The organism is Shewanella sp. Isolate8 (assembly GCF_022398495.1).
Taxonomy (GTDB): Bacteria; Pseudomonadota; Gammaproteobacteria; order Enterobacterales; family Shewanellaceae; genus Shewanella; species Shewanella aquimarina.
In genome coordinates this window covers 1-57,671 of record NZ_JAKEVI010000002.1, presented here as the reverse complement: position 1 = coordinate 57,671, position 57,671 = coordinate 1, and the positions used below count along the sequence as shown (strand labels likewise).

The following is a 57,671-nucleotide window of genomic DNA, read 5'->3' as shown; positions in this document are numbered from 1 at the left end:
CATGGGGGAGGAGGCGATCGCCTTTGCCATCATTATTTGCCCTTTGATGATACGTTTAGGATTCGATGGCATCACCACCGTGATGGTGACCTATGTGGCGACTCAGGTGGGCTTTGCCAGTTCCTGGATGAACCCCTTTAGTGTGGCGATCGCTCAGGGGATTGCCGGCATTCCTGTGCTCTCAGGCGCCGGTGTAAGGGGACTCATGTGGGCTGGGTTCACCCTGATGGGGGTGATCTTTACCATGCGCTACGGCGCGAAGATCCAAGCGGATCCGCAAAGCTCGCTCTGCTTTGAGTCGGACAGATATTTCCGTGAGCATCATAATTCGAGCGAGTTACAGAGTCGCTTTAACCTTGGTGACAGTCTGGTACTGCTCACCATCTTGCTGACGGTCGTTTGGGTTATCTGGGGCGTTGTCACTCAGGCCTGGTTCATTCCCGAGATCGCCAGTCAGTTCTTTGCCATGGGGATTGTCGTAGGGATGATTGCGGTGATCTTCAGGTTAAATGGCATGACGCTTAATCGCATGGCCAGTAGTTTTAAGCAGGGAGCGGGCACCATGTTGGAGCCGGCCTTGCTGGTCGGTTGTGCCTCGGGGATCTTGCTGCTTTTGGGTGGTGGTAAGCCAGATGAGCCAAGTGTATTAAATACCTTACTCAATGGCGCCGGCAGCCTGATTGGTCAGCTCCCCGCGGTCGCCTCGGCCTGGTTTATGTTGCTGTTTCAATCTGTGTTTAATTTCTTTGTCACCTCGGGCTCGGGTCAGGCGGCATTGACCATGCCCTTGATGGCGCCCCTTGCCGACATCGTTGGGGTATCGCGTCAGGTGGCCGTGTTGGCTTTTCAGCTGGGCGACGGCTTTACCAATGTGCTGGTGCCGACATCGGCATCTCTGATGGCGACATTAGGCGTATGTCGGGTCGACTGGGGCATCTGGGTCAAGTTTATTTGGCGGTTTATGTTGGCGCTGTTTTTGGTGTCGAGCATTGTGGTGGTCGCCGCTCACTACCTCGGTTTCGTTTAAGAATGCACTTTCATTTAGGCAATAAAAAACGGCATCCTAGGATGCCGTTTTTTCGTTAAAGTTCAGTAAGATTAGAACTTCACTTCACCTTCTAGGAACCACTCACGACCGCGTGCGTTATACACTGAACGTGGGTAGTGCGGCCAAGAAGTGTAGGTTGGGTCGAAGTTTGGACCTGCGTCGAACAGGTTAACTACGCCAGCTTTCACCTTGATAGCATCTGTGATGTTGTAACCTGCAGTCAGGTTCCACTTAGTCTGTGATGCAACTTCGTGTGCGCTTTCATCGAATGGTAGGTTCTTGTCTTCGGCAGACTCTTTGTATGACTTGTACTGAAGACCGTGCATACGCGCAGTGTGGTATGCGCCTAAGGTCGCTTCGAAGTCATCGATATAGTAACCCAGTACTAGGTTAGCGCGGTACTGTGGCAGACCACCGTTGTCGATATCATCTTCAACAGGATCTGTTGGCGTAAGTTGATACTCAGACAACAGGATGTAGGTACCGTTGAAGTTAAGCTTCAGCTCACCATAGTTGTCTAGATCCCAGCCGTAGCCGGCCGTGATATCTAAACCACGCACTTTCTGGAATGCCAGGTTCTGCGCAACGGCGTTAACATGAGTGATCTTTCCAGATGCATCTCGAGTCAGCATGTCTTCATACTGTTCGTACTCACGTGCAGCCTTGCTAGCGCTGATGTCGCTAACCATGTCATCCAGTTTCCACTCCCAAAGGTCGAACGACGCGTTGAGTGAATCACCGCCCCATACTGCACCAATGTTAGCCGTGTAACCGGTTTCGGCTTCTAGATCTTTGTTAGCACCTGTTGTGGTGTCTACGTGAAGTTCTTTACAAACCTCATTTAGCGCAGGATCGTTGTCGTAACCTTGACCTGGTACACCGCCTAAAGCTTGACACTGCTTGAAGTCGATAACAGTAGAGAAGCCTTTAGTTGAGTCACCATATACGCGGTGCATGTCTGGCGCACGGAATACTGAGCTGATAGAACCACGAACCAACAACTCATCCAATGGACGGTATTCAATGGTTAGCTGCGGAGACAGGTTGCCACCGAAATCATCGTAGCGGTCATAACGTACTGCCGCATCAACGGTCAATACATCAAGTACTGGTAGGCTGATTTCGGCATAAGTTGCCCAGTAAGAACGCTCACCGGCACCTGAAGAACCACCTGTGGTCAGGATGGCACCTTTCTTAGACTCCGAGTCAGTGTTGGTTTCATAGTCTTGCTCTGTGTACTCGGCACCGAATGCAAATTGAGCATCGCCAGCTGGCATCTCGAACGCCATACCAGAAATGTTAGCCTGTACGTTCTTCTGAGTAGATTGAGCTTTCTCAAATGGAGAGTAGGCTACAGATTCTACGTCTTCTGCGCTCATGTTTTTCAGCAGAGAGTTACCGTTTTCACCGGCAGTGATGTAGTTGAACATGCCGCCAACAGTGGCGTAGCCGCTACGGAATACATCAACATTAGTACGGCCATAGTTTACTGACGCATCCCAGCTGTACTCATCAGCCAGTGTGCCTTCAAGACCTGCAGTGAAGAAGTAGTTACGTGTCTTAGTCTCGCCAGCGCGGTTGCTGAACTCGTGTAGACGACGCACATAGTAGTATTCGCCATCTTCTGCGTTGGCAAAATCACCGCCTAGGGCAGTCGTTTTGTCGTCGAAAGTCTTGCTAAGAGCGCCATTACTTACGGTGACACTGTTGCCTGCGACTGCAATGTCGTAGTCATTGATCGCCATAGGCTCGATGTTAGTGGTAGATTTCGCCTCGGCAAAATCTAGACGACCGACGAAGCTAATGTTATCAGACAGCTCGTAGTTGAAGTTGGTTGAGCTGATGAAACGTGAACTCTCAGGTTGTAGATCACGCCACTCAGAGCGGTCGAAACCACAAGTAGAACCCGTCCATAGGAATCCACCGGCTGTACACTCTTCAGGGGTTAATACGCGTTGACCTGTAGGGAAAGTTTCATCTTTTCTTTGTACAGATGCGATACGTGCGCCGTACGAGCTGTACGCTGAATGAGGGCTGTAAGGCACTTTATCTGTATGTAGACCGAAGTTTTCACGGTCAGTCGCTTTTAGCTGCTCGTTGTCGGTGAACTCGATGAAAGTCGATACGTTACCGCGATCAGATGAAGCACCTAGAGATAACGCGATACGGTCGCTTCCGCCGCCGCCATTAGTGGTATCACCGTGACGGTACTTAAGTGCAACACCTTCGAAATCTTTCTTCAGGATGATGTTGATCACGCCGCCGACAGCGTCAGCACCGTAGATTGCAGAACCACCAGATTGCAGTACTTCGATACGCTGTACGGCTTCCATAGGCAGGTTAGCAGTATCAACGAAGTTGTCCGTACCACCAGATGGCTTTGGATATTGGTTCAGACGCTTACCATTGATCAGTGTCAGTGTACGGTTAGCACCCGCACCACGTAGGCTGATAGAAGAGGCGGCAGGTGTGAAACCGTGAACAGACTGGGTAGTCATCGCACTGGTGGTTGAAGTCAAGCTTTCTAACGCATCTTGAATGTTAGTGAAGCCCTGTTTGGCCATGTCTTCAGCGCTCATGACGGTAACAGGTGTAGCCGTTTCCATATCGGTACGCTTAATACGTGAACCTGTTACTTGAATACGTTCAACGCTATCTTCATCTGCTGCATAAACGGCTGGCGCACTCAGTGCTGCCGTTGCGGCACCACCAATTAATGCGAAACGAACAGCTTTAGCCAATATAGAATTAGGCTGCATTGTGTTTCTCCCTGAGACTTATTTTAATTTTTGATTTGAACACTCTTGGACTGACCGAATATTTATTCGCTCTAAGTGTCGATCTTTATTTAGTAAAAACTTTTCAAATATTTACTTATATTGATAAATCTTTACCTCGTGCTCGATATAATCATAGAGAGATAACAACTGCAACAAGGCGGCTACAGCCGATACGCTTGCCAATCCATTTAGATGATTATCCTTTTTGCAACATAAAATAAACAACTAATGTCGCCGAGTGGTTAAAATGTAAGCCCGTTATTTCAAAGCGCCCCTCGATGTTGTTTTTGGTGCAGAATTGTTTTTGTGGTGTTAATGGTGGTGGGGTGTTGTGTTTTATTGGTGTTTTTAAATTTACGTTAATTTGTTTTTTGTTTGTGTTGATTGTTATTCAAAAAAAATACAAAAAATATGAAAAATATTGTGGAAATGATTTGTTTGTGAGCAAAATCACCTCTTTTTTTATCTGGTCTATTGTTGCCTTAATGTTAATTCTTAAGTGTTGAGGAATGACTTTCGAATACAAAGGTGTGGCATTTCACTTAATTTATGACCTATTTGGCGTCTATGATGCGTCATTATGATTAAGCTTGAGAGCTGGGGTTGTTAAATCAGTGTTACTTTGGCTGGTCATAGGAATGGCAGCGTAATCTTAGCTTCTGATTGGCCCTAGGAGCGGCTTATAGATTTAGCATTTGAGCTAAGCTCCTGCGGTTAAATTTTTTCCGTTATGTTCTTTTGGTTAAGTACTTTCGTTTAAGAGCTATCCGTTAAGCTTTAACCGTTTGGACAGTATTGGAACTAAAGCAAAATTAAGAGAGTAGAGAGTAGAGAGTAGAGAGTAGAGAGTAGAGAGTAGAGAAGCTAAAGAGAGTAAGAAGAATAGGGAAAGTCAGAAGCGAATAAGGGAGTATAGGTAGACCTCCTGCCGTTGCAGGCTGGTCTACCGGTTGGTTCATCCTCGGGCTCACCCTCGTTGAGTTCACCCCTAACATTTGCAACGACTGCTCATGGCTTGTGTGTTAAGGCTTGTGTGTTAAGGCTTGTGTTTTAAGGCGTTGGCTTACGGCTTATGTTTTACGGCTTGCGACGACAGCGAAGTAAGGTATGGCCTAAACCTATGTTATCGATATCTTCGTCAACATAGAGGCCTGCCGAGGAGATCAATTTTAGCAGATCTTTTGAATGGTACATGCGGCTATTGCCGTTGGCCATGGCGGTGAAGTAGAGCGATGTGGCGTTAACGCAATAGGCGCCAGCCTCGCAAGGTTGTCTGTCCCAGAAGGTCTCTAAGATGCAGAGCTCACTATGGGGGGCCATATTGGCGGCAGCCAGCTTTAATATGGCCAGAATCTGAGTCTCGGAGAAGCAATCTAAGAACTGACTCATCCAGTAGAGATCCCCACCCTCATAGAAAGGCGTATCAACCTTTAATAGATCGCATTCAAAGCCATGGATACGTTCGCTTAAGCCCTTGTCCTTGGCATTTTCCATAGCTACCTTGAGCTGACCGGGCAGATCCATGATGGTGACCTCGACATCGGCATCGTATTGGGTACAGGCCAGTGCCCATTTCCCCGTGTTGCCGCCGATATCCACCAAGGTTTTTGGTTGGGCCTTAAAGATCAACGGGAGCACAGTGCCAAAGGCGTGATCCGAATAGAAGTGGTCAAACTCGAACCAACTCTGCTTAGCTGCTACTGGCAATTGGCTTAGGCCGGGGTAGATGGTTTGCCAGTCGCCAAATACTTTCAAGCCACTGGCTTCGCCTTTTTCTAGCGCCTTGTCGAGTTCGAACATCCCTTGATAACAAACATCATGATTGAAGTTGAGGTTGACTCTGGACATCTCATCGTGAAGTAGGAAGTGGCCTATCTTATCCAGATGATAACCTTGCCCTGCTTGCCAGATGAGGCCCATGCTGAGGCCCATATCTAGCAGGACGCCGACTGCATAGTCTGACAGCTCAACCAGGTTAGAGAGTCTGGCTCGGCTCAAGCCTGGTTCGGATTCTATTTTCGCTAAGAGATCAAATTTCAACAGACAACGGGCAACCTGGAAGGTTATGGGAGCGAATGCGATTTTCTGTGCTTCGAATTTGGCATCAAATGCCGAAATTGTTTTCGGCGATTGGTAAAAGTCCATCAGAGTCCTGACGCTTGAGTGAGTGAAATGCCATCCACTCTAGCCGGATCCCCCGTTGAGTACATCAAGTCTATGTCGATTTATCGACCTGGCTCGCGAAATCTGACAAGAGATAGCTGAAATTAACGGCGATACAAAGCGTTATTGATCACAGTGCTGCTGAGTGTGAGGGTTGCGGGCTAGGTCAAGTGTTACTCAGGTGTTAATATGGGTAGGCTCAGCCGCCGACGGCTTGGACTGATAAGGATAGGTAAATGCAGCAACCTCTTAGTTATGTTGGACGTATCACCCACAGGGCCGATGGTGAGGCGCGGCGCGTGGCTATCTTAGAGGCGACCCTGCGGTTGATCATCAGGGAGGGGGTGCGCGGCGTACGCCATCGCGCCGTGGCAACCGAGGCGCAGGTACCACTGGCCTCGACCACCTATTACTTTAAAGACATCAAAGATCTGATCAGCGACGCCTTAACCTATTTTGCCGAGAAGACTCTGTGGATGAATAACACCCTGGAGGAAAAGAGTTTCCAGTTGCTCGAGGTGCTCAAGGCGGATAGTGAGTTGATGCCCCTCGATAACATCGCAGTACATCTGACCGAGTTTCTCTGTGAGCATATTCAGACTCAGGTGAGTCACAAAGACGATCGCATTCTCGAGCTGGCGTTTCACGAAGAGGCACTACGTAATCCAGTGCTCGCCGAGGCCATTCAGCTGCTGGATAATGGCTTCATCAGGACTATCGAGCAGTTTTTTACCGCCTTAGGATCATCCTCGGCCAATGCCGATGCCCATCAGCTGCTCGGGCTCATTCGTTGGGTAGAGTATCAGAGTCTGATTAGCGGCAATCTAGATAGTGACTTTCTCAAGCAGACGGTGGGCGCCTGTATCGATAAGATATTGCGCGCCATAAAATAAGCCCCCAATAGCTAGCAAAAACTATCGGGGGCTTGAGTCAGTTAACGCGCCGGATGAGGGCGAGTCTTACTGTACGTTTTCCGCGTCGCCAAATTGGCCCTGGAAGAGTACAGATGAGAGGTAACGTTCGGCTGCAGAGGGCAGGATCACTACGATGTTCTTGCCTTCAAATTCTGGCAGCTCGGCGATACGGTTTGCTGCAACCACGGCGGCACCAGAAGAGATACCCACCAGGATACCTTCCTCTTTCATCAGGCGCTGAGCCATCTCGATCGCTTCTTCGTTGGTCACGGCTTCAACACGGTCGACCACTTCGAGATCTAGGTTAGCCGGGATGAAACCAGCGCCGATACCTTGGATCTTATGTGGGCCAGGCTGCACGGGTTGACCGGCCATGGTCTGGCCAATGACCGGTGAGTCTGCGGGCTCAACCGCTACCGAGGTGATCGCCTTACCTTGGGTTTGCTTGATGTAACGGCTAACACCTGTGATGGTACCACCTGTGCCCACGCCGGCAACGACAACATCTACTTCACCGTCTGTGTCATTCCAAATCTCTGGACCCGTGGTCTTCTCGTGGATCTCTGGGTTAGCTGGGTTGTCGAATTGACCCAAGATCAGGTATTTCTCAGGTGCAGATTGACGCAGCTCCTCTGCCTTGTCGATGGCACCTTTCATGCCTTTAGCGCCTTCGGTTAGGACAAGGTTTGCGCCCAGCGCCTTAAGCAGCTTGCGACGCTCTAGACTCATGGTGTTTGGCATGGTTAGGGTTAACTTATACCCACGGGCCGCGGCGACATAGGCCAGCGCAATACCTGTGTTACCTGAAGTCGGCTCAATCAATTCTTTATCTTTAGTGAGCAAGCCCTTCTTTTCGGCGTCCCAAATCATATTCGCGCCGATACGACACTTTACACTAAAGCTAGGGTTACGGGCCTCAACCTTGGCGAGCACATTTCCCTTGCTGACGCGATTTAGGCGAACAAGAGGTGTATTACCTATGGTATATGAATTGTCTTCGAAAATTTTACTCATGGATTACTTGCTCCTTTATGTATACAGCTAAATCATAGTGTGGTTTCAGCGCATTAGAAATGATAGTTTCATATTCGTTATTCCTTTCTGTTATAAAAGCAGTCACTTATATCATAAATACCTCGCTGAGGGGGCTGGCCTAATGAGGATCCTATTGATAAGTTAGCAAAATGTATCCAGTCCGCTAACCCAAATAATCGGAATAAACTGCAGGGAGCAGATGAGTGACTAGCACAAACGATAGGACAGGGGATTCGGCACATATGGCGAACGCAGCGCATCGATCATCGAGTCCTAAATCCAGCGCGCCTAAAACCAGAGCGCCCAAAACTAAAGATCCCAAAACAATCGTCACCCCTTTCGCCTTTCATGTTGCGCCTGAGCTGCTTTATACCCCGCTGGCATCGCCGCTCAAGCGTGGTCTGGCCATGTTAATCGATGCCTTGTTGATCAGCGTGCTGGCTGAGCAGGCCGGCGGGCTGTTTATTCTCTTGGTTGGTTTAACTTTGGTCATTGAACGTCGCAGCCACCAACTGGGTAAGGCGCTGAAGTGGGGGCTCTATCTTGCCATGTTGCTAATGACTATCTGGGTCACCAGCGACAATATCATCTCTTACGGCGAAGGTGATAAAGCGGATGCGGGGAGCAAACCGGCTCAGACCACAGGGCTGCAGGCCGACTCGTTAGAGACACTGAAAATCATGCCGCAGATCTTATCTTTCAGCCTGTGTGAGGAGGCAGGCTGCGCCGATGAAAAGTTAACGACACTATTTGGCGCCCTCGATACCTTAAAGGCAAGTGACAGTGAAAAGGTCGCGCTGGTGTCTCAATTAATCACGGAGTTGTCGCTGTCGGACCAAGAAAAAGCGGTGCTGATGCAGCGTCTGACTCAGGGTTATCCGAACATAACGCCGGTTAGCAAGCCTGGTATGTCTAACCCTAGTATGTCTACCGAGGCAAACCTTGCCACCAGTGCCGCAGCGCCTAACGAAGAGCCTGCAGCAGGTACAAAGCCAGACCATCAGGAGATTGCCGATAAGATTACGCCGCTGGTTATCGATGCCGATAGACTCGATGAGGAAGATAAGCCCTCGCCCTACAGCCTACTCGAGTGGGCGAAGGGGATATTGAATGATCTCGGTTTAGGCTTTGGTTGGGCCGCCTTCTACTTTACCGTTTTCACCGCCTGGTTCGATGGCCAGACCTTAGGTAAGAAGCTGCTCAACATTCGGGTGGTGCCGCTTGATGCCTCGCGCATCACCCTTTGGGATGCCTTTGGTCGTTATGGAGGCTATGGTGCCGGTTTTGCTACCGGCCTGCTGGGATTCTTACAGATTTTTTGGGATGCCAATCGTCAGGCGATTCAAGATAAGATCTCAGAAACGGTCGTTGTTGACCTCTCTAAGCCCAGAGAAGTCCCAGTCGAGGAGCGCTCCACCGAGGTATATGGCGGCGCCTGATGCGTAATAAAAAGGCCTGCAATCGCAGGCCTTTTCTTTTGAAGTGAGTTTTATTCTGGGGCAATGTGCGCGTTGCGATAGGCGTCGCGATATTTGTCGACCCACATGGAGGTGGCACCGCAAATAGCGACCGGCATCACGATAAAGTTGATGATGGGGATCATCGAAAACAGGGTCACGGCGGCGCCGAAGCTAAAGCTGCTGCCCTTGGTCTGATTGAGGGCAAACTTCATATCATTAAAGGGCACCTTGTGGTTATCGAAGGAATAGTCACAGTATTGGATCGCCATCATCCAGGCGCTAAACAGAAACCAGAGTACAGGCGCGGCGGTCTGGCCGATGAAAGGTACCCAGAACAAAATGAGAAACAGTATGGCTCTGGGGAGATAATATTTAAGTTTGATCCATTCGCGCCCCAGGATGCGCGGCAGATCCTTAATCAGGTCGATAGTGCCGCCGGTATTAAGGTCTTTGCCGGTGAGATATTGCTCCACCTTCTCCGCCAACAGCCCGTTGAAGGGCGCAGCTATCCAGTTCATCACTGAACTGAAGACAAAGGAGAGCACCACCAACAGGGTGAGCACCGCCAGTGGCCAGAGCAGGAAGTTGAGCCAGCTGAGATAATCGGGCAGCTGACCATTGATCCATTGGAACACCTGTTCCAGCTGACCGATGGCGAAGTAGATCACCGCCGTAAACAGCACCAGGTTGACGCTGAGGGGGATGAAGACGAAGCGTCTCAGGCCCGGCTGTTTGATCAGCCGAAAGCCGTCGAGGAAATAGTTCACGCCACTCTTTGCTGGCTTAGCTGCCTTGCTTGCTTGTTGATTCATAGTCTTATCTGAATATCCTTAGATCTTGCTTAAGGGCGATTGTGTGTCAGCCCTGTTGTAAAAACAAGGGTGAAATCACGTCGGCGGGCAGAAAAAACGTTACAAAATGCGGCATGCTTTGATAAAGTGACAAGCAATAATAACTGCGATGCAAAGCGCGCCCTCCTGAAGACGACCAAACTGGCACAATGAGACTCACACAGATAAAACTTGCTGGATTTAAGTCGTTTGTCGATGTCACTAAAATCCCTTTTAACCAACCGCTTACGGCCATTATTGGGCCAAATGGCTGTGGTAAGTCCAATGTCATCGATGCCGTGCGCTGGGTGCTGGGTGAAAGCTCGGCCAAACATCTGCGTGGCGACTCCATGGCTGACGTTATCTTTAACGGCTCCTCGGCCAGACGCCCTGTCTCAGTCGCCAGCGTCGAGCTGAGCTTCGACAACCAGCAGGGGCGTCTGGGCGGTCAGTATGCCGGCTATCAGGCGATTGCCGTCAAACGTCAGGTGAGCCGGGACGGTGAATCCAGCTACTTTCTCAACGGGCAGAAGTGTCGCCGCAAGGACATTACCGATCTCTTCATGGGCACGGGCCTTGGCCCGCGCAGCTACGCCATCATAGAACAGGGCACCATCTCCCGCCTTATCGAGTCCAAGCCTCAGGAACTGAGAGTCTTTATCGAAGAGGCGGCGGGGATCTCCCGCTATAAGGAGCGACGCCGTGAGACGGAAAATCGCATCCGGCATACTCGCGAGAATCTCGAACGTTTAGGGGATATCCGTCAGGAGCTTGGTCGCCAGATCGACAAACTGGCCGAGCAGGCCGAGGCCGCGCGTCAATACCGGGCATTGAAACAGACAGAGCGGGAACAGCAGGCGCAGCTCGAGGTGGCCAAATACCTTGAACTCACGGCCCAGCATGACAAGTTGTCTCAGGAGATAGAGGCAAAGACGCTCACTCAGAGTGAGGGTGACGCCGGACGTGAGGCCCTGTCGCGCACCCTGACCGAACTCAAACTGAAACTCGATGAATTAGAGCGTCAGGAGCAGCAACAGGTCGAGGCCTTCTACCTCAATGGCAATCAGATCGCCAAGCTCGAGCAGGAGGTGAAGCACCGCCAGCAACAAGACGCGCACCTCAAGCAGCGTATCGCCCAGGACAAGGACAAGCTGGCGCTGCTGCAAGCCCAACATCAGGCGCTCACCTTGACCTGTGAAGATCTTAACGAGCGTAACAGTAGCGCCCAGCAAGCGCATCAGGCGTTGCAATTGCAGATTGAAATACTCGACGAGCAGCTCGGCGAGGTTGAGCTCTCGCTTGAGCAGGCGCAGGAGGCCGATAGCCAGGCCAAGCAGGCGGTCAATCAATGTCAGCTGCGCCTCGAACTCACCAAGGGTGAGCTGAAACATAAGCAGAGCGCCCTTACTCAACTAAGTGCTCAACATCAGCGCGCCGCCCAGCAGCTAGAGCAGTTATCCCATCAGGATGAGACGGCCAATCTAGCGCTGCAAAATGCCCAGTGTGAACGATTAGCCCTGCGAGTCGATGAGCTTAAGGGAGAAATTGACCAGGGCGTCGGCGCTCAGTCTCAGCTGCAGGAGCAGGCACGTCAGACCCAGACACAGGTCGATGCCTTGTCCCAGTCGCTGGCCGAGGAGCGAGGCCGCCTGGCGGTGGTCGAGCGCATCTTGCCTAAGGAAGACGCACTACAGGGGCGTGCCCTCTGGCAGGCGATTCAGGTCTTGCCGGGCTGGGAAGCGGCGGTCGACCTGCTGCTCGATGGTCTGCTTACCCAAAGCGTCAGCGACAAGCTGGTTGAGGATGAAACCGCCAATGCTACAGGCTTAGCGAGTGGTTTTCAGTTATGCGAGCCGCAGCAGTGGACAGGGCTCAGCAGCGAGGTCAACCTGGCGCCCTGGCTGTCGAGACTCAACTGGGCCGATAGCCTGAGTCAGGCAAAGGCCATGCTGGGATCACTCGAAGATGACGAGCGCATAGTGACCGCCGATGGCTACATAGTCGGTAAAGGCTTCGTGCTGCAAAAGGCAGAGCAGGGCAGCCAGCTGGTGCAGCTTAAGGCCGAGCAGGAAGCGCTGGAGCTCAGCATAGCAGCCAGTGTCGAGGCGATCGATGAGCGCAGGGCGGTGCTTGCCGAGGTCAATCAGGCCTTGGATGAGCAGCGTGAGGCGCTCACCCAGCTTAATACCTGTTTGCAGGGGACGCAGCTTGAGCGTGAACGCCTGCTGGCGCAGGCTCAGGCGACCCAGGAGCGTATCGCCCAGCAAGGTGAGCAGCAAGCCAGGCTAAGGGGGCAGCTCGACGAACAGTGCGGCGAGATAGAGACTCTGGAGCAGAGCCTAGGTGAGCTCACCAGTCGCCGCGACCAGGATGAGGCGCAGCTGGCTGAGCTTAAGCGCGCCGCCGACGGCAAGGTGACCGACCTCGCCGATCGCCGTGCCCAGCATAAGACCCTGGGGCGAGAGCGTCATGCCTTGGTGCAGCAGGCGCAGCAGCTACAGCAGTCACTGCAGGCGATCAATACCGAGCAGGCACTTAGCCGCCAACAGGGAGAGCAGCTCGATAGGCAGATGAGCGATCTGCGTCAGGAATTAACTCAGTTGCAGGAGCAACTCGAGGGGCAGGATAAGTCCGATGGTAAACTTCAGGCCGACGCTATGACCGCCCAGCTCAATCAAGCCCTGGCACGTCAGGCCGAGGTGCAGGCGAGGCTCGATGCGCTTCGCCTTCAGCAGGCAGAGCTGCAAAATCAAGCAGACGAGATAGGTGCCAAGCAAAAACAACAACTTGGCAAGTTAGAGCACTTGACTCAAGCCATCAGCGCGTTAAAGTTACGTCGCGAAGGGATAAAAGGTCAAATTGACAGTCAGTTAGCACAGCTTAATAGCCAAGAGGTGGAGATTGCTCAGGTGCAGCAGTCGCTGGATTTGAGTGTCAGCCTAAGCCATCGTCAGAAGGCGCTCGAGCGCACCCGGGCGCAGATCGAACATCTTGGCGCGATAAATTTGGCGGCGATTGAAGAGTTCGAGCAGCAGAGTCAACGCAAGGCCTATCTCGACAGTCAGGATGCGGACTTGGCCAAGGCCCTCGGCAGCCTGGAGGAGGCGATCCGCAAGATCGACCGCGAGACCAAGACGCGCTTTAAGGAGACCTTCGATAAGGTCAACCAAGATCTTGGGGTGCTGTTTCCTAAGGTGTTCGGCGGCGGCAGTGCCTATCTGGCGCTGACCGATGATGATCTGCTGGAGACTGGGGTCACCATTATGGCCAGACCGCCGGGGAAAAAGAATAGTACGATTCACCTGCTTTCGGGTGGAGAAAAAGCATTAACCGCTTTATCATTGGTATTTGCGATTTTCAGGCTGAATCCGGCGCCATTTTGTATGTTGGATGAGGTCGATGCACCGCTCGATGATGCCAATGTCGACAGGTTCTGTCGACTGGTAAAAGAGATGTCTCAGAGCGTGCAATTTGTTTATATTAGTCACAATAAGATCACCATGGAATTGGCCGATCAACTAATAGGTGTCACTATGCACGAGCCAGGGGTTTCACGCATAGTTGCCGTCGATATCGATGAGGCGGTGGCATTAGCCGACGCAGTATAATTTTGGGAAAAACAGGGTAATCAATGGAAAATTTGCAACTGGTATTGTTCGTGTTAGGCGCGGTAGCCATTATCGCGGTACTTGTGCATGGTTTTTGGTCCATTAGGCGGCAGCAACCTAAATCATTAAAAGAATCGCCCATGACAGGGCTATACACAGATAAGACACGTGACAGTGACGGTTTCGACGCCGATGGCGTTGGCCCTGTAAGAGTCGTTAAAAACAACGCAGAGCAAGGCATTCCCAAGGCCACCTCTAGCAGTCGTGCCACACCAGCCGGTGTGCGGGCACAAGAGCGCGAGGCTGAAGAGGCTTCACAGAGCTTCTCTCTGTCGGATGAGCCTAAGCAGAAGGCGCCCCGTTCGCGTCAAGAGCCGGTATTGTCGGCGACTCCGGGCGAGGAGGTTGCTGATGCCCAACTTGAGCAGATGGAATTAGGCCTTGGTCAGGCGCCGGCGCAGCCCTCGCTGTTTGAAGATCCTGTCACCGAGCGCAAGCAGGAGCCAGTGCGCCCGGCGCCTCAGGTCGACGCGGCGCAGCCAGCCCAAGCGACCCAAGCACAACCAACCCAAGCACAGCCTGTTGAACCACAGCAAGTTGAGTCTAAGCCAGAGCCACAAGTAGCCGAAGAGGCACCTCTGGGCGAGCCACAGGATGTACTTGTGCTGCACGTGGTGGCCAAAGAGGGTGAGGCCCTCAACGGCGCCGAGTTATTGCCAAGCCTGCTGACCCTAAACTTCAAGTTTGGTGAAATGGATATCTTCCATCGTCATGAGGATAACGCTGGGACTGGTAAGGTGCTGTTTTCATTGGCTAACATGGTTAAACCTGGGGTATTCAACCCAGATGAGATGGAGCAGTTTACCACTCAGGGCATAGTGCTGTTTATGACACTGCCTTGCTATGGCGACCCGCTGATGAATTTCTCCATCATGCTTAATTCGGCCCATCAGCTGGCCGACGATCTCGGCGGTGAAGTGCTCGACGGTGGTCGCGGCGCCTGGAGTGAGCAGACTAAACAGTCTTACCTGCAGCGCATTCGCGCGCAGATGTGATACCTAATCGGATATTCAAGATAGAGGCCGCATCAGCGGCCTCTGTTGCTTAAACTGGATAAGAAACCATGCAAGCCATACAAGATGAGATTAAACAGTTAACCGACGAGCTCAATCAGCACAACTATCGCTACTATGTCGATGATGCGCCTTCGATCCCCGATGCCGAATATGATCGCCTCATGCGTCGCCTTCAGGCACTAGAAGCTGAGCATCCGGAGCTGGCACAGGTCGACTCGCCAACCCAGAGAGTAGGCGGCGAGGCCCTGAGCAAGTTCACCCAGGTGACTCACCTCAAGCCCATGTTGAGCCTGGATAACGTCTTTAGCGAAGAGGAATTTAACGCCTTCTACAAGCGTGTCGGCGACAAGCTGCCTGAGGCGCCTGCATTTTGCTGTGAGCCCAAGTTAGACGGCTTGGCGGTGAGTATTCTCTATCGTGATGGTGTGTTCGAGCGCGCCGCTACTCGTGGCGACGGCACGGTCGGTGAGGATATTACCGAGAACGTCCGCACCATCAAATCTGTGCCCCTGAAACTCAGAGGCAGCGGTTTCCCTCCACTGCTTGAGGTGCGCGGCGAGGTCTTCATGCCTAAGGCGGCCTTTGAGGCGGTTAACGATAAGGCCCGCGCCCGCGGCGAGAAACTCTTCGTCAATCCGCGTAATGCCGCCGCCGGTAGCCTGCGTCAGCTAGACAGCAAGATCACCGCCAGTCGCTCCTTGGCATTCTATGCCTACGCTCTGGGCGTGGTGGAGCCGACAACCTGGCCGCTGGCAGCAAGCCATTTCGAGCAGTTGATGCAGCTTAAGGAGTGGGGCTGCCCGGTGAGCAGCGAAGTCATGGTATGTGAGGATATCCCCAGCGTGCTGGCCTATTATCAGGATATCCTGACCCGCCGCGGCGATCTGGCCTATGAGATAGACGGCGTGGTGCTTAAGGTGAACGATATCGCCCAGCAACAGACACTGGGCTTCGTGGCCAAGGCGCCTCGATGGGCGACGGCCTATAAGTTCCCGGCCCAGGAGGAGATCACCCTGCTCGAAGGGGTAGACTTCCAGGTGGGCCGTACCGGCGCCGTGACCCCGGTTGCGCGCCTGCAACCTGTCTTTGTCGGTGGGGTTACCGTCTCCAACGCCACCTTGCATAATGCCGATGAAATTGCCCGCCTCGGGGTGATGATTGGCGACAGCGTGATCATCCGCCGCGCCGGCGATGTGATCCCCCAGATTGTTGCCGTGGTGCCCGAGAAGCGCCCGAGTGATGCCCAGGCGATCGCCTTCCCCCCGCAATGTCCCGTGTGCGGCAGCGACGTGGAGCGTGTCGAGGGAGAGGCGGTCGCCCGTTGTACCGGTGGTCTCTACTGTGAGGCCCAGCGTAAGGAGGCGATCAAGCACTTCGCCTCACGCAAGGCGCTAGATATCGACGGTATGGGTGACAAGGTGGTGGAGCAGTTGATCGACAAGGAGCTGGTGGCCAGCCCCGCGGATCTGTTCAAGCTCACCGCGTCGGCAATCACCATGCTGGATCGTATGGGGATGAAGTCGGCCACTAACCTAGTCAACGCCCTGGAAGCGGCCAAGCAAACCACTTTTGCGCGCTTCCTCTATTCTCTTGGGATCCGCGAGGTTGGCGAAGCCACAGCGGCAAACCTGGCAAACCATTTCAAGACGCTTGAGAAACTTAAGCAGGCGGATGCAGAGACCTTTATGAAGGTTGATGATGTCGGGGTGATAGTCGCCCAGCATCTGGTGCACTTCTTCGAGCAGCCTCATAACCTCGAGGTGATAGATGGCCTGCTCCAGGCAGGTGTAAATTGGCCCGACATCGAAGAGGTGGCCGAAGAGGAGCTCTCCCTGAAGGGGCAGACCTGGGTGCTGACCGGTACCCTGACTCAGCTGAACCGTAACGATGCCAAGGCCAAGTTACAGGTGCTTGGGGCCAAGGTGGCCGGCAGCGTCTCGAAGAACACAGACTGCTTGGTCGCCGGTGAGGCCGCTGGTTCTAAATTGACCAAGGCGCAAGAGCTTGGGGTCAAGGTGATCGATGAAGCCGAGCTCTTGGCTATTCTCGGCGCCTAAACTGGATGCGTGAATTAGCTGAGTAAATCAAGGTTAAAGCCTATGGGAGCGCCATCGAGAGATGGCGCTTTTTTTATCTCACATGGCCGCTTTTTGTTAATGGTTGTTGAAATCCGCGACATCATCACCATATAGAGAGAAACAGGGGAGGGAGAACACTATTGAATTTTGGACATATTAATTGGTTAGACGATAAGGGACACTTTAAGCCGCCGCTTATGTTGTACCTGATGCTGGCCTTTATCGCCCGGGGATGGTGCGTGTTTATCGCCTCCCTGACTCAGGCCAGCGATCGAGCCGGTTTGGTGGCTCTCATCTATCCGCAAAAGTCTGACTTCTTAATGGCCTTGGCGGCAGGTGTCGGCGGCTTAGTCCTCTATGGCTTAGTGATCGCCGAGCGCAAACGCTCACCCCTCTGGCTTAGACCCGCCTTCAATCAACTCAAACCTCTGCTGATCGGACTCTTGATGCTGGATGCCGGCCTCTTGTTGCAGCGCCTCATTCACAACCATTTTCTTTATAGCTGGAGTTTCGGCCTGGACGCGCTATTTCTCTTCTGGAGCCTGCTCTATATTGGCAAGTCGAAGCACCTCAAGTGCTACCTGCAAGATTGGCGCAACCAGGTAGATTAGTAAAAAAAAGCGCTGCAAGATGCAGCGCTAAGCATATCTCTTTGAATGAAAATTCAGTCTCAAGATATTGGAATGTTACAAAATACCTTATAAATCAATGTGAAAAACAACAAATTCACAAGACCTATATTAAGGACAATTGACAGCAACACTCTTTAAAGAAACATAATCCGGGGTTGCTATGTATCTTCAAAGAACAGAGCCATACTAACATCATTTGAATATTGTATATAATATCTGGTTGTGAAAATTGGCTGCGATTTTTTGCATATCTTATAACCAGCAGAGACTCGCCTCTGGGAGGGCTTTGTCGTCAATTTGTGCGTAAGTGGTCAATTTAATGACAGATTGTACAAATTGAGTTGCTATTGACTATAGTTATGTTATTAAAGTTAGGTTGCTTTTCATATTCTTAGGGGATTATCTCGCATCCACATCTGGTCGCGGGGACCCAATGGGTATGGGGAAAATCAATGGAGTTGCTTCGAGTGGCCAGAGCTGAGCCGATACAATTACCCCTGTCAAAGTTACAAACAGGCATCACTGTTAAATTACCCTTGTCTTGGAAAAACCATCCTTTCCTTTTTAACCGTATCAAGATTGAAGAAGAAGCGCAGATAGAGCTGATTAAGAGTCTCGGCGTGCCTTATGTGCTTCTCGTTTCAGGCGAAGAGTTGCTGGCGGAAGAGAGCACCGAGACGGATGAGCAGGCGGTCAAGGCCGAAGAGGTAGTGGATCCCATTGCCGAAGCCAAACGCAATGTGCGTAAATCACTGCGTCTGAGTCAGAAGCGTTTCATCGACTGTGTCAACGAGTGCCGCTCGACCTTCAGCAAGGTGGCCAGCGATCCCGAGGGCGCCTATCGTGAGGCGGCCTCTTTGGTGGAGTCGCTCATAGAGCATATGTTTGAGTACGAGCAGACGCATCTTGCCCTGGTGACCGCAGGTGAGAGTGATAACAGCGTGACGCAGCATGGCATCTCGGTGGCGGTGTTGGCGCTGATGATCGCCAGGGCCATGGAGCTGCCTAAATCGGATATGCGCGACATCGCCCTGGGCTGCCTGTTCCATGATATAGGAAAGCTCAAGGTGCCCGAGTCTATCCGCCGTAAGAAAACACCGTTAACGGCCTCCGAGGCCAATTTCCTCAAGATGCACCCCAACTTTGGCTATGAGATGCTCAACAAGACGGGCCTGTTTAACAAGGCAGTGCTCAGTATCATCTTGCATCATCACGAGTTTATCGACGGTTCGGGCTTTCCCGACGGCCTGACGGAGAAGAAGATCCCCATCACCACTCAGCTGGTGAGCCTGGCTAACGATTATGACGGTCAGCTGTGGGCCGAAGAGAGCCGCTCGCCTCAGGTCGCCTTGGGTTACCTGTTTAAGAACCATGCGGGGAAACATTCGGAGACACTGATTGCCGTATTGGTCAAACTGCTGGGGATCTATCCGCCGGGCACTCTGGTGCGCTTAAGCGATGGTGATGTCGGCAAGGTGATGGTCACCACTCAATCGGTTAAACAGCCTCAGGTGTGGGCCTGTCATCCAGACGGTAGCGAGCCGGGCCTGCGCTTCCTCAGTCAGGAGGAGGTGTTTGTCGATAGCGTGCTAAAGCTTGAAGAATTAACCGAAGGTGCAATGCGCGTGTTACAGGCCGACAGTGGAATTAGTTTTTATTTTGCTGGCACCCCCTAGTCCCGTTGCGTTATTTTAGAAGTCTGGTTTCAAGTCAAAATATTTTAATTTAGAGCATTCAAGATGATAACTTCTGTTGCCGTCGTCGGCTGCGGCTGGTTTGGTCTGCCTCTCGCCAAGGCATTGGTGGCCGAAGGCTTTAAGGTCACAGGTTCGAAACGGGCCCAAGAAGATGCGAAGGCCCTATCTGCCGATGGGATTGTGGGCTTTGCGCTGGATCTCGAGCAATTAAGTGATAGTGACACCCTCTGCGATAAAGACAGTGAAGCGATAACCCGTGGCCTCGAGTGCGATGCCATAGTGATCAACATTCCTCCCCGGCTGCGTCGTGGCGATAATGATTATCTCAAGCGCCTAAAGCGCCTCAAGGCGTTAATGGGGAGCCATAGCTACCAGCGCATCATCTTCATCAGCACCACAGGCGTTTATCCTTCTGGTGGTGATTGCACCGAGCGCGATGCCAAGGCCCACAGCCCGGCGAGTGAGACTCTGCTGGCGGCCGAAGCGCTTTTTTCGGCAGATGAGGCGCTCTTGTTGGCAGATAACAGTGTTGACGGCAAGCAAGCTGCGAGTCACTGCGTCGTCCTGCGTTTTGCCGGGCTTATTGGTCCCAAGCGGCATCCGGGGCGCTTCCTGGCGGGAAGAGAAGGTATCCCCGGTGGTAACCTGGCGGTGAATCTGGTGCATCTCGATGACTGCATAGGCGCCGTAGTTGCGCTGCTTAAAGCACAGGGGCCTTTATCGCCTGCCTATAATCTCTGCGCGCCGCTGCATCCCACCAAGGCGGAATTTTATCGATTGGCGGCGACTCAGTTGGGGCTCACGCCACCAAGCTTTGTCGAGGGGGACTCGGTTGACGATAAGCGTGTCGATGGAGGCCTTATCACGCAGGAGCTAAACTATCAGTATCAGTTTACGGATCCTTTGGCCATGTTGGCGCATTGCTAATGTTTAACTAAACCTAAATTAGGCCTAAGCTTTGATGAGCTAGAGGAAGAAACATTTTTCAATAATAAGAAGAGTTGGTTATGAAAAGAGTCATGAATCTATGTCGTTATATAAGCCTGTTGTTCGTCGTCCTGGCCGCGTTTCAGGTGAGTGCCCAGGCTAAGTATGTCGAAGGGGTCGATTATGTGAAGGTGGCCGGGATCCCCGAGGTGAACCAGCCCGTGGTGCGTGAGTTCTTCTCCTACAACTGCCCCCACTGTTATCGCCAGGATGACTTGATCAGTTCGGCCGTGGCCAAGTTAAAGGCGGAGATGGGGGATAAGCTGGCATTTGAGCGCACGCCGGTGGCGGGCGGCCGCGCGGCCTGGCAGCTGAGCCAGGAGGCCTATTATCTGGCGAAGAAGTTTCATGTCACCGAACAGGCCCATGGCAATCTGTTTAAGCGGATCCACGAGGGCGATGGCGCCTTTAAGCGCCAGGAGGAGCTGAGTCAGTTCTTCGTTGAGCAAGGCCTGCCAAAGACTGAGATAGATAAGGCGCTGGCATCTGTGGATAACAAGTTAGCCATTGCCGATTATGATACCCAGGCGCAACTATCAGGGATCCGCGGCGTGCCTTCTTTACTGGTAAACGGCAAATATCTGGTAAGCAATAAGCAGCGCAGTGCAGAGGAGCTGGCGGACCTGCTCGCCTATCTATCGACGCTGGAATAGCGCGTTTTTGCCTCCCGGTAGGAAAGCTCCTTTAATCCCTCAAGCCGCCTCCTGGCGGCTTTTTTGTACATTCCGTTAACATTTTTGTTCGACCTTAGTCTAGTTTGCAAGCCTATGAAAATTATAGGTTTACGCTGGCGTCAACTTTGATCCTCTTGTTTTGTAAAGAAAATGTGCAAATTCGCCTAAAGGTTGACGCTGGCGTTAGACCAAAGTCGCGATTGTCCTAAAGACTGCGCTTGCTAGATTAATTCATGACTTAATAATAATCAGCACAGGGGAGTCGCAATGGCTTTTGAAAATAACGAAAAGGCAGAAGGTTACTGGCGTGAAAATTTACGTCTAGTGCTCGGACTGCTATCAATTTGGGCTGCAGTATCATTTGGCTGCGGTATTTTACTGGTCGATGTACTCAATGAGATCCATTTCATGGGCTTTAAGCTGGGCTTCTGGTTTGCACAGCAGGGGGCCATGTATGTATTCGTTGCACTGATTTTTGTCTACGTGGCGAAAGCCAATGCGCTGGACAAAAAATACAATGTTCATGAAGACTAAGGAGCAATGAGATGGATGTTCAAACGTTAACTTATTTGATAGTGGGCCTGACCTTTGCCCTCTATATTGGCATTGCGATCTGGTCTCGCGCCGGCTCAACGAAAGAGTTCTATGTTGCCGGTGGTGGTGTACACCCTGTGATGAACGGTATGGCCACCGCGGCTGACTGGATGTCGGCAGCCTCTTTCATCTCCCTGGCGGGTATCGTTTCCTTCGTTGGTTACGATGGTTCCGTTTACCTGATGGGCTGGACCGGGGGCTATGTGCTCTTGGCGCTCTGTATGGCACCTTACCTGCGTAAGTTTGGCAAGTTTACCGTGCCCGACTTTATCGGCGATCGTTACTACTCTCAGGCGGCCCGTACCGTTGCGGTGGTCTGTGCCATCTTCATCTGTTTCACCTACATTGCAGGTCAGATGCGTGGCGTGGGCGTGGTATTCTCGCGCTTCTTGGAAGTGGACGTCGATACCGGTGTTTATATCGGTATGGCCGTGGTCTTCTTCTACGCCGTACTCGGCGGCATGAAAGGGATCACTTATACCCAGGTGGCTCAGTACTGCGTATTGATCTTCGCCTTCATGGTTCCGGCTATCTTCATCTCTGTGATGATGACGGGTCATATCCTACCTCAGTTAGGTTTTGGCGCCGAGTTGGTCGACGCGGCTGGCAACGGTACAGGCACATATCTGCTTGAAAAACTCGATGGTCTGTCGGCACAGCTTGGTTTCTCTCAGTATACGGAGGGCTCTAAGGGGATGATCGACGTCTTCTTTATCACGGGCGCACTGATGTTTGGTACTGCGGGCCTGCCACACGTGATCGTTCGCTTCTTCACCGTACCTAAGGTGAAAGATGCGCGTGTGTCAGCGGGTTGGGCATTGGTGTTTATCGCCATCATGTATACCACCATTCCTGCGCTGGCCGCCTTCTCTCGTGTGAACATGATTGAGACCATCAACGGCCCTGAGTCTACAGGTGTGGCCTATGAAACGGCGCCAGATTGGATCAAGAACTGGGAGAAGACAGGTCTTATCAAGTGGGACGACAAGAACAGCGATGGCAAGATCTACTATGCCAAGGGTGAAACCAACGAGATGAAGATCGACCGCGACATCATGGTACTGGCTACCCCTGAGATCGCCAATCTTCCAGCCTGGGTAATCGCTTTGGTGGCTGCCGGTGGTCTGGCGGCGGCGCTGTCAACCTCTGCGGGTCTGCTACTGGTGATCTCTACATCGGTTTCACACGACCTGTTGAAGAAGAACTTCATGCCGGATATCTCGGACAAACAGGAGCTGCTCTATGCCCGTATCGCCGCGGCGCTGGGTATCGTCATGGCGGGTTACTTCGGTATTAACCCTCCAGGATTCGTGGCAGCGGTGGTGGCAATCGCCTTCGGCTTGGCGGCATCGTCACTCTTCCCGGCGATCATCATGGGCATCTTCTCTCGCACCATGAATAAAGAGGGCGCCATCGCCGGTATGGTGATCGGTCTGCTGTTCTCGGCCAGCTACATCATCTACTTCAAGTTTGTGAACCCTGCCGATAACAACGCGGCCAACTGGTTGTTTGGTATCTCTCCTGAAGGCATAGGCATGCTGGGTATGCTAGTTAACTTCGGTGTGGCCTTCATCGTCAGCAAGGTGACCGCTGCGGTGCCACAGAATGTAGTGGATATGGTGGAGTCTATCCGCTTCCCTAAGGGAGCCGGCGAGGCCCACGACCATTAATCGATGGAATGATTAGCGACTAATTGTTATGAGTATCGACCTAGGGAGCGCAGTGCGCTCCCTTTTTTTATTTTATATCTAATTGATTTAGCGAGTGCTTATCTGGCAGTCTCTGTGAAAGGATGATTAACCAAGGTGAGCGGGAGTCGGTGTGAGTAACTATCAAATCTCTGTGGCGACATTCAATAAGCTGGCGCGCCAGTATCAGGACAAATATATGCAGATGCCGCTCTATGAGCCCACCTATGATCAGTTTAGCGAGTTACTCGGTGAGCGGGATAGGGTATTGGAGCTGGCCTGCGGGCCGGGTAACATCGCCCGTTATCTGTTGGCGCGTCGTCCTCAGCTCGATTACTTAGGCACAGACCTAGCCCCTCAGATGGTGAGTCTGGCAAGAGAGAATAATCCCACCGCCCAGTTTGAGGTAATGGACTGTATGGCAATCGATAGCTTGTCTCAGATGTTTGATGCCATAGTGTGTGGATTTTGCCTGCCTTACCTGGACAAACACGAGGCGAAGGCCTTGATCGAGGCAATGGCGAAGCGGCTTAAGCCTGGCGGCCTGCTCTATTTGAGCACCATGGAGGGTGACTATGACGACTCGGCGATGCAGACTTCCAGTAGCGGCGATCAGGCCTTTATCTATTATCACTGCGGCGAACGACTCACCCATATCTTAAATATGGCCGGATTTGAGCTGCAAAGCTGTCACCGCCAGGACTATCCGGAGCGGGGGGATGTGGATCTCTTTATCATCGCCAGGCGTCGTTAAGCCCTTAGCTGGCCTTTAGTCGTATAGCAAGAGTTTGTTTGTTAAGGCTATAGTGAATAAAACGGCCGATGCTTGGCGAGAGTCCAGGGCGAGATGCCGACCATAGCGTAAGAGGGAGATCATGGACGCGAGCGAACTGCAACCTATTACCCAATTTTTAGGCCAGCTGACGCCGTTTGACAGCTTATCTGAGAAGACCTTGGAGCGATGCTGCCGCGCGCTGAGCGTCGGCTATTACAGTCGCTCCTCTGTCTATGTCCCGCTGGATGCCGACAACCCCCAGCTCTATATCGTCCGCAGCGGTGCCTTCGAGGTGCGCGGCGAAGATGGCGATCTCATTGACCGTCTCGGTGACGGCGATTTCTTCGGTTTTCCCTCGCTGCTCTCCGGTGAGATGGTGAGTAACCGGGTTCAGATCCTCGAAGATGGCCTGGTGTACCACCTGGACCCGGAAACCTTTAATCAACTGAGAAGCGAGAGCCGCGAGTTCGACCGCTTCTTCAACCGCGCCTTTGCCAAGCGTCTGCGCCACCAGGGGCGCTTCAAGGCCAAGGAGCTTGGCTCGACCAACAGGGTCAGCAGCCTGATGTCCAAGCAGCCCCTGTGTCTGGATATCAATGCCAGTGTCAGCGACGCCGCCCGCCTGATGCGGGATAACAGGGTCTCCTCAGTGCTCATTATCGATAACCATAAGCTGGCCGGAATTTTGACCGACAGGGATCTGCGCAATCGTGTGCTGGCAGAGTCTCTCGATGGCAGCCTGCCTGTGCATCAGGCGATGACGGTGAATCCGACCACCCTGAGTGCCAATGCCCTGGTATTCGAGGCCATGTTATTGATGAGCCAGCACAATATTCATCATTTGCCCATCATGGATGAGGGCAAGCCGAGCGGGGTGATCACCAGTACAGATATCTTACGCGGGCAGAGCTCACAGCCATTGCTGCTGATCGGCGAGATAGAGCGTCAGCAGAATCTCGAGAGTCTTATCCATGTCTCCAAGCAGATCCCGCTCTTGCTGCAAAACCTGATCAGTGCCGACGCCAGGGCCGAAGAGATAGGCCGGGTCCTAACCTCGGTTACCGACGCCTTGACCCGTCGCCTTATTGTGCTCAATCAGCAGATACTCGGTCAGGCTCCCATGCCATTTTGCTGGCTGGCGTTTGGCTCGCAGGGACGCCAGGATCAGGCGGCCTGCTCGGATCAGGACAATGGCCTGTTGCTGGCCCATGAGATGGATGAGCATGCCCAGGGCTATTTCGAGGCGCTGACCAAGGCGGTCTGTGCGGGGCTGGATCGCTGCGGCTATGTCTACTGCCCAGGGGACATCATGGCGCAGAACCCTAAGTGGCGGCTTACCCTGGAACAGTGGCAGCAGAAGTTTGCCAACTGGGTCGAGCATCCCGAGCCCAAGGCCTTGATGCATGCCAGCATCTTCTTCGATATGCGCTGCGTCTATGGGCCATCTAGCCTGTTCGAGGGACTGCAGTCGCAGGTTCTGGAGTCCACCAAGGATAATGACATCTTCCTCGCCGGCATGGCGGGCAATGCATTGCAGGTGTCGCCGCCGCTGGGCTTCTTCAAGAAGTTTGTTCTGGAGCGCGACGGCCAGGAGGTGAAGGGGATAGATCTTAAGCATAAGGGCAGTGCTCTCATCAATGATATCGCTAGAATCTACGCCCTGTCGGCAGGGATCAGTGAGGTCAATACCGCCAAACGCATCCGTCTCTTGATGGAGCAGAACATCATCAATCGCAAAGATGCCCTGAATCTCGCCGACGCGCATGAGTTTATCGCCCACATGCGCCTGTCAAATCAGGGTTTTCAATATACTCATAATCAACCCCTCACGAACTATTTGATGCCACAACAGCTCTCCTCCCTGGTGCGCCATCAGCTGCGCGACGCCTTCAAGGTGGTACATGACGCGCAGGCGGGCTTAAAGCTTAAATTTACCCGGAGTTTCTAGGTGCTAGCAGGCATTAAGATCAGATCACAGCTCTGTTGGCGAGCCCTGATGGCAAAAGATGCCATGCTCAAGGGGTATCTGCAGTCGTTGATGCCGGTTATTGATGAGTCTTTTATGGAGGCAGAGCTGCTGGCCATCGATCTCGAGATGACGGGGCTCGATGCCAACTTCGATCAGATCTTGAGTATCGGCGTGGTGCCTATTCGTCGGGGGCAGCTTATTCTGAGCGAGGCACAGCACAAGCTGGTGCAGATAGAGGGCAGCGTGGGACAAAGCGCCACCATACATGGCATCTTAGATGCACATCTGGATGCGGCATTGACGCCCGAGCAGGCGATGGCCTGGTTTTTAACTGTGAGCCAAGGCAAAGTATTGGTGGCCCATCACGCGCCGCTGGATCTCGCCTTCCTACAATCTGGCTTGCAGGCCTCTCTAGGGGAGAAGACGCGCCTGCTTGCCATAGATACCCTGCAGCTTGAGAAGCGGCGCCTGCTCAGACAACACGAGCATCTGCAAGAGGGAAGTCTGCGTCTCGGTCGTAGCCGCGCCCGTTACGGCCTGCCCGTGTATGCGGCCCATAATGCGCTCATCGATGCGCTCGCCTGCGGTGAGCTCTTGCTGGCGCAGGTGGCGGCGATGGGCGGCGCAAATAAGGTGAAGATTGCCGAGCTGCTGGCCTAATATCGTGTGGCAAGAATATACTTGGTTACATTTTGCGCCTTTATCTTTGGCTAGTTTTCGCCATTATCTCAATAGAGACAGTATGTTGGATGTTTAGCATCTTAGGCGTCCGACAAGGGGTGAGCTAAGGTTGAGAGGATTATCATGGCGCTTCCTTTACTCTGGCTCGGTGGGGCCGCTCTGGGGGCTGCCTTTATCGCCGATGCCAAGCAGAAACAAAAGCAGTTAACCTTAGACAGGCGATTGGGCCGTGCACCTAAGGCGGCCGATGATAAGCGGGTGAGTCCGCTATCGCCCAGCGTATTGCATCTTGGTGAGGTCAAGGTGGCGCCTAAGCCTGGCGCCTTGGTGTGCTGCTTCGTCTTTGGGGTGATAGAGCATACCGGGATCTGGCTCGGTGATGACACCCTGCTAGAGCTTCACGGCAGCGGGCTTATTCGGCCTGTCTCATCGAGGCGTTTTCTCGCCGGACGCACGGGCAGTCGTATCTTCGTCGCCTGTGACCATCAGCATAGGTCATTAATCGGTGAATCTGTGCTGACGAGGGCGCAGCAGACCCTCTATCAGTATCGCGACTATGATCTTTTCGATAATAACTGTCACCGTTTCGTCTGGTCGTGTCTCACCGGCGAGGAGCTGAGCATCTCGAGTTTCGACAAGTTTAACCGTCTGCTGTCTCGCCATTTCGCCCAGGCCATCTATTGGGATGAGGCGGCTATTCCTAAGCTTTAACGGCCAGAGCATGATTAAGATGGTTCGATTAAGCCAGCGGGGATTATGCTTGAGGTGAGTGAACCTGGGCTGATTGAGCTAGGGGCAGTGGCCAGGACCGATTGAGTTAGGCCTATGGATATTCATAAACCTTTGGACAAAAAAAATGCCGACATCATGTCGGCATCTTCTATTTCTGTTTAGCGATTACTCGCCGCAGAAGTAATTTACGGCGCGCTGTACCAGTTCGATACCGGTTTTATCGCAAGGTGGTAGCTCGGCATCAGACTCGCTGATTGGCGTGACGCGCTCGCCCCACTTGAATAGCACTGCCGCAGAGGTCAGGCCGGCACCGAAGGCGCAAGACAATATGGTCTGATTCGGCTTGATCAGTCCCTTCTCCAGTGCGTCACAGATGGCGATAGGGATAGTGGCCGCCGAGGTGTTGCCGTAGTTGGCGATGTTGACCACTGCCTTTTCTTTCGGGATCTTCATGCGGTTGATCAGGGTATCGATAATGCGCTCGTTCGCTTGGTGTGGGATCACCAGATCCACTTCGTCTTTGTCGACGCCACATTTTTCCAGCACTGTGTTGCTGAGCTTACCCATACCCGCGATGGCGCGCTTAAAGATCTCCTGACCATTGAATTCGATATAGAAATCCAGTGAAGCGGCGTTGAATCTGTCCATGGCGGTACCAAAGCCCGCCTTAAGGATATCGCGACCGGCAGGATCGTTGTTGAGCTCATAGCCCAACACGCCCCCTGGCTGATCTGTGGCTTCGACAACTACGGCGCCCGCGCCGTCACCGAAAAGTACGGCAGTTTCACGACGTGACCAGTCTAGGTAGAAAGAGAGACGCTCGGCACCGATCACCAAGACTTTCTTCGACTGACCGCTCTTGATCTGCGAGCTGGCCAGACCCAGGCCGTAGAGAAAACCACTACAGGCGGCGTTGATATCGAACGCGCCGCAGCTGGCACCTATGTTGGCCTGTACGGTAGAGGCTATGTTGGGGATCAGCGTATCTGGGCTGGCGGTGGCCAGAATGATAAGATCTATCTCTTCGCCCTTGATGCCGGCAGCGGCCAGTGCGCGCTGGGCGGCGACGGTTGCCAGTTCAGAGGTGTCGACATGACTGATGTGTCGCTGACTGATCCCAGTACGCGGCTTAATCCATTCATCGGAAGTATCGATAAAGGTGGCAAGATCATGGTTGGTAAGCGTTGCGGGGGGAACACATTTTCCCCAGCCGGTAATGGTGGCGTACTGCATCTGAATATTCTCTCAAAAATAAAAAGGCAGAGTACATCAGCTCTGCCTTATCAAACTAATCTAATAAGCCTAGCAATAAGTCAAGCAAGCTACAGTGATTTAGCTCACCTGTTGGGCAACCAGCTCACGTATGGCGTTGGCTGCATGTAATATATGGTCTCTCAGCAGCGTGACGGCCTTGTCGATCTCTTGATTGCGACAATAGGTCAGCAAGTCTCTGTGGTCTTGCGCCGCTCTGGGAATGCCGCCTGCCAGCAGCAGCTGTAGACGAATGTAGCGATCACAGTTGGTATTTAGACCGTGTACCACTTCCATGGTATGAGGACGATTGGCCGCCTGATACAGGCAGGAATGGAACTTGGTATTGAGTTCGCTCCAGCTGCTCACGGCGTCTTCCTGTTGGAAGGCAGCCTCCAGCTCATCCAGGTAACCCTGAGCCTGTGCCAGCATCTCCTCATCGAGATTCGGGATCGCCTTGGCAAGCAGATCGGTTTCGATAAGGGCTCTTAGCTCAAACAGCTCGGTAACCTGATCGACCGACAATTCGGTAGCGGTAGCGCCCTTATGGGCTTCAAACTTTACGAGTCCTTCGGCTTCCAGTTGCAGCAGGGCTTCTCTGACCGGGATGCGACTGACGTTCAGTGCCTCGGCTAAGGCGCTCTGGCGTAAAGGTTCGCCGGCGGCAATTTCGCCTGAAAGGATTTTCTCTCTTAAGACTTCCACCACGACCTGGGTGCGCGTTTTATGAACGATTGGCGTTGTTCGGCTCATAGTTCCCGTAATGTCTTTTCGTTATTATATGTGATCCGCATAAGATTACCGCTTATAGCACTATAAATAAAGGGAAACCGTGGTTTCCCTTTATTTAATATGCCTGTTAGAAGCGCTTTAGGAGACTTTGTCCATCTCGCAATGCTTCGGGCAGCAAAGCAGATGGCATGTTTTGATAGCAGATGGGCCGTGTCCAGCGGTGGATAGCCATGCTGCCCACCGAGGTGCTGCGACTGTCGGTGCTGGCAGGGTAGGGACCGCCATGGTTCATCGAGTGACACACCTCGACGCCTGTTGGCATCTGATTGAAGATAAGCCTGCCGACACGCTGACCTATGGCATCCACCAGGCTATGGGCGTGAGCCCAATCACCCTCGTCGCCATGAAGCGTGGCGGTAAGCTGCCCCTCGAGCTGCTCGGCAACGGCCTGCATCTGCGCGGCGTCCTGGCACTCGACCACTATCGCGAAGGGACCAAAGACCTCTTGTTGTAGGGCGCTGTCGGCCAGATAGCCTGCCGCATCCACCTTTACCGCCGCCGGGCGGGTATGGTGGCTGGCCTCGGCCGCCTTGCCCTGAGCAAGTAGCGTTAGCCGTGGATCTGCCAGCAGTGCCTCTGTCTGCTGCTGATAGGTGGCGGCGATGCCTGGGGTGAGCATGGCGCCGGCAGCCTGTTCGGCCAGGGCCTGGCTGAGTCTGTCACAGTAGCGGGTCAGCGCCTCGCCCTTGACGGCGACAATCACCCCTGGGCTGGTACAGAACTGACCGTGGCCCATCATCATAGATTGCACCTGAGTCTCGGCCAGCGTCTCTGCCTGCTCGGTGAGTATCCCAGGCAGTAGGAATTGTGGGTTGGTAGAGCCAAGCTCACCATAGAAGGGAATAGGCTCGGGGCGCGCCGCGCAGCGATCGGCCAGGATGCGACCCACCTTTAACGAGCCGGTGAAACCCACCGCCTTGATCTCTGGCGCCTCGACCAAGCCCGTCGAGAGGTCCGGGGTATGTCCCTGCAGCAGACTAAATACGCCGGCTGGCATGTCGCAAGCCTTGATCGCCTTTTCTATGGCCTGGGTGACCAGCTCACTGGTGGCCGGATGCGCCGGATGGCCCTTGACGATAACGGGGCAACCTGCGGCGAGCGCCGATGCGGTGTCGCCCCCCGCGGTGGAAAATGCCAGCGGGAAGTTTGACGCGCCGAAGACGACGATCGGCCCTAGGGCGACCCGCCCGAGTCGGGTATCGGCCTTTGGCAATGGCTGACGTTCGGGCTGCGCCATGTCGGCAATTGACTGCTCTATTGGGTTAACAAGGTTTTGGGCAAACAGGCGCAGCTGGCCGCAGGTACGCCCGGTTTCGCCCTGTAATCTGGCCAGAGGCAGGCCGGTTTCGAGGTGGGCGGCTTCTATGATCGCCTCTTTGTCGGCCTCGATATGCTCGGCAATGGCGCTCAGAAAGGCGGCGCGCTCACTGTCGCTCTTTTTGCGATAGCTGTTAAAGGCCTGCTCAGCCGCCTTGGTGGCCTGGGCGAGCTGCTCGTTGCTGGCGCTGGCAAAGTGCCAGGCAATTGGAGTATTAGCTACGGGGTTAAAGCTTTGAAAGGCGCAGGCTTCGCCCTGCCACTCGCCATTGATGTAATGCTGGCCGGTTAATCTGTTGGTGATGCTTAGTGTCATTGCTATTGTCCTTTTGAGGTGGCCGGTTAGACCACCTGAAATCCGAAGGCATAGGGATCGTCATCGTCGACCGTGATGGCGTTGTGCCCGGTGATCCGCGCCCAGCCCTTGATACTTGGCATGATGGCGTCAAACTCGCCCACTTTGGTGGCGGCTTCGATGCGGCCGACAAACTGGCTGCCTATGATGCTTTCATGGGTGTACTCATCGCCGACCTTGAGCTCGCCGCGGCTGTAGAGCTGAGCCAGACGGGCGCTGGTGCCTGTGCCGCAGGGTGAACGGTCGATCGCCTTGTCGCCATAGAACACAGCATTAGCGCCATTGGAGCCCTGGCTGATGGTATCGCCGGTCCAGAGCACGTGGGAGACGCCGTTGACCGTGGGGTCGTCTGGGTGCACGCAGTTTAGTTCTCTATGGGCGATTTCGCGCACGATCGGGCTCCAGCGCAGGATATCGCCGGCGCTCCAGTGGCGCAGGCCGGGGAAGTTGGCCTGGGGATCGACGATGGCGTAGTAGTTACCGCCGTAGGAGACATCTATCTTGAGCGGCCCAAGGCCTGGGATATCCAGCACCACATCTTTATGGGCTAGATAGGCGGGCACGTTGAAGATCTTGACCCAATCTACCTTGGCGCCGCTTTGCTGATACTGCACCTTAATTTGCCCGGCGGGCACATCTATGGTGAGCTGACCCGGCGTTTTAGGGGTTAACAGGCCAGACTCGAGCGCGGCGGTGATGGTGCCTATGGTGCCGTGGCCACACATGGGCAGGCAACCGCTGGTCTCGATAAACAGGATGGCGGCGTCGGCGTTGTCGCTGCAAGGGGGATAGAGGAAGGCTCCGGACATCATGTCGTGGCCCCTGGGTTCAAACATAAGCGCCTTGCGGATCCAGTCATACTGCGCCAGGAAATCCTGGCGCTTCTCGCTCATAGTGCGACCCTTGAGGTCCGGATGGCCACTGGTGACCAAACGGACCGGGTTACCGCAGGTATGAGCATCGACGCAAAAGAAGGTACCTTTTAACATCTATGCCGTACTCCCTAGAATTAGTTGAGGTTGTACTTGTCGAGATCTAGGCGGGTAGCCAAGGCTTCGGCCATCACCTTTTCCACATAGGCACGTTCGTCACCGATCAAGGTCATGCGCGGCAGGCGCACATTTTCGCTGCCGCGGCCGACGATCTGCTCGGCAAACTTGATGCACTGTACCAGGGTCGGAATGGTGTCTAGGCGCAGCAGCGGCATAAACCAGCGGTAGATCTCACGGGCTTCTTCGATACGACCGGCACGGGCCAGTTTAAACAGAGTAACAGATTCTCTTGGGAAGACATTGGTTAGGCCAGAGATCCAACCTGTGGCGCCCAGTAGAATGCTTTCTAGCGCAATATCGTCGACACCGCAGAGGATGTTAAAACGGTCGCCAAAGCGGCTCTGCAACTCGGTGAGACGGCGGGTATCTGTGGTCGATTCCTTGATGGCCACTATGTTTGGCTCTTCGGCCAGCACGGCGGTCATCTCCAGGTTGATGTCGACGCCATAACCCACAGGGTTGTTATAGATCATGATAGGCAGCTTGGTCGAGCGCGCCACGTGTTGATAGTGGGCGATCACCTCGCGGTCAGTGCCGCGGTAGACCATGGCGGGCAGTAACATTAGGCCATCGACACCGAGCGCCTCGACATCCTGAGCATATTTCGCCGCCTGCTGGGCTGTGTTCTCGGTGCAGCCAGAGAGCACCAGGATGCGGCCATTGACCGTCTCGACCGTGTGCTTGATAAATTCACGTTTTTCTTGCGGAGAAAGGGAGGCGTTCTCGCCTATGGTACCCAGGGCGATCACCCCATCGATACCGTCACGAATGAGGTCTTCCAGCATTCTTGCGTTCGACTCATAGTTGATCGAACCATCGTCATTAAATTGGGTAGAAATTGCTGGGAATACACCTTGCCAGTTTACTTTCATGTTCAGACCTCTATAGATATTGCCGTGCAACGTGCGCGGCGAAAAAGTGATATCAAGTTTTGGCGTTTACCAAAAGCTATAGTATATTGTATACAATTTTAAGGGGAAGAAAAGCCCCTTGGTGAGATTGCCGCTATTTATGTTTTTATCTCTCACCGGTAAATACTATATATTGCATACAAACAATAACAAAGGAAGTCCCGATGCGCCTATTAGATTTAAGTCCTAGCTTTCTCGATGCCTGTGCCCGATTCAAGACCCTCGACGCTCACACCGAAGGCGAGCCGCTGCGGATCCTGCTGGAGGGATACCCCGAGATCCCCGGGGACACCATATTGGCCAAACGCAGATATCTCACGGCGCATCTGGACCATTATCGTCAGCTTTTGATGCATGAGCCCAGGGGCCATGCCGACATGTATGGCGCCATCATCACTGCGCCCATTACCCCCGGCGCGGATTTCGGCGTGCTGTTTCTCCATAACGAGGGTTACAGCAGCATGTGCGGTCACGGCATCTTGGCCTTGGTAACTGTGGCAGTCGAGACGGGCACCCTAGCGCTTGGCGATACGCCAAGAGAGATAAAGATAGATGCGCCGGCCGGGCTTATCCATGCCAGGGCCTGTCGCGACGGCGCGGGCGAGGTCAAGGTGAGTTTTCGTAACGTGCCTTCCTGGGCCGAGGCGCTGGATTGTCACGTAACCGTCGAGGGCATAGGCGAGGTGGCTTACGACATAGGTTTCGGCGGTGCCTATTACGCTTATGTTGATGCCGATGCGCTGGGGTTAAGCTGCGCGCCGGATAATGTCGCCCAGATGATAGATTGGGGACGTTGTATCAAGCACGCCGTGATGGCTCAGCATCCTTTAGCTCATCCATTAGAAGCGGATTTAGGCTTTCTCTACGGCACCATCTTTACATCGAGTAAGACCAGCTCTGCGGATGCCCACTCGCGCCATGTGTGCGTCTTTGCCGATGGCGAGGTGGATCGCTCGCCCACAGGCACTGGGGTCGCCGGTCGAATAGCTTTGCTTCACACTCGAGGCGAGGTCGCACTGGGCGAGTGCCTGAAGATTGAGAGCATAGTCGATGGCGCCATGCAGGTTTGCGCGCTGGATAACGCCGACTTTTATGGCAAGGCGGCGGTGATCCCCGAGGTGAGCGGCCGCGCCTTTATCACCGGGCGTCATGAGTTTATCTTAGATCCTAAGGATCAGTTTCAGCAGGGATTTATGCTCAGATGATCGAGGCTAAACATATGACAAACCATGAGTTAACAGACCAGGATAAAGTCTCACAGGCCAGCTCTGCCTCTACCCAAAACGCGGATATCACTGTCATAGGCGCTGGTGTTATAGGCCTTGCCAATGCCATCGCCTTGCAAAAGGCTGGCTTTAGTGTGCGCGTCATCGACAAGCAAGGGGTAGCGGCGGGCGCCTCCTTTGGTAACGCGGGCCACTTCGCCACCGAGCAGGTGTTTCCCCTGGCCGACCCGGCCATGTTACTCAAACTGCCAGGCATGTTGCTCGACCCATTAGGGCCGTTTCGCATTCAGCCGCGCTATTTCCTCAAGGCCTTGCCTTGGTTTATGCGCTTCTTAGTCAATATGTTGCCCGCAAAACGCGCCCATAACTCGGCGGCGATCAAGGCGTTAAATCAAAAGAGTATCTATGCCTGGCAGCAGCTGGTGAGCGAGTGCGGCTGCTCCGAGCTACTCAAACTCGAGGGTAGTCTCTTGGTGTTTGAACAGACGCCTTTTATCGAGGTCGAGCGGGTATACAAGAGCTACCGTGAAGCCGGCGTGGCGGTGAAGTTAATCAGTGGCGAGGAGGTGAGGGCGCTAGAGCCGGATCTTAGCCCCAATATCAACCACGGACTGTGGTTTACCCAGGTCGGCCATACGCCGGACCCGGCCGAGCTGTGTCATCGCTTGGCGACCCAGTTTGAGAAGCTGGGGGGCGAGCTGGTGATCGGAGAGGTAATTCAGTTAGCTGCTGAATGTAAGGGAGATAATAAAGAGAAAGGTGTTAATGTCAGTGTCGCTAGCGGAGTAACTTATCATAGTGATAAGTTGCTGCTCAGCGCCGGCGCCTGGTCTAAGCCCTTAGCGCAACAGCTTGGCTTTAAGGTACCGCTGGAAACCGAGCGTGGCTATCATCTGATGATGCCACAACACAGTCGTCTGCAGCGGCCGGTGGCATCTTTCGAGCGTAAGTTCATCATCACCCCCATGAACCGCGGGACCTGTCTGGCCGGCACGGTTGAATTTGGCGGTCTTAAGGCGCCGCTGGTCGAGGCCAGAGCCGACTGTCTGCTGCCCCATGCCAAGGCGCTGCTGCCCGAAGTACTGGTTGGCGCTACAACTTCTCAGGGGGAGCGGTGGATGGGCTTTAGGCCATCGCTCCCCGACTCCCTGCCTGTGCTGGGTGCCTCACCCAAGAGCGATAAGATCTTCTTTGCCTTTGGTCACCAGCACCTGGGACTCACCTGGGCCGCCTTTAGTGCCCAGCTTATGGCGGAGGCCATCAAAGAAGAGAAGACTCAGGTGGATATAACCCCTTACCGTATAGACCGTTTTTAAGCGGCATGCTAAGAGACAAACTTAGAGATTTAAGGATAACGAGATAGAAGGAAGGCGGGCATGCATGTCTGAAAGATTGCTTCTCGGCGAAGATTCGATTGCGCTTTAGCTTTGGCATTGCTGTAGCATTATAGTGGCTAATAATATTTTGCCGGAGCTTTTATGGAAACCTTAGATCAACTACTCGAGCGTATTGCCCGCTGTCAGATCTGCCAGCCGCATCTTAGCCATAAGGTGCGGCCCGTGTTGCAGGCGGCATCGAACGCCAGGGTACTGATTGTCGGTCAGGCGCCGGGCACTAAGGCCGCGGCCAGCGGGCTTCCCTTTGACGATCCCAGCGGTGACAGGCTCAGGGATTGGCTCGGTGTTAGCCGCGAGCAGTTTTACGATCCAAACCTTTTTGCCATCGTCCCTATGGGGTTTTGCTATCCGGGGAAGGGGCGCTCTGGGGATCTGCCGCCCAGGGCTGAATGCGCGCCAGCATGGCGCGAGCAATTGTTGGCGCACCTTAGGGATATTCGCCTCACCTTGGTGATAGGCCAATACGCTCAGGCCTATCATTTCGGTAAGCAGTGCGGCGGGGTGACTGAGTGTGTGCGAGATTGGCAACAACATGGCAGCCACATAATTCCGCTACCTCATCCCAGCCCTCGCAATAATCTCTGGCTTAGGCGTAATCCTTGGTTTGAAACCGAATTGTTGCCAGTGCTCAAGGCAAGGGTGGCGAGCGCTCTCGCGCAATAGCGTCTTTAGAGTTCTAAGCCCAAGAAACCTCGAGTCATTAGAACCCTAATACTGTTATAGCGCTCACGTCATTAAAACTAGCGCCGTTATAACGCTAGCCGCGCGCCATGAAGGCCTCGATCTCGGCAATTGACCTAGGTACTTTCTCTGACAGGTTTTCATGGCCGTCAGCAGTAACCAGGATATCATCTTCGATGCGGATCCCCATGCCGCGAAAAGCTTCGGGTACATCTGTGGTAGAGGCCGGTATATAGATGCCGGGCTCTATGGTAAAGATCATCCCTGGCTCAAGCTTGCGCCACTCGCCATCGTCATCATGATAGGGGCCGACGTCGTGGACGTCCATCCCCAACCAGTGCCCCGTCTTATGCACAGTGAAGCGTTTGTAACTTTCGCTGGCCATCACCTCCTCATAGCTCCCCTGTAATAGGCCGAGTTCGATGAGGCCGCGGGCCATCACCTGCATGCAGGTCTCATAGATCTCGTTCCATTGCGTGCCGGGGGTTACCTTGGCGATGGCGGCATCCAGTGCATCCAATACTAGCTGGTAGATCGCCCCTTGGGCTTGGGTAAACTTACCATCGACCGGATAGCTGCGGGTGATATCGGCGGCGTAGTGGTTGAGCTCGGCGCCGGCGTCGATCAGCAGCATCTGGCCAGATTGGGTCTGACAGCAGTTCTCTTCATAGTGGAGGCAGCAGGCGTTGTTGCCCGCCGCCACTATGTTGGGATAGGCGACCTCGTTAGCGCCGTTTGCGGCGATAGCATAGTTAAAGGTTGCGGCCAGCTGCGCCTCATTGATGTCTGCGCGGCAGGCCTTCATCACTGCCTTGTGGCCGTCGACAGAAGCGTTAACCGCGGTGCGTATTGCCGCTTGTTCGCTCTCGTCTTTAATCACCCTAAGTGGGTGAAGGTATTTGGCCAGTGGCGTGATGCTCCGATAGCATTTGGGGGTATCGAAACCGCTGGCTTGGCGCTGGGTGTTACACCAATCGATTAATTTGTGGTTAAAGCGGCCCAGTTCGTCACTGATAAATACCTGACGCTGATGGGTGAGACTCGATGCCATCACGGTATCTAGCTCGGCGATGTCAAAGGCCTGAGTCGCGCCGAATTTTTCGATGGCACCGGTAATGCCCGCCCTGGCACCGAAACTGACCTCCTGTTGTGGATCATTTGGGCGGCATAGCAAGGTATAGATTATCTCTCCTTGGGGCCCACGATAGAGCAATGCGACGGCGTCAGGCTCGTTAAACCCAGTTAGGTAAAGAAAATCATTGTCTTGGCGAAAGTGATACTTGATGTTTTTGCTACGTACCTTTTGCTGATAACCGACAAGAATCACAAAGCTGTCGTCGGGGAGCTTATCCATGAGGCGTTGGCGTCTGATTGAGTGAAGGGTGTTTACTGGCATCTCTATCTCTTGTGTAGCTATTAGCTATTAGCGATTGGCTTAACTATATTTGTATATTTTATTCATTTCTAGCCCCCTTCGACTTTATTCGTGATTGTGCGGTGCATTTTGTTGATTCAAGTGTGATAATACTGTTCAACTAATTATTGGGTTCAGTCGAATTGGGGAAGTTTTCGTGAATCGTGCCGTTTTCCTGGATAGAGATGGAGTGATTAATGTCGACCATGGTTATGTGCATCAGGTCGATGATTTCGAATATGTCGAAGGCGTATTCGAAGCGTGCGCCGCGTTAAAGCAGCAAGGCTATAAGCTGGTGGTGGTGACTAATCAGTCGGGTATTGCCCGTGGACTCTATACGGAAGATCAGTTTCATAGTCTGACCGAATGGATGGATTGGAATTTCGCCGACAAAGGCGTCGACCTCGATGGTATCTATTACTGTCCCCATCACAGTGAGAAAGGCATAGGCGAGTATAAGCAGGACTGTGATTGCCGTAAGCCAAAGCCTGGCATGCTCAAGAGTGCGGCGCAGTTCTTGAAGATAGATCTTAGCCGTTCTGTCATGGTGGGCGACAAGCGTGACGACATGTTGGCTGCGCAGGCCGCAGGAGTGCCGATCCGTATCTTAGTGCGCACGGGTAAAACGGTGACTGATGAGGCTATTGCCGCCGCCAGCGTCGTTTTAGACTCTGTCGCCGATGTGCCCGCTTACCTAAGTTCTTTGCAAGATGCTTAATGGTTTAAGCGCAGCATTTAATTTAAACCCGATTCGCTGATTAATGCTTATCTAGGCTAGTGTTTACCTAGATTAGTCTTTACCTAGGCGGCGATACATTTTGTCCCTTGGCATGCTCAGCGCCATCAGCGTTGGCGCTGAGTAGCCGCTGCTTAAAGGAAAGGCTACACTCGCTGCGCGGCGTGTCAATAAAGTCAGCTTGATAGTGTTGACATAGTGAATCGAGCATAGCTTCCCAAGGCGCATCGCCCGAATAGTCACTGAGGGTATGCCAGCGTTTGTTTGCCGTATCGACTAAGATAAGGCGCTCATCTTTAGGTAGCATGACCAGTTGCCATTGCTGGGCATACACTGAACGCTGCTTTAACCGTATATTGTTGTGATAGGACTCAGGTTTCATCACAGCGCGACCATCTTTTCTAATTTCGTAATGAGATGCGGTTTCTGACATCACCTTTTTATCATCGATAAAGCTGGTATTAATTGAGGCTACCGGAAGCGATGACTCGACAAAGATATGTCTCTGGTTGTCGCTAGGAGTCAGTGGTTCTGTTAAATCTTGAGGTAGTGGCTGACCGTCAAACTTCAAATTTTCAGATACCATTGCCTCGTTGTTTGTGGCAGAGAGGTTGGCAACTATGCTGGGTGCGACGTCAACCAGTGAAAATAAACCATCGACTTTGCCTGCTGGATTTACTGGTTTACCATTTCGATATCTTAATGAGGCGAGCAGCACTTGCGATTGCTCCTGAGATAAAACATTGGTGCCATGGCCCCAGGCCGCAACATTGAGCGCCATTGGCTGCGCAGCATCGGCTATTTGCGTTTCAGTATCGATTGCCGCGAGTCTATCTTGACTCAACATGAACCCCTCACCGTGATCCGATAACAGGTACACCACAGCATTGTCTAATAGACCTCCCCGACGTAATTGGGCGATAAAGTCGGCTATTTGCATATCGACTTTTCTAATCATTTCGCCATACATATAGTGGTTGTAGTTACCATCCCAACGCGATTTATCTAATTCGATAAAATCTTTTGAGGTGAAGGGCCAGTGTAATTGACAGAAATGTACGGCCAAAAAATTGGGTTTATCGACTGATAAGCTGTGTATCACCTCATGATTAAACTGCAAGGGATGGTAAGTTTTACCGTATGCGCGATTGATATAGAGGTAGGGAAATAAGTCACCCAATAACGGCAAGTTAATTGCCAGGTTTACCAAGGGAAGATCGGCCACATTTGCTATAATCGCATCGGCGGCGCCTACCTTAGGACCAATCACACGATCAAAGCCGTAACTCTTATCGATTTGGTTGAAGCGACGTTCATCTATGGCATAGGTAGTCTGATAGCCATTGGCGGCAAGCCGTTCTAATAGGGGGAAGGGTTTACTAACCAGTTCTGGCGGGGCAAGGTTGAATCTGGCCCCGTTATTTGTCGGATATAAGCCCGATAAAATTCCCATCCAGGCCACAAAGGTGCGTCCCAGTGGCGTATAGGTACGATCATAAATCAGAGACTCTGCTAATAGTTGATTCAGTGTTGGCGCAAGCGATGGGTCGGCGCCGCGATAGGCTAGATGATCTGGGCGCAAACCATCAATACCAATGACAACAATATTAGGTTGATCACTCTTCTGGAAAAAAACGGGCGTGGTTGTGTGGCGGGTAAATACATAGAGAGGCATAAAGCTAAATACCAATAGGCTAAATACAAATAGCCCCTTCAATTCTCTGTTGTAATTGGCCAGAGCGCCCAGTAAAGCATATATAAGGTTGGCTAACAATAAGAGCCCCAAGGCGACTAGGGTGAAACCCGTCGCCAGTGGCGTGCCGCGAAAAAAACCCAGTAATGATGTTGGATAGAAATAGGCATTGGCCGACAGAACCCAAATGCAATGCAGGAGTAACAACACTAACCAAATTTGTGTCTTAACACTGTCATTAGATGTGATGGCAAACCAAGGACGGAAGGAAAGGGTGATCACCAACGCCCAGCATACATGGAGTATCAACACCATAAGCGCAAAATAACTTAGGTCTAACAATAATCCTTCACTGAGCAGATGCTCAGCTTCGATGCGCGTCATGGCATTGGCAAGAGAAAAGGCAGAGTAATGCTGCAGTAACTGTTTATAGTTAATCGCAATGACCATAAAAAAAATGAGCATGGCTAGCGTTCTAAAAAAAGTGCGCTTGAGTGAGATGGCATTCGTCGATGTTGTGGCTAACTCTGCGTCGTCAGACATAGCTTCTCTCTATTGGATTGCGGCGTAAATAATCAAGTATCTCTATCCTCATTTGACGTCGTTCAGCTCATTTCGCTCTTTAATCATCCTTCATAGTGCGTCATCGTTGCGGTAATGGGGCAACGGCCCGCTCTCTTGCTGTTTGCGCATTGAGTGTCGTAGGCGGCATTAGTGTTGAGTCAGTTGACAAATCCTTTGTTTTGACCTGAAAGTCGTTGAAGTGATTCAATAAACCATCTTCATTGCCAGAGGGCCAATCACCTAGCAATAAATAGCGCTCAGCTAATGTTGCGCCAGATTTAACCTCGGTTTTTAGCTTAAAACGAGCATTTGCCACGGTTAAAGCGGGATAGATAATGACCAGCAGTAATACGATTATCAGCAAAATCAAACTCAGCTGAAGTATCTGCTGGCGAGTTAACTCCATTTTTATCATGGTGTTATATCGTCCTATTGATGTGATCTCATCTATAAAAGAGGCGATTAGTTACCTGTTGGGTAAAGTATAGATGAATAATTTATCTCTGATGTTTAGGCGATTTGGAGGACGATAGTTCAAGCTTTTAAATTAAGAAATAGTCTTGTCTTAGCGCCATGCCTGAACTAAACCTGAGCTAACCCTAATGATGAATTTGTCTCTTTGCCGCCAGAAAGGTCGTTGCACTGACCACTGCCGGTTGGCGTGATTTACCTATAATGTTACAGAAGGATACCGTCACTATATTTCTTCTGTTGAATAGGATGGGCTCGACAATATGAAATTGATCTTATCTTATATCCCGACCGTTTTTGCTTGTTTAATTAGCGCTAGCCTGAATTTCATAGGTCAATCCGCGCTGGCGGCAGACAATATGGCTCAGGGGACGCCGTTAAACCATCAAGTCGTGACCAGTGAGCCTGAATTTATTTGGTTCGATCAGCGAGGGCCCAGGCCGTTAACCCTGGAGATGCTTGCCTTAGCCCAGGAACTAGGTTTTTGGCAGCAGATAGGCTTGTCAACGAATGAGGCGAGTGCGCAGGTGACAAGAGACTTAGACGATAGATATTCGCAGCTCTTTATTGAAATGCTGAAAACATTAAGGCTAGGGCAGGGAGATGAAGCCTTGTCGAGCATTCAACAGCTACGCCGCGCAGTGCAAACTGAGCAGCTACATGAGCTACTCGACACCATGCTACCTGAGCACAAGCAGGTGCAACTGTTACGTGAACAAATTAGACGCTATCAACAGCTTGAAAAGTATGTATGGCCAGCCATCTCCGCTAGGCAATACCGTTTGGGTCAGCGGTCGCCCGAAATCGCCAAGTTGAGGTGGATGCTCACTCAATTAGGCGACTTACCAATTAAACCGTCTAATACCTATAGAGAGGCGATTTATGACCCTGCTATCGTCAGCGCCATAAAGCATTTTCAACTAAGGCATGGGCTACCTGAAAGCGGAGAGCTAGATAGCTCGACCCGCAAAGCGCTGCAGATATCACCCTCACAAAAGATTGCTCATCTGCGCCAAGCGTTGTTTCGTTGGTTTGCGTTACCCAATCAATTGCCGGAGAGATACTTGTGGGTCAATATTCCTGCGTACCAATTACAGGTAATGGAGAATGATACCAGTGTATTGAGTATGCGAGTGATTGTCGGCAAACCCGAAACGCCGACGCCACAAATGGTGACAACACTGAACCTGGTGACACTGAATCCAACCTGGACTCCACCTCGAAGTATTGTCTATGGTGAGTTACTGCCGAAAAATGGTCAAAATCCTGGGTATCTTGCCGCCCACGGATTTGAGCTGCGTAAGGTGACTCAGGGTCACTCCTTAGCGTTACCATTAACAAACCATTCTTCTAAGCAAATTGCGGCGCTATTGGGCGAGTATCAACTTGTTCAGCAACCAGGTGCTAATAATTCATTGGGACGGTATAGATTTTCGATTCCGAATAATGCAGCCATTTACTTGCATGACACGCCCGTAAAGAAACTGTTTATGCGTCAAGATCGCGCCTTGAGTCATGGCTGTGTGCGTTTAGAAAAAGCTGACATCTTAGCCAAGTACCTTTTTACTCGGTACACTGATCAGTCGCCAGTGGTTATCAAAGAAGCATTAGCACAAAAATTGCCGCGATATTATAAGCTCGCTGAGCCTTTACCCGTACTGATTACCTATTTAACGACTTGGGTAGACACTGGAGGAGTGGTGCAATTTCGCCCCGATATCTACAAGTTGAATTCAACTCTAGCAGAGAGAGCCTCAGTTACAGATTTGGGGTTATAGGCCATCGCCTATAAACACTTTTATATCTTATCTAAGTGTTTAGCGTTCTCCTGGTTAATACTTTTGATTGACTTGATTGACTTGATTGACTTGATTGACTTGATTGACTTGATTGACTTGATTGGCAAATTTGATATTGGCTTTCGCTGTCAAATACACAATGTATCATCAAGTCTTACGTCTTCTTCTTAGGACAAAATCTCGCAACTACTTGTTAGTAAGAGCTTTCCAAACTAGCTAGGTTTGAATAAAAATTAGCTCCCCATAGCACAATAATCCTCTTAAAGTTGTTTGTTTTTTAATCTATGTATCGTGAAAACTTTGCTACCCTTAAATGTAACAGCAATGTTGGATTATGCAGTTTTTCCAATATTGCTGTTCGACAGGTTAGGTAGCGAGTGATGAAGCTTATTCCTGTCATGATTAAAAATTGGCAACAGGAACGCATATTCGGTAGCAAGTCATGGCACTGATGGATACGAGGTGATGAAGCTGATAGCAAGGCAAGATAGATGGGTAATCGCTTCTGTGAGCTCAGCGGCTATACAAAGCACCTCTTTGGGTCGTTAGGAGAAAACTATGAACCTTACAAGCTTATTTAAAGATTTTATTGAAGATGAAAGTGGCTTAACGGCAGTGGAATATGCCATTGCCGGTGGCCTGGTTGTGGGCGGGATGATTGCCGCATTTAACCTATTAGGTGAAAACGCAACAGATAAGATTGATTGTCTAGCCTCTGCTGTTAATGGTAATAGCCAAGACTGTACAAACTAAATAAGGCATTCAGCTTGTGATAGAGGTGCCTAGTTTGGCTTGAATACTAGGCACCTATGTTATTTGGATAATGTTAAATGCCTATCTAAGAGATACGATCTCAATGACAGATGCCCAATTATTACTTCAAATCACGTTGGCGGCGCTGTTTTTCATCATAGCCATCGCCACAGATTTAAGGTCGCATCGCATTCCTAACGCTTTGTCGCTTGCGGCGATTTTCTGTGGTTTTGCCATCAACGGATATTATGCACAACTCAATGGTTTACTCTTAGCCAGTTTTGGTTTTGCACTGGCGTTTATTATTTTGTTTCCTGTCTTCATTTTTAGGCTACTTGGCGCTGGCGATATTAAATTGATGATGGGAATTGGTGCCCTAATGGGGCCAGAGCTTTTGGCATGGAGTCTCTTATATGGCGTCGCCGCAGGCGCTGTCACTAGCGTATTACTCGTATTGTGGCGCACGGGGTTGAGTGGCGTTGTTAACACCCTTAAACGTTATTGGGACTGTATTTATTGCAGAACCTATTTTAAACCTGAGCCTAATGAAGCTGCAGGGCAGAAAGTGCCCTATGCACCGGCATTGGCCATAGGCTGGCTGGTGGCTTGCAGTATTAACTATGATTTGCCAAGTGTCTATTTGCAGTTAAGTCATTATTTGGGATAGGAAGTCTAATTATGTTGCAATCAGATGTGGGTCATTCTGTAGATGTTCAATCATCATCTCAGCCTAGAGACCATGAATACATTGGTGATGTGAGTAAGTTGGCTCCCAAGCCTATTTCCATAGATGATACAGGTTTATCTGAAGCATTATTATTAGATTTATTGGTTAAACACATATTTACCGCAGGTGTAGTCACTAAAGAATTGATGGTCGCCAAAATGGGCATAACGGGAGGTATCTTGCAACAATTGCTCGATACTGCCAAGAAGCTAGGCTGGGTTGAAAACCGACAAACGACGGCTGATGGCCAGATGCGCTATGCCTTGAGTCATACGGGCGAGATTCACGCAAAGTTAGTTTTTAGCCGCAGCGGTTATCTCGGACTGGCTCCTGTACCGCTTAAACAATACATTCCCATCTGTAAACAACAATCTAGCAGAGCACGGCCCATTACCTATGAGATGCTTGAGCAAGGGCTTAAAGCGCTCGTGTTACCGCAAGACCTACTCTATAAAATTGGGCCGGCAATGAATTCCAGTCGTCCTGTATTGATATACGGTCCACCAGGAACAGGTAAAAGTTATCTGTGTCGGAACCTAAATCTGACTTTGGGCGATGCTGTGCTAATTCCTTATGCGATTGCTATTGGCAATGAAATCATTCAGGTCTTTGACCCTGAATTACATCATCGCACCGAAGTTGAGGCAACGAATAACCCATTAGATTTAGGCAGTGGCCATGATCCAAGATGGATTCAATGCCAACGTCCGCTTCGGATCACTGGTGGTGAGCTCACGAGTGAAATGCTAGAGGTACAATTTGATGCCCATAGCCGGACGTATATGGCCCCACTGCAGCTTAAGGCCAACAATGGCATCTTGTTACTCGATGATTTAGGGCGACAACGCATTAGTGCGAAACAACTCTTTAATCGTTGGATCATACCGATGGAAGAACATAGAGATTTTTTGAGCCTACAGTCTGGCGAACATTTTGAGATCCCATTCGAGCTAATTTTACTCTTCTCTACTAACCTTGATCCTAAAGAGTTAGTCGACGAAGCATTTCTTCGGCGACTTGGTTACAAGATCCATTTTGATGCACTGGATGAGTCACTCTATCGTAAAATTTGGTTTCAGGTATGTGATGAATTAGAGCTGAGCTGTGACGAAGAGGCATTTACATATCTGCTGAGGGAATATCATCAAAAGTTTGCTAAGCCTTTGATTCCTTGTTATCCACGAGATCTTCTCGGCATTATGTTTGACCAAATTTGTTTTATGAAGCTCGAACCAGTGGTGACACAGTCTCTCATCGACTCAGCATGGTCCATATATTTTGTTGAGAGTTGATGTTAAGGCGCTGTCTTAGTTGACATTATGGTTAACGACGGGAGTTCATTATGAATAACAAAACGATTCTATTTGTCGTCTTGTCAATGATATTTGGTGTGATAGCGGTTTTCCTCGCTCAAAATTGGCTTGAGTCAAACACCAGTGGAACTAAGGAGGCAAATACCACCAATGTGGTAACAGTGTCTAGCTTGGTACCTATGGGGACTATTGTTGATCGCAAGCATTTAGTTCTCACCGCTGTTCCTGAAGGCATAGTGCCTAAGGGCTCTGTGACCAAGTTTGAAGATGCCGAAGGAAAAGTCGTAAATCAAAAGCTGTATCCCGGTGAGATTTTACGCCAAGAAAAACTGATCAATAAAGGTGAGGGGAGCACGTTAGCTAGCCTTATTCAGCCTAATATGCGCGCGGTTACCATAAGGGTAAACGATGTGGTTGGCGTAGCAGGTTTCTTGCTCCCAGGTAACCGAGTAGATGTAATCAACCTTTTTAAAGAGGGGGATTATAAGACCGATGTGGTGCTTTCTAATGTAAAGATTTTGGCTATCGATCAACGAGCGTCAAACGATGAGAATAAACCCGTGTTGGTTAGAGCGGTTACCTTAGAGTTGAGTATGGCTCAAGCGGAACAGTTGTTGGTTGCGAAAGGACGAGGCTCACTGCAATTAGCCTTAAGAAACCCCAATGATGATGCACAAGTTGAGGTGGCTTTACTCAATCAAGAGAAATCTGAGCCGTCCGAGTCGAATAAGCCAATCGTTGAGGCTCAGCCAGTAGTCGTTAAGCCATCAATACCAACTGAAAAGGTCGTATATGTTCAGTCTGGCTCTAAATCTAAAGTGCGAATCTTAAAAGGAATGAAAGAGCAAGAGGTTAAGGTGAATGATTAATCGCTTGAATACTTACATGATACAACCCATGGGTTGAAGAGGAGTGGACTATGCTACGTTCGACTGGCAAAAACTGGAAGCTAGGATGCATGTTCTTGGTGTTCATTTCGGCCTTGATGCATCTACCAGTAATGGCTGGAGGGCCATTTGAGGGAGCAAAGGAGTTAAAGCAGATCCCTATCTTTAAGTCTCGTGTCTTACCATTACCTAAATCGGTACAAAGAGTCTCTGTTGGGAACCCTGATATCGCAGATATCAAGCTCTTACCCAAGAATAATCTGTATGTACTGGGTAAAAAGTTGGGTAGTACGAATGTGATGATCTGGGATGAAAACGAAATATTAACCAGTGTCATGGATATTGAAGTGACCCATGACTTAAATGGATTAAAATTACGTTTGCATGAGTTTTTACCCACAGAAAAATTGGCAGTACAAACCTCTCAGGGACAACTTCTATTAAGTGGTCAGGCCTCCAATCTACAAAAAATGAACACTGCAATGGAGTTGGCTCAGGCATATGTGGATGCAGCGCCTACGGTAGGTAAACCCAAAAGTACGGTATTAAATATGATGACCATAGGAGGCGGTCACCAAGTGATGCTTGAAGTGGTCGTTGCCGAGGTTCAGCGTGAAATTGCGCGTCAGTTTGATTCAAAATTTCTGATCTTTAATCAAGGCTCACACCTGTCCGGTGGTGTCGTTGGTGGCGGTGGTGGATTCGTCGATTCGGGTATTGGTGGGGTAACCAGTAAAGGCTTTTTCGCTCAGTATATTAACCAAGACTTACTCATAAACTTTGCCCTCGATGTGGCTAAACAAAATGGATTAGCCAAGGTGTTGGCTGAGCCCAATGTGACTGCTATGAGTGGTCAATCGGCCGAGTTCTTATCCGGTGGCGAATTTCCTGTACCTGTGCCAGACAAAGATGGTAGCACTACGATTCAATATCGTGATTTTGGTGTTGGTGTGAAGTTTTTACCCACTGTGTTGGATTCAGGCCAGATAAATTTAAATTTGGACGTAGTCGTTAGTGAATTAAGTAATTCTAATTCTGTTTCGATATCAGGGAGTAATACCACTTCAGTGTTAATTGTTCCCTCTCTGGTTAAACGCAGCACAGCGACAACTGTTGAGTTGGCCGACGGTCAAACGATAGCCATTAGTGGCCTGATTAGCGACACCTTACGTGAAAATATCGATAAGGTGCCAGGTCTCGGTGATGTTCCTGTATTTGGACAGCTCTTTTCCAGCAAGAGCTTTCGTAGTGGTCAGACAGAGCTAGTGATTTTAGTGACACCACGCTTAGTGAGACCTTTCAATAAAAAGGATGTTGTCCTTCCCACAGATGGCTTTGTTGCTCCATCGGATGTCGAGTTTTATCTACTGGGTAAAAGCTCTACCAAAGAGCGTCCTAAGGACAAGGCGGATACGCCATACGAACCTGTGATGTCTAATATCAAGATTGAAAACAGTGGCACTCAACAGAAATACGGCCATTCACTTTAGATTGGAGTGATGAGTATGAACAATTTTAATGTCAGAGTGAGTGAAGTGAACAAGTGGCTATGTGTTATTGCATGCAGTTTACTTGTGTCGGCTTGTGCTAACGAACACAACTTTTCTATGGGAGACAGCTATTTACAAGTGAGAGATGTTCAAGTTCTCGATCCTGAAGCCTCTGAGCGTAACGACGGATTAGTCTTAAGTTTAGAGGGTAACTATGGTCGTCAAGTGATGTTGAATTATCGAGAAAGTAGTGAAAGTCCCACTAAGGCCAAAGAGCTAGGCACCTCGATGATAATTGAATAATTATTAGTCGGAGATCAAATATGTATGGCACGTCAGGCAAGGACTCGATAACGCATATAGGTGTAAGGCATCAACGCGGTGCAATTTTGGTAATGTTTACCATAGGCTTATTTTCGTTGCTTGCAGTGGCCGCATTAGCCCTAGATGGTGGTCATATGTTACTGAGCAAGGGGCGGTTACAAAATGCTGTGGATGCCTCGGCCCTGCATGCCGCTAAAGCACTCGATAACGGTGCAACGCTAGCGCAAGCAAGGCAGGCGGCAGTGAGCATGTTGTCACAGAATCTTGCTTTTAAAGAAAACAATGAACTGGAAACTAATATCAGCTTTAGCCCTGCCGATTACAGCACAAATAATGTAACCAGTAATATCTCGATTGAATTCTCAGTTTTGCCCGACCCCTTTATTCCTGTCACTATCGAAGGGAGTGAATATGTCAGAGTGAGAGTTGAAAATGTTGGTTTAGATAATTTTCTTGCCCAACTGTTGAGTTTCAATAAACGTGTTAGGGCATCAGCGGTCGCGGGGCGAAGTACTGATATAACGTGCAACAATAAAATTGTGCCCTTATTGGTTTGTGCAGTGAATGATGATCCCGATTATACAGTAACCGGCCCAAATGGAGAGCAAGTACCGGCCCCCTATGGCATAGAGACTAACAGCCTGTACGCTATGAAGTCAGGTTCAGCGCAGGCAAGTGATGAAGCTATCGGGCCGGGTAATTTTCAATTATTAGCTTTGGATGGTACAGGGGCCGATGTTATGCGCGAGGCGCTGGCGGGTGAATACTCAACTAATAGTTGTGTCGGAGCAGGTGATTTTGTACCGACAGAGCCTGGTAATAATGTTGGTCCTGTGTCTCAAGGTCTGAATACCCGTTTTGGTCAGTGGCAAGGCGGGGGATTAAATTCCACGGATCACCCAAGAGATCGCAACATATGCCAGGGAGAACGCATTAATCTTGATGCCGATGGTAACATAGCGAACCCTAGCGCCTCTTACTATAGTCATAGCCAATATTTAGCGGATTCCAATATTGATAATTGTATAGACAGTACCATAGACGCAAATTATCGCAGAGAGATGCCAGTGGTTATTGGTGTTTGCGATGGACTGACCAATGGCCGTAATGAAATTGAAGTTAAAACGACTGGCTGTTTTTTCTTGGTACAAGATGTTGACCAAGGTGGGCAAGAATCCTTTGTAGTGGGGGAATTTGTGACCGAATGCCCAGGAACTGGCAATGCATCGGTCGATCCCGATTTCGTCAGCAATAATCATACAATAGTGCTCTATAAAGATCCTGATAGCCCAGACTCCTAGGAGAATGCAATGAACTTTTCGTTACAAAAGGGCGTCGCGGCAGTTGAAATGACCATTCTATTGCCTTTTATGTTGCTACTGGTTTTTGCAACCGGAGAGTTGGGTCATTTTTTGTTTCAATATAATACCCTGACTAAGTTAGTTCGCGATGCTGGATTGTATTTAGGGGCTCATGCCGATACTCAGCAAACATCGATCCTTCCCAATCCATTGATTGATGAAGAGTGTGGTAATTGTATTTCAAAGACTAAAAATTTACTCCTCTATGGTAAGACGACTGTAGGGGCAAGCCCGATCTTAAAAGGGTTGACTGCGTCAGATATTAATATTGTTGAGTCTCCAGCCGGCAGCCGAAGATTGGTTATTTCGGTGTCGTACGACTGGCAACCGATACTGGGGGAGAAACTTACTACTTTTGGCCTGGGCAATGAGGTCGATCTTAGTTTTAATCTCAATGCTCACTATGCGGTCACAGTATTATGAATAGAGATAAAGGCATCTATACTGTCGAGTTTGCAATTGTTGCGGCAGTGTTTTTTATCTTACTGTTTGGTGCCATTGAGGTTGGGCGACTATTGTATACATACAGTGTTCTGCAGGAAGCTTCGCGCCGCGCCGCGAGATTAGCAATTGTGTGCCAGCCGACCACAAATATAGACAGTTTGGCCTTGTTTAACGGCAACAATTTGGTTCCTAACTTAACTGCCGCTAACCTTGACATTAGCTATCTTCGCGATAATGGCGATCCGGCAACTGGCGCCGATATCGAGTTGGTCAAAGCAGAAATTAAAAATTATCAGCATGATCTCTGGATACCCGGATTACATCTCAGCCTAAATTCGCCAGTATTTACCACCACGCTCCCGCGAGAGAGCTTGGGGGTTTTTCCTGGAGGAAGCACCATCTGTCAATAATCACGATATTAGTGTGATGACTCTCCGAATTAGCGACTATAGTAATGATAAGGATTGTTGTAGTAACTCAGGGTTGGCTATATGGACAAACCATTGAAATTATTCACTAGTGAATCTAGTAATGCTTCGAGTTTAGAGGAGAATATGGATTTTTATATGCCTTCTCCATTGAACGTCTTGTTGATAGATGTGCAAAAAGAGTTTTTACCTAAAATTGAGGCTAGTTTAACTCAGTGTGTCAATTTACATTGGGAGAAAACTACAGATTTGACAGGAAGTAAAAATGCAGATGCGTCAGGTAAGTCTTTTAACCTAGTTTTGTTGGTCATTCCAAATGAAGAAGTGTTAGCTCAACAAGCCTTAGCATGTGCTGCCAGTTATAAGTCAGAGGTGATAATTCTAGGAAGAGATACCCCCCAAAAAGTAATACGACATGCCTTTCAATATGGAGTGAGTGATTTTATTCCTTTGGATGCGCCCGATATTGAACTGATCACAGCGCTTAAAAACATTGCTCAGCTGTTAAGCACTAAGGCTGAGCTTGCTCCTGTGTTAGCCGTTGTTAACGGTAAGGGCGGATCCGGGGCCAGTTTTATTGCGTCAAGCTTGGCAGCTATCGCCGCTGAGCGAGGTGATATGGATGTAGCTTTGTTAGATACCGACTTACACCATGGGGCATTAGCACACATTTTAGGCGTGGAGCCCAATTATTACCTTGTGGATGCTTTACAGGCCTTGGATGAGCTCGATGAGGTTGCATTGCGTAGTGCAATGATTTCGAAAGGTAAGTTACACCTGCTTGCCGCGGCTCCTTTCTCATTATTAAATTTGCACCATGATATTAAGTTGGAAAATATATACGACTTAATATGGAAGTGCCGTCAGTTTAATGATCAAGTTATTTTAGATTATTCTCGTGGCCCAGAGCATTGGAATATTGAATTGCTCCGCAATGCCGATATTTTGTTGGTTGCGCAGCAAAACCTGATCATAATTAGAGAGGTGAAGGCGCTTATTCAACAGCTAATTAATCATTTGGGAATTGATAAGAGTAAAATCCATATATTGGTTAATCGATACAATAAGTCCGATGCACAAATAAAAATAAATGATATTAAGCATGCGCTTGGTATTTATTCAGTGTTTGTTGTGGGGAATGATTATAACTTGGCAAGCCAATGTGAGGACTTGGGGCGACCCATCACGGAAATAGCTAAAAAACAGAGAATGTATCTAGATTTAATCGACTTGACTCAAAATTTAATTCCTGCGAATGGTAATGAGCCTAAAAAAGAGAAAGGCTTTTTGTCGCGTTTATTGGGACATTAGTTGAGGTGTCTTATGATGGAGAATAAGAGTTTTTCTGGTGAGGAAAGTTATCAACCTCTGAGTGTTGAAGAGCAAGAACTAAAAATCAAGTTATATGATAAGTTGTTAGGGGTGATGGATCTGTCATTGATTGAAACGGTTTCAGCAGATCAAGCTCGGGGTCAAATAAGTGAAATATGCGACAGGCTCATGAGTGATTTGCATATTCCAATTAACCTTGCATCTAGAAAAAGATTAATAAAACTCATTATTGATGAAGTATTAGGCTTGGGACCGCTAGAGACATTATTAGCTGATCCGACAGTTTCAGATATTTTGGTTAATTCTTTTGACAGGGTATATGTGGAGCGTCATGGTAAATTAGAGCATGTTAATGTTAAATTCCATAGCAATGCTCACCTTCTCAATATCATAGATCGTATTGTCTCTAGTGTAGGGCGTCGTATTGATGAGTCATCGCCCATGGTTGATGCTCGATTGGCTGATGGCTCAAGGGTCAATGCCATCATTCCTCCCCTGGCCTTAGATGGCCCTTCGCTATCTATTCGACGCTTTGGCGTTGATAAATTAACGGCAAAAGAATTGATCGATTATGAGTCAATTACAGCTGACATGGTCGAACTTCTTCAAGGTGGCGTTAAGGGAAAGTTAAATGTATTGGTCTCAGGCGGTACCGGTAGCGGTAAAACAACATTACTAAATATGTTGTCTGGCTATATTCCTTCTGATGAACGCATTGTAACCATTGAAGATTCCGCCGAGCTGCAATTGCAGCAACCTCATACAGTCAGATTAGAGACACGACCGCAAAACATCGAAGGTCGTGGTGAGGTGACGCAGCGAGATCTCGTTAAGAACTGTCTGCGTATGCGACCAGATAGAATCGTGGTCGGAGAGGTTCGTGGTGGTGAAGCATTAGACATGCTTACTGCGATGAATACTGGTCATGAAGGCTCGCTTACCACATTGCATGCCAATAGCCCTAGAGACGCGCTCGGCAGATTAGAGTATATGGTTTGCATGGCTGGATTTGATATGCCAGTGAGTAACATTAGAACTCAAATTGCTTCGGCTATCGATTTGGTCGTTCAACTTGAACGCCAAGAGGATGGGCGAAGGCGTGTGATTAGTATTCAGGAAATTAACGGCATGGAAGGCGATGTCATCACTATGTCTGAGATATTCCGTTTTACTCGCGAAGGTATCGATGAACATGGTCAGATAAAGGGCAGTTTTGAGGCTACTGGCGTAATCCCGGGTTTTCACTCTAAACTCAAACAACGTGGCATCGATTTACCTTATAAGTTGTTTAACTGCGGTGATCCTTTCGCTAAGTTTTAGGAGATACACCTATGCTTTCTAATGAAATGATATTTTTAGGGTTAATATTCATCGCGGTTATTTTCCTATCTCAAGCCCTATTTTTACCCGTGTATAGTCCACAGCGTGCTAATACCGCTCAGGTTAGGAAACGTTTACAGAAGTTATCGCAGGAGTCTGGTGATGGAGTACTGGAAACCTCGTTGCTTAGAAAGAATCGCTTAAGCAAAGTGGGCGCGATAGGTCGAGCATTAGAGCATATAGGTTTTATAGAAGATTTAAGCTATCGACTGGAGCTCGCTGATTATCGTTTATTGGGTCATCAGTTCTTACTGTTAGCCTTGGTGACTGCCAGTGTGATTGGTGGGGCTAGCTGGTGGTATATGCGTGAACCATTAATGACTGTCTTCGTTGTTTTCATGGTTTTCATGTTGTTCTTTTTCAAGCTCAATAGAGACACTGCCAAAAGAATGGATGCGATCGAAGCGAGCTTTCCCGATGCGCTTGATGTTCTGAGACGTGCCTTACAAGCGGGCTATTCTTTTTCTGATGCCATTAAGTTAATCACTGAAGAGATGGATGGACCGCTAGCTAAAGAGTTCAGTCTAATGTTTGCCAACATCAATTACAGCAAAGACACTAAAAGGGCTATTCTCGGATTCATCGAACGTGTACCAAGCGTGTCAGCCATGGCATTTGCAAGTGCCGTCATGGTGCAGAAGGAAACTGGTGGTAATTTAGCAGAAAATATCGACAACCTGTCTCAAGTTATCCGTAAGCGTTTTATGTTTCGTCGACGAGTGAAAACGCTATCGGCTGAGGGACGGCTTTCTGCTTGGATTTTAATTTTATTACCTTTTGTACTCTTTGCTGTGATCTACATCCAGACACCTAGTTATGTCGGCGAACTCACAGGAACCGAAGATGGGCGTCGTCTATTAATATGGGGCGCGATTGGTATGACACTCGGTGGCCTTTGGATCAGTAAATTGATTAGGATTGATATGTGATATGGACTATTTAATAGGACTTATTAATCAGATCTTTGATGACCCCAAACACGTTGAATGGGCAATTTATATCGTTGCTGCGATAGTGGGAATAACACTCGCATTATCGGTATCTTTCCTGATTAGCGGCGTCTATTCGCCCGTAAGAAAGCGTTTACAGCATATTACGGGTGAGCAGAGCCAATCAGGTGCCTATGAGCAAAGTGAAGTAAACAAGACCTTAGAGCATGGTATTGGAAAGTTAAGTAAGCTCTCTTTTTTGAATTTATCTAATGACGAAACTCGTCGACTACTAATACATGCGGGCTTGCATTCAGATAATGCATTGGCGGTATTTAGTGCAATTCGACTTTTGTTATTGCTGATTGGTGCAGTGATCTCTGTAGTGCTACTTCAATATTTTAATGATTTATCAGTCATGATCAGTATCTATTTAGTCTGTTTGATCATGGGGATTTTGTTTTTGGCGCCATCTACTATTTTGACCTATATGGCACATAAACGTATGCGTGCGCTGAGGGTAGGATTTCCTGATGCACTTGACTTGCTGGTTGTTTGTTGTGAGGCGGGGTTAGGGCTTTTAGCGGCGTTACAGCGTGTCGCGAGAGAGCTTTCATTAAGTCATCCTGACCTATCCAGTGAACTCGAATTGGTGTGCAATAAAATTAGAGCGGGACTGACAGTAAAAGTGGCCCTGAATGAGTTTACGGAACGCACAGGGCTAGAGGATATTAAGGGACTCAATTCGGCTATCTCACAGAGTATAAGGTTAGGTACCGGAATCGCAGCCACTCTAAGGGTGTTTTCTGAGGAATACCGAGATAAGCGCTTACAACAAGCCGAAGAACAAGCGGCAAAGATGGCTGTAAAAATGATTTTTCCTATGATGTTCTGTATATGGCCCTCTTTCTTTATTGTTGCCGTGGGCCCTGCTGTGATGAAAGTGATGAAAGTCTGGGGGCAAGCTTTCTAATTTAGCAATGGGGCAATATGTTGTGCTTTAAATAAACTAAGGAGTGAGTTTATGTTAACAAGGTTCGGGGGATCGCGGCGATTGACAGTTGTCGTGTTGGTTTTTTCACTCATTTTGTGTGGTTGCGCATCTACCAATGAGGAAGCTCAAATTTCTCCCAAACCGCAGCGCCAAGATCTATATAAGGGACAGTCTCAAATTGCTTTGGGAGCTAGTGCGCCCATGTCTGAGCAGGATGCACTTAATCGAGCCATCGATGCAGAGCGAGCAGGTGACCTGGATAAGGCGCTTTATGCTTATATTCAAGCGTTAGATTTTAATCAGAATAATGCTGATACTTTTTATCAAATTGCCCGAATTAACTTAGCAAAAGGTAATCAAGACATAGCGTTTAAAGCGTATAACGAAGCTCTTACTATCGCTCCAGAGCACAAGTTAGCCAATGCTGAATTAGGGATTCTTGAGATTGACCAGCGTCAATACGCATTGGCTCGCAAACACCTTGAAAAGACCGTCATGCTCGATCAACAAAGATTAGCGGAGCAGAAGACGGCCGCTGCGAATACAGGGTATATTGCTTTGGATGAGCTATCTCCTTTAAGAGTGTATAACGCATTGGGGATTTTAGAAGACCTCGAGAATTACCATCAGATGGCGAGAACCTATTTTTTGTTGGTCTTAGCGTTTCAGCCGCAATCGTCAATAATTGCCACTAACCTAGGTTATTCATTTTATCTTGTTGGAGACTATGAAAAGGCAGAAGTCTATCTTAAGCAGGCATTAAGAGCCGATCCCAGTTTTAATCGTGCGTGGTCAAATTTAGGTCTGGTCTACATACGTCAAGGGTTGTATCGAAAAGCCCTGGCTAGTTTTGAGCAAACAATGTCCAAAGCTGATGCATTAAATGATCTGGGTTACTTTTTAATGTTAGAAGGCAAGTATGAGCAAGCGATCACTATGTTTAAGCAAGCGATAGACACTTCACCCACGTATTTTGAGCGTGCACAGAAAAACCTGAAGATAGCCTTGGCTTCTAAAATGAATTAACAATCAGGTCAGTTAACTCGATTTTAGCTTTAGCTAAGGCCTAGTCGAAGTATAATGACTCTTACTGGTTTTTTTAGATTTTTCAAGATAGATCTATGCTGTCATAAGAGGTAATTAAATCATTAACGCAGGCATATCTGTGGTTTAGGGCAACCATAGGGTAAATAAAGGTACACTTTGATAGTGTTAAGTCTATGCCAGTATGCTCATGATAGTGGCGTGTATGCTCAAAGAGATGCACTGTCTTTAACGAGAGAGCAGAGCCGGCTTGTCGTGGATGGAGCCTAGATGACTATATGCCCTTTGGGCAGAGGGCATGTTTGCCGAGCAGGGGCGCCGACCTGTATTTCAGCGCTCATCGGTGAAACGGTTATATACAGTCATGGCTTGTCTTAATCATGACTTGGCTTAATCAAGACTTAGCTTAATCAGCGCAAAGCTTTAAACTCTCCTATCTTTCTGTCCTACCTCTCTGTCCTACCTCTCTGTGCTATCCGTAGCTTCTATGGTGGGGATGAAGCGAGGTTTGGGGCCGATAGCCAGGTTATTATCTATTAAAAAATCGCTTTTCTGATGGGGAATTCACCACATTGTTCGATGTTTGAGCATTTGAGCCAAATTTATAAAACATTCTGAGAAAAGGCCTTGACGCCTTAGTTGCGCTGAGTAGAATACGCAGCCCTAGCCACTTGGAACGGTTCACAAAGAACACCAAGTCGGCATGCTCTTTAACAATTTATCAAGTAATCTGTGTGGACACTCACAGGTATTGAGTTAATCGAAAACGATTTAAATCTCAATGCAATTTCTCAACTAGAAATAGTGAGTGTTCATAGCAATATGTCTTACGCTCATGTTTTTACAAGAGTGTAAGTATCGAGTTTACTGCTTCTTTATGAATGCAGTGAATGAGAAACAGTAGAATTCATTGAGTCGTTTGGCGCAAGCCAAACAAAAAAACTTTTAATTGAAGAGTTTGATCATGGCTCAGATTGAACGCTGGCGGCAGGCCTAACACATGCAAGTCGAGCGGTAACAGAAAGTAGCTTGCTACTTTGCTGACGAGCGGCGGACGGGTGAGTAATGCCTAGGGAACTGCCCAGTCGAGGGGGATAACAGTTGGAAACGACTGCTAATACCGCATACGCCCTACGGGGGAAAAGAGGGGATCTTCGGACCTTCTGCGATTGGATGTACCTAGGT

General features: G+C 50.1%; 47 protein-coding genes and 1 rRNA gene (1 of these 48 running past the window's edge). 36 read left to right on the top strand and 12 right to left on the bottom strand.

Annotated elements, in window-relative coordinates; all coding sequences use genetic code 11:
* On the top strand, positions 1 to 1,027 hold the 3' portion of the coding sequence (gene yfcC / locus L1D43_RS09660) for a putative basic amino acid antiporter YfcC (protein ID WP_239851228.1). The gene continues 503 nt to the left of window position 1, outside the view; 1,027 of the gene's 1,530 nt are visible here — the last part of the coding sequence; its start codon lies off the left edge, out of view; it ends in the stop codon at positions 1,025 to 1,027.
* Between the two features lie 71 nt (positions 1,028 to 1,098).
* Here yfcC and L1D43_RS09655 read toward each other — a convergent pair whose 3' ends face one another.
* Together L1D43_RS09655 and L1D43_RS09650 are read right to left on the bottom strand one after the other, a co-directional pair.
* On the bottom strand, positions 1,099 to 3,807 hold the full coding sequence (locus tag L1D43_RS09655) for a TonB-dependent receptor (RefSeq protein WP_239851226.1): 2,709 nt from the start codon (positions 3,805 to 3,807) through the stop codon (positions 1,099 to 1,101).
* 1,098 nt (positions 3,808 to 4,905) lie between these two features.
* Positions 4,906 to 5,973 (bottom strand): class I SAM-dependent methyltransferase, encoded by a 1,068-nt coding sequence (locus L1D43_RS09650; RefSeq protein ID WP_239851224.1) that lies wholly within the window; start codon positions 5,971 to 5,973, stop codon positions 4,906 to 4,908.
* A gap of 254 nt (positions 5,974 to 6,227) precedes the next feature.
* Between L1D43_RS09650 and L1D43_RS09645 the strand changes: the two genes are divergently transcribed.
* Complete coding sequence (locus L1D43_RS09645; protein WP_239851223.1) at positions 6,228 to 6,884, top strand: TetR family transcriptional regulator; 657 nt, start codon at positions 6,228 to 6,230, stop codon at positions 6,882 to 6,884.
* A 66-nt stretch (positions 6,885 to 6,950) separates the two neighbouring features.
* On the opposite strand, the gene cysK is transcribed toward L1D43_RS09645, so the two are convergent.
* Entirely contained in the window at positions 6,951 to 7,919 is a 969-nt protein-coding gene (cysK, locus tag L1D43_RS09640; protein WP_041509491.1) for a cysteine synthase A, read from the bottom strand.
* 263 nt (positions 7,920 to 8,182) lie between these two features.
* Here cysK and L1D43_RS09635 point away from each other — a divergent pair, with 263 nt between their 5' ends.
* Positions 8,183 to 9,379: an RDD family protein gene (locus L1D43_RS09635; RefSeq protein WP_239851221.1), complete on the top strand. Its 1,197-nt coding sequence runs from the start codon at positions 8,183 to 8,185 to the stop codon at positions 9,377 to 9,379.
* Positions 9,380 to 9,429: 50 nt separating this feature from the next.
* Here the strand turns inward: L1D43_RS09635 and cysZ are convergent, their stop codons facing one another.
* Entirely contained in the window at positions 9,430 to 10,212 is a 783-nt protein-coding gene (cysZ, locus tag L1D43_RS09630; protein ID WP_239851219.1) for a sulfate transporter CysZ, read from the bottom strand.
* 188 nt (positions 10,213 to 10,400) lie between these two features.
* Here cysZ and smc point away from each other — a divergent pair, with 188 nt between their 5' ends.
* The 13 genes from smc (at position 10,401) to L1D43_RS09565 (ending at position 27,400) form a co-directional block, all read left to right on the top strand.
* A complete protein-coding gene (smc, locus tag L1D43_RS09625; protein WP_239851217.1) occupies positions 10,401 to 13,838 on the top strand; it encodes a chromosome segregation protein SMC in 3,438 nt (1,145 codons plus the stop codon).
* Between the two features lie 23 nt (positions 13,839 to 13,861).
* On the top strand, positions 13,862 to 14,893 hold the full coding sequence (zipA, locus tag L1D43_RS09620) for a cell division protein ZipA (RefSeq protein WP_239851214.1): 1,032 nt from the start codon (positions 13,862 to 13,864) through the stop codon (positions 14,891 to 14,893).
* A 68-nt stretch (positions 14,894 to 14,961) separates the two neighbouring features.
* Positions 14,962 to 16,971, top strand: a complete 2,010-nt coding sequence (gene ligA / locus L1D43_RS09615; RefSeq protein WP_239851212.1) for an NAD-dependent DNA ligase LigA — start codon at positions 14,962 to 14,964, stop codon at positions 16,969 to 16,971.
* A 161-nt stretch (positions 16,972 to 17,132) separates the two neighbouring features.
* Complete coding sequence (locus L1D43_RS09610) at positions 17,133 to 17,603, top strand: DUF2919 domain-containing protein (protein WP_239851203.1); 471 nt, start codon at positions 17,133 to 17,135, stop codon at positions 17,601 to 17,603.
* A 473-nt stretch (positions 17,604 to 18,076) separates the two neighbouring features.
* Entirely contained in the window at positions 18,077 to 19,300 is a 1,224-nt protein-coding gene (locus L1D43_RS09605; protein WP_239851201.1) for an HD domain-containing phosphohydrolase, read from the top strand.
* A 63-nt stretch (positions 19,301 to 19,363) separates the two neighbouring features.
* Positions 19,364 to 20,248: an SDR family oxidoreductase gene (locus tag L1D43_RS09600; RefSeq protein ID WP_239851199.1), complete on the top strand. Its 885-nt coding sequence runs from the start codon at positions 19,364 to 19,366 to the stop codon at positions 20,246 to 20,248.
* A gap of 80 nt (positions 20,249 to 20,328) precedes the next feature.
* The gene (locus L1D43_RS09595; RefSeq protein WP_239851196.1) at positions 20,329 to 20,961 is read left to right on the top strand and encodes a thiol:disulfide interchange protein DsbA/DsbL; all 633 of its coding nucleotides are present in this window, start codon (positions 20,329 to 20,331) and stop codon (positions 20,959 to 20,961) included.
* 288 nt (positions 20,962 to 21,249) lie between these two features.
* The gene (locus tag L1D43_RS09590; protein ID WP_041509501.1) at positions 21,250 to 21,516 is read left to right on the top strand and encodes a DUF4212 domain-containing protein; all 267 of its coding nucleotides are present in this window, start codon (positions 21,250 to 21,252) and stop codon (positions 21,514 to 21,516) included.
* A gap of 11 nt (positions 21,517 to 21,527) precedes the next feature.
* Positions 21,528 to 23,246, top strand: coding sequence for a sodium:solute symporter family protein (locus L1D43_RS09585; RefSeq protein WP_239851194.1), 1,719 nt, complete (start codon positions 21,528 to 21,530; stop codon positions 23,244 to 23,246).
* Positions 23,247 to 23,397: 151 nt separating this feature from the next.
* Positions 23,398 to 24,018 carry a class I SAM-dependent methyltransferase gene (locus tag L1D43_RS09580; RefSeq protein ID WP_239851191.1) on the top strand — a complete coding sequence of 207 codons (621 nt, stop codon included), beginning with the start codon at positions 23,398 to 23,400 and terminating at the stop codon, positions 24,016 to 24,018.
* A 121-nt stretch (positions 24,019 to 24,139) separates the two neighbouring features.
* Complete coding sequence (locus tag L1D43_RS09575; RefSeq protein WP_239851190.1) at positions 24,140 to 25,987, top strand: DUF294 nucleotidyltransferase-like domain-containing protein; 1,848 nt, start codon at positions 24,140 to 24,142, stop codon at positions 25,985 to 25,987.
* Positions 25,988 to 26,035: 48 nt separating this feature from the next.
* Entirely contained in the window at positions 26,036 to 26,668 is a 633-nt protein-coding gene (locus tag L1D43_RS09570; RefSeq protein WP_239851186.1) for an exonuclease domain-containing protein, read from the top strand.
* 144 nt (positions 26,669 to 26,812) lie between these two features.
* Entirely contained in the window at positions 26,813 to 27,400 is a 588-nt protein-coding gene (locus tag L1D43_RS09565; protein WP_239851185.1) for a lecithin retinol acyltransferase family protein, read from the top strand.
* A gap of 186 nt (positions 27,401 to 27,586) precedes the next feature.
* On the opposite strand, the gene L1D43_RS09560 is transcribed toward L1D43_RS09565, so the two are convergent.
* The 5 genes from L1D43_RS09560 to dapA form a co-directional block, all read right to left on the bottom strand.
* Entirely contained in the window at positions 27,587 to 28,654 is a 1,068-nt protein-coding gene (locus tag L1D43_RS09560) for a ketoacyl-ACP synthase III (protein WP_239851184.1), read from the bottom strand.
* Positions 28,655 to 28,753: 99 nt separating this feature from the next.
* Positions 28,754 to 29,425, bottom strand: coding sequence for a GntR family transcriptional regulator (locus tag L1D43_RS09555; RefSeq protein ID WP_239851183.1), 672 nt, complete (start codon positions 29,423 to 29,425; stop codon positions 28,754 to 28,756).
* A 106-nt stretch (positions 29,426 to 29,531) separates the two neighbouring features.
* The gene (locus L1D43_RS09550; protein WP_239851181.1) at positions 29,532 to 31,097 is read right to left on the bottom strand and encodes an aldehyde dehydrogenase (NADP(+)); all 1,566 of its coding nucleotides are present in this window, start codon (positions 31,095 to 31,097) and stop codon (positions 29,532 to 29,534) included.
* 26 nt (positions 31,098 to 31,123) lie between these two features.
* Positions 31,124 to 32,125, bottom strand: a complete 1,002-nt coding sequence (locus L1D43_RS09545) for a 4-hydroxyproline epimerase (protein ID WP_239851179.1) — start codon at positions 32,123 to 32,125, stop codon at positions 31,124 to 31,126.
* 20 nt (positions 32,126 to 32,145) lie between these two features.
* Positions 32,146 to 33,060, bottom strand: coding sequence for a 4-hydroxy-tetrahydrodipicolinate synthase (gene dapA, locus L1D43_RS09540; RefSeq protein ID WP_239851177.1), 915 nt, complete (start codon positions 33,058 to 33,060; stop codon positions 32,146 to 32,148).
* A 203-nt stretch (positions 33,061 to 33,263) separates the two neighbouring features.
* On the opposite strand from dapA, the gene L1D43_RS09535 reads away from it, so the two are divergent.
* The 3 genes from L1D43_RS09535 (at position 33,264) to L1D43_RS09525 (ending at position 36,385) form a co-directional block, all read left to right on the top strand.
* Positions 33,264 to 34,304 (top strand): proline racemase family protein, encoded by a 1,041-nt coding sequence (locus L1D43_RS09535; RefSeq protein WP_239851175.1) that lies wholly within the window; start codon positions 33,264 to 33,266, stop codon positions 34,302 to 34,304.
* A 14-nt stretch (positions 34,305 to 34,318) separates the two neighbouring features.
* Entirely contained in the window at positions 34,319 to 35,641 is a 1,323-nt protein-coding gene (locus L1D43_RS09530; RefSeq protein ID WP_239851173.1) for an FAD-dependent oxidoreductase, read from the top strand.
* Positions 35,642 to 35,803: 162 nt separating this feature from the next.
* A complete protein-coding gene (locus L1D43_RS09525) occupies positions 35,804 to 36,385 on the top strand; it encodes a uracil-DNA glycosylase family protein (protein ID WP_239851171.1) in 582 nt (193 codons plus the stop codon).
* Between the two features lie 94 nt (positions 36,386 to 36,479).
* Here the strand turns inward: L1D43_RS09525 and L1D43_RS09520 are convergent, their stop codons facing one another.
* Positions 36,480 to 37,799: an aminopeptidase P N-terminal domain-containing protein gene (locus tag L1D43_RS09520; RefSeq protein ID WP_239851169.1), complete on the bottom strand. Its 1,320-nt coding sequence runs from the start codon at positions 37,797 to 37,799 to the stop codon at positions 36,480 to 36,482.
* Positions 37,800 to 37,974: 175 nt separating this feature from the next.
* Between L1D43_RS09520 and gmhB the strand changes: the two genes are divergently transcribed.
* Entirely contained in the window at positions 37,975 to 38,535 is a 561-nt protein-coding gene (gene gmhB, locus L1D43_RS09515; RefSeq protein ID WP_239851161.1) for a D-glycero-beta-D-manno-heptose 1,7-bisphosphate 7-phosphatase, read from the top strand.
* A gap of 79 nt (positions 38,536 to 38,614) precedes the next feature.
* Here the strand turns inward: gmhB and L1D43_RS09510 are convergent, their stop codons facing one another.
* Both L1D43_RS09510 and L1D43_RS09505 read right to left on the bottom strand, forming a co-directional pair.
* Entirely contained in the window at positions 38,615 to 40,789 is a 2,175-nt protein-coding gene (locus L1D43_RS09510) for a sulfatase-like hydrolase/transferase (protein ID WP_239851160.1), read from the bottom strand.
* A 100-nt stretch (positions 40,790 to 40,889) separates the two neighbouring features.
* Positions 40,890 to 41,225, bottom strand: a complete 336-nt coding sequence (locus L1D43_RS09505) for a hypothetical protein (RefSeq protein ID WP_239851159.1) — start codon at positions 41,223 to 41,225, stop codon at positions 40,890 to 40,892.
* A gap of 319 nt (positions 41,226 to 41,544) precedes the next feature.
* On the opposite strand from L1D43_RS09505, the gene L1D43_RS09500 reads away from it, so the two are divergent.
* From L1D43_RS09500 to L1D43_RS09425, 16 genes are all read left to right on the top strand, one after another.
* Entirely contained in the window at positions 41,545 to 43,059 is a 1,515-nt protein-coding gene (locus L1D43_RS09500; protein WP_239851158.1) for a L,D-transpeptidase family protein, read from the top strand.
* A 579-nt stretch (positions 43,060 to 43,638) separates the two neighbouring features.
* Entirely contained in the window at positions 43,639 to 43,833 is a 195-nt protein-coding gene (locus L1D43_RS09495; protein ID WP_041509514.1) for a pilus assembly protein, read from the top strand.
* Positions 43,834 to 43,936: 103 nt separating this feature from the next.
* Entirely contained in the window at positions 43,937 to 44,500 is a 564-nt protein-coding gene (locus L1D43_RS09490) for an A24 family peptidase (protein WP_239851152.1), read from the top strand.
* A gap of 11 nt (positions 44,501 to 44,511) precedes the next feature.
* Positions 44,512 to 45,852: an AAA family ATPase gene (locus L1D43_RS09485; RefSeq protein ID WP_239851150.1), complete on the top strand. Its 1,341-nt coding sequence runs from the start codon at positions 44,512 to 44,514 to the stop codon at positions 45,850 to 45,852.
* Positions 45,853 to 45,902: 50 nt separating this feature from the next.
* The gene (gene cpaB / locus L1D43_RS09480; protein WP_239851149.1) at positions 45,903 to 46,742 is read left to right on the top strand and encodes a Flp pilus assembly protein CpaB; all 840 of its coding nucleotides are present in this window, start codon (positions 45,903 to 45,905) and stop codon (positions 46,740 to 46,742) included.
* A 116-nt stretch (positions 46,743 to 46,858) separates the two neighbouring features.
* On the top strand, positions 46,859 to 48,250 hold the full coding sequence (locus tag L1D43_RS09475; protein ID WP_235375359.1) for a type II and III secretion system protein family protein: 1,392 nt from the start codon (positions 46,859 to 46,861) through the stop codon (positions 48,248 to 48,250).
* Positions 48,251 to 48,265: 15 nt separating this feature from the next.
* Positions 48,266 to 48,553, top strand: a complete 288-nt coding sequence (locus L1D43_RS09470; RefSeq protein ID WP_239851147.1) for a hypothetical protein — start codon at positions 48,266 to 48,268, stop codon at positions 48,551 to 48,553.
* Between the two features lie 20 nt (positions 48,554 to 48,573).
* The gene (locus L1D43_RS09465) at positions 48,574 to 49,875 is read left to right on the top strand and encodes a pilus assembly protein TadG-related protein (RefSeq protein WP_239851145.1); all 1,302 of its coding nucleotides are present in this window, start codon (positions 48,574 to 48,576) and stop codon (positions 49,873 to 49,875) included.
* 9 nt (positions 49,876 to 49,884) lie between these two features.
* Positions 49,885 to 50,358 (top strand): TadE family protein, encoded by a 474-nt coding sequence (locus L1D43_RS09460; RefSeq protein WP_239851143.1) that lies wholly within the window; start codon positions 49,885 to 49,887, stop codon positions 50,356 to 50,358.
* On the top strand, positions 50,355 to 50,789 hold the full coding sequence (locus tag L1D43_RS09455; RefSeq protein WP_239851140.1) for a TadE family protein: 435 nt from the start codon (positions 50,355 to 50,357) through the stop codon (positions 50,787 to 50,789). The genes L1D43_RS09460 and L1D43_RS09455 overlap by 4 nt, the downstream gene beginning before the upstream one ends.
* 81 nt (positions 50,790 to 50,870) lie before the next feature.
* Positions 50,871 to 52,118, top strand: a complete 1,248-nt coding sequence (locus L1D43_RS09450; protein ID WP_239851139.1) for a P-loop NTPase — start codon at positions 50,871 to 50,873, stop codon at positions 52,116 to 52,118.
* A gap of 15 nt (positions 52,119 to 52,133) precedes the next feature.
* Positions 52,134 to 53,459 (top strand): CpaF family protein, encoded by a 1,326-nt coding sequence (locus L1D43_RS09445; RefSeq protein WP_239851966.1) that lies wholly within the window; start codon positions 52,134 to 52,136, stop codon positions 53,457 to 53,459.
* Between the two features lie 11 nt (positions 53,460 to 53,470).
* A complete protein-coding gene (locus tag L1D43_RS09440; protein WP_239851137.1) occupies positions 53,471 to 54,448 on the top strand; it encodes a type II secretion system F family protein in 978 nt (325 codons plus the stop codon).
* Between the two features lies 1 nt (position 54,449).
* Entirely contained in the window at positions 54,450 to 55,421 is a 972-nt protein-coding gene (locus L1D43_RS09435; RefSeq protein ID WP_239851135.1) for a type II secretion system F family protein, read from the top strand.
* 51 nt (positions 55,422 to 55,472) lie between these two features.
* A complete protein-coding gene (locus tag L1D43_RS09430; protein ID WP_239851133.1) occupies positions 55,473 to 56,468 on the top strand; it encodes a tetratricopeptide repeat protein in 996 nt (331 codons plus the stop codon).
* A 964-nt stretch (positions 56,469 to 57,432) separates the two neighbouring features.
* Positions 57,433 to 57,671, top strand: a 16S ribosomal RNA gene (locus L1D43_RS09425); the annotation flags it as partial.

Bases quoted from the DNA above. Each gene is read 5' to 3' on its own strand.
- L1D43_RS09655 (WP_239851226.1), bottom strand. From the start codon at position 3,807: ATGCAGCCTAATTCTATATTGGCTAAAGCTGTTCGTTTCGCATTAATT.
- L1D43_RS09650 (WP_239851224.1), bottom strand. From the start codon at position 5,973: ATGGACTTTTACCAATCGCCGAAAACAATTTCGGCATTTGATGCCAAA.
- L1D43_RS09645 (WP_239851223.1), top strand. From the start codon at position 6,228: ATGCAGCAACCTCTTAGTTATGTTGGACGTATCACCCACAGGGCCGAT.
- cysK (WP_041509491.1), bottom strand. From the start codon at position 7,919: ATGAGTAAAATTTTCGAAGACAATTCATATACCATAGGTAATACACCT.
- L1D43_RS09635 (WP_239851221.1), top strand. From the start codon at position 8,183: ATGGCGAACGCAGCGCATCGATCATCGAGTCCTAAATCCAGCGCGCCT.
- cysZ (WP_239851219.1), bottom strand. From the start codon at position 10,212: ATGAATCAACAAGCAAGCAAGGCAGCTAAGCCAGCAAAGAGTGGCGTG.
- smc (WP_239851217.1), top strand. From the start codon at position 10,401: ATGAGACTCACACAGATAAAACTTGCTGGATTTAAGTCGTTTGTCGAT.
- zipA (WP_239851214.1), top strand. From the start codon at position 13,862: ATGGAAAATTTGCAACTGGTATTGTTCGTGTTAGGCGCGGTAGCCATT.
- ligA (WP_239851212.1), top strand. From the start codon at position 14,962: ATGCAAGCCATACAAGATGAGATTAAACAGTTAACCGACGAGCTCAAT.
- L1D43_RS09605 (WP_239851201.1), top strand. From the start codon at position 18,077: ATGGAGTTGCTTCGAGTGGCCAGAGCTGAGCCGATACAATTACCCCTG.
- L1D43_RS09600 (WP_239851199.1), top strand. From the start codon at position 19,364: ATGATAACTTCTGTTGCCGTCGTCGGCTGCGGCTGGTTTGGTCTGCCT.
- L1D43_RS09595 (WP_239851196.1), top strand. From the start codon at position 20,329: ATGAAAAGAGTCATGAATCTATGTCGTTATATAAGCCTGTTGTTCGTC.
- L1D43_RS09590 (WP_041509501.1), top strand. From the start codon at position 21,250: ATGGCTTTTGAAAATAACGAAAAGGCAGAAGGTTACTGGCGTGAAAAT.
- L1D43_RS09585 (WP_239851194.1), top strand. From the start codon at position 21,528: ATGGATGTTCAAACGTTAACTTATTTGATAGTGGGCCTGACCTTTGCC.
- L1D43_RS09575 (WP_239851190.1), top strand. From the start codon at position 24,140: ATGGACGCGAGCGAACTGCAACCTATTACCCAATTTTTAGGCCAGCTG.
- L1D43_RS09570 (WP_239851186.1), top strand. From the start codon at position 26,036: ATGGCAAAAGATGCCATGCTCAAGGGGTATCTGCAGTCGTTGATGCCG.
- L1D43_RS09565 (WP_239851185.1), top strand. From the start codon at position 26,813: ATGGCGCTTCCTTTACTCTGGCTCGGTGGGGCCGCTCTGGGGGCTGCC.
- L1D43_RS09560 (WP_239851184.1), bottom strand. From the start codon at position 28,654: ATGCAGTACGCCACCATTACCGGCTGGGGAAAATGTGTTCCCCCCGCA.
- L1D43_RS09555 (WP_239851183.1), bottom strand. From the start codon at position 29,425: ATGAGCCGAACAACGCCAATCGTTCATAAAACGCGCACCCAGGTCGTG.
- L1D43_RS09550 (WP_239851181.1), bottom strand. From the start codon at position 31,097: ATGACACTAAGCATCACCAACAGATTAACCGGCCAGCATTACATCAAT.
- L1D43_RS09545 (WP_239851179.1), bottom strand. From the start codon at position 32,125: ATGTTAAAAGGTACCTTCTTTTGCGTCGATGCTCATACCTGCGGTAAC.
- dapA (WP_239851177.1), bottom strand. From the start codon at position 33,060: ATGAAAGTAAACTGGCAAGGTGTATTCCCAGCAATTTCTACCCAATTT.
- L1D43_RS09535 (WP_239851175.1), top strand. From the start codon at position 33,264: ATGCGCCTATTAGATTTAAGTCCTAGCTTTCTCGATGCCTGTGCCCGA.
- L1D43_RS09530 (WP_239851173.1), top strand. From the start codon at position 34,319: ATGACAAACCATGAGTTAACAGACCAGGATAAAGTCTCACAGGCCAGC.
- L1D43_RS09525 (WP_239851171.1), top strand. From the start codon at position 35,804: ATGGAAACCTTAGATCAACTACTCGAGCGTATTGCCCGCTGTCAGATC.
- L1D43_RS09520 (WP_239851169.1), bottom strand. From the start codon at position 37,799: ATGCCAGTAAACACCCTTCACTCAATCAGACGCCAACGCCTCATGGAT.
- L1D43_RS09510 (WP_239851160.1), bottom strand. From the start codon at position 40,789: ATGTCTGACGACGCAGAGTTAGCCACAACATCGACGAATGCCATCTCA.
- L1D43_RS09505 (WP_239851159.1), bottom strand. From the start codon at position 41,225: ATGATAAAAATGGAGTTAACTCGCCAGCAGATACTTCAGCTGAGTTTG.
- L1D43_RS09500 (WP_239851158.1), top strand. From the start codon at position 41,545: ATGAAATTGATCTTATCTTATATCCCGACCGTTTTTGCTTGTTTAATT.
- L1D43_RS09495 (WP_041509514.1), top strand. From the start codon at position 43,639: ATGAACCTTACAAGCTTATTTAAAGATTTTATTGAAGATGAAAGTGGC.
- L1D43_RS09490 (WP_239851152.1), top strand. From the start codon at position 43,937: ATGACAGATGCCCAATTATTACTTCAAATCACGTTGGCGGCGCTGTTT.
- L1D43_RS09485 (WP_239851150.1), top strand. From the start codon at position 44,512: ATGTTGCAATCAGATGTGGGTCATTCTGTAGATGTTCAATCATCATCT.
- cpaB (WP_239851149.1), top strand. From the start codon at position 45,903: ATGAATAACAAAACGATTCTATTTGTCGTCTTGTCAATGATATTTGGT.
- L1D43_RS09475 (WP_235375359.1), top strand. From the start codon at position 46,859: ATGCATCTACCAGTAATGGCTGGAGGGCCATTTGAGGGAGCAAAGGAG.
- L1D43_RS09470 (WP_239851147.1), top strand. From the start codon at position 48,266: ATGAACAATTTTAATGTCAGAGTGAGTGAAGTGAACAAGTGGCTATGT.
- L1D43_RS09465 (WP_239851145.1), top strand. From the start codon at position 48,574: ATGTATGGCACGTCAGGCAAGGACTCGATAACGCATATAGGTGTAAGG.
- L1D43_RS09460 (WP_239851143.1), top strand. From the start codon at position 49,885: ATGAACTTTTCGTTACAAAAGGGCGTCGCGGCAGTTGAAATGACCATT.
- L1D43_RS09455 (WP_239851140.1), top strand. From the start codon at position 50,355: ATGAATAGAGATAAAGGCATCTATACTGTCGAGTTTGCAATTGTTGCG.
- L1D43_RS09450 (WP_239851139.1), top strand. From the start codon at position 50,871: ATGGACAAACCATTGAAATTATTCACTAGTGAATCTAGTAATGCTTCG.
- L1D43_RS09445 (WP_239851966.1), top strand. From the start codon at position 52,134: ATGGAGAATAAGAGTTTTTCTGGTGAGGAAAGTTATCAACCTCTGAGT.
- L1D43_RS09440 (WP_239851137.1), top strand. From the start codon at position 53,471: ATGCTTTCTAATGAAATGATATTTTTAGGGTTAATATTCATCGCGGTT.
- L1D43_RS09435 (WP_239851135.1), top strand. From the start codon at position 54,450: ATGGACTATTTAATAGGACTTATTAATCAGATCTTTGATGACCCCAAA.
- L1D43_RS09430 (WP_239851133.1), top strand. From the start codon at position 55,473: ATGTTAACAAGGTTCGGGGGATCGCGGCGATTGACAGTTGTCGTGTTG.